Origin of the sequence: Rhodosalinus sediminis (assembly GCF_003385555.1) — a bacterium.
GTDB lineage: Bacteria > Pseudomonadota > Alphaproteobacteria > Rhodobacterales > Rhodobacteraceae > Rhodosalinus > Rhodosalinus sediminis.
This window is the reverse complement of the sequence record NZ_QOHR01000004.1, coordinates 112,136-166,826: the sequence shown is the minus strand read 5'-3', so window position 1 is coordinate 166,826 and position 54,691 is coordinate 112,136. Positions and strand designations below refer to the sequence as shown.

The 54,691-nt window shown below is 72.8% G+C and carries 55 protein-coding genes (1 of these 55 only partly in view); 22 read left to right on the top strand and 33 right to left on the bottom strand.

The features are described 5' to 3' along the window. Positions 1-11: 11 nt before the first annotated feature. The gene (locus DRV84_RS05440; RefSeq protein WP_115978863.1) at positions 12-776 is read left to right on the top strand and encodes a sulfite exporter TauE/SafE family protein; all 765 of its coding nucleotides are present in this window, start codon (positions 12-14) and stop codon (positions 774-776) included. Here DRV84_RS05440 and DRV84_RS05435 read toward each other — a convergent pair. Beyond that, the gene (locus DRV84_RS05435; protein WP_158547748.1) at positions 773-1,501 is read right to left on the bottom strand and encodes a DUF429 domain-containing protein; all 729 of its coding nucleotides are present in this window, start codon (positions 1,499-1,501) and stop codon (positions 773-775) included. The genes DRV84_RS05440 and DRV84_RS05435 overlap by 4 nt on opposite strands. After that, positions 1,498-3,096 (bottom strand): phosphoenolpyruvate carboxykinase, encoded by a 1,599-nt coding sequence (locus DRV84_RS05430; RefSeq protein WP_115978861.1) that lies wholly within the window; start codon positions 3,094-3,096, stop codon positions 1,498-1,500. The genes DRV84_RS05435 and DRV84_RS05430 overlap by 4 nt, the downstream gene beginning before the upstream one ends. 380 nt (positions 3,097-3,476) lie before the next feature. On the opposite strand from DRV84_RS05430, the gene DRV84_RS05425 reads away from it, so the two are divergent. From DRV84_RS05425 to DRV84_RS05395, 7 genes are read left to right on the top strand one after another with little or no spacing between them, the layout of a single operon-like run. Continuing rightward, positions 3,477-4,178 carry a response regulator transcription factor gene (locus tag DRV84_RS05425; RefSeq protein WP_115978860.1) on the top strand — a complete coding sequence of 234 codons (702 nt, stop codon included), beginning with the start codon at positions 3,477-3,479 and terminating at the stop codon, positions 4,176-4,178. Positions 4,179-4,180: 2 nt separating this feature from the next. Beyond that, positions 4,181-5,884: a sensor histidine kinase gene (locus DRV84_RS05420; RefSeq protein WP_115978859.1), complete on the top strand. Its 1,704-nt coding sequence runs from the start codon at positions 4,181-4,183 to the stop codon at positions 5,882-5,884. Positions 5,885-5,901: 17 nt separating this feature from the next. Further along, a complete protein-coding gene (locus tag DRV84_RS05415) occupies positions 5,902-6,336 on the top strand; it encodes an HPr kinase/phosphorylase (protein WP_115978858.1) in 435 nt (144 codons plus the stop codon). Between the two features lie 10 nt (positions 6,337-6,346). Continuing rightward, positions 6,347-7,264 (top strand): RNase adapter RapZ, encoded by a 918-nt coding sequence (rapZ, locus tag DRV84_RS05410; RefSeq protein ID WP_115978857.1) that lies wholly within the window; start codon positions 6,347-6,349, stop codon positions 7,262-7,264. Continuing rightward, positions 7,261-7,653 carry a PTS sugar transporter subunit IIA gene (locus DRV84_RS05405; RefSeq protein ID WP_115978856.1) on the top strand — a complete coding sequence of 131 codons (393 nt, stop codon included), beginning with the start codon at positions 7,261-7,263 and terminating at the stop codon, positions 7,651-7,653. The genes rapZ and DRV84_RS05405 overlap by 4 nt, the downstream gene beginning before the upstream one ends. A 9-nt stretch (positions 7,654-7,662) precedes the next feature. Further along, positions 7,663-7,944, top strand: a complete 282-nt coding sequence (locus DRV84_RS05400) for an HPr family phosphocarrier protein (RefSeq protein ID WP_115978855.1) — start codon at positions 7,663-7,665, stop codon at positions 7,942-7,944. 58 nt (positions 7,945-8,002) lie between these two features. Next, the gene (locus DRV84_RS05395; RefSeq protein ID WP_115978939.1) at positions 8,003-8,881 is read left to right on the top strand and encodes a lysophospholipid acyltransferase family protein; all 879 of its coding nucleotides are present in this window, start codon (positions 8,003-8,005) and stop codon (positions 8,879-8,881) included. Positions 8,882-8,956: 75 nt separating this feature from the next. On the opposite strand, the gene DRV84_RS05390 is transcribed toward DRV84_RS05395, so the two are convergent. After that, complete coding sequence (locus DRV84_RS05390) at positions 8,957-9,832, bottom strand: 3-hydroxybutyryl-CoA dehydrogenase (RefSeq protein ID WP_115978854.1); 876 nt, start codon at positions 9,830-9,832, stop codon at positions 8,957-8,959. A gap of 147 nt (positions 9,833-9,979) precedes the next feature. On the opposite strand from DRV84_RS05390, the gene DRV84_RS05385 reads away from it, so the two are divergent. Further along, positions 9,980-10,804, top strand: a complete 825-nt coding sequence (locus tag DRV84_RS05385) for a DUF6473 family protein (RefSeq protein WP_115978853.1) — start codon at positions 9,980-9,982, stop codon at positions 10,802-10,804. A 53-nt stretch (positions 10,805-10,857) separates the two neighbouring features. Here DRV84_RS05385 and DRV84_RS05380 read toward each other — a convergent pair whose 3' ends face one another. The 5 genes from DRV84_RS05380 to DRV84_RS05360 all read right to left on the bottom strand — a co-directional run bounded on the left by DRV84_RS05380 (position 10,858) and on the right by DRV84_RS05360 (position 14,631). Further along, entirely contained in the window at positions 10,858-11,784 is a 927-nt protein-coding gene (locus DRV84_RS05380) for an electron transfer flavoprotein subunit alpha/FixB family protein (RefSeq protein WP_115978852.1), read from the bottom strand. Then, positions 11,784-12,542: an electron transfer flavoprotein subunit beta/FixA family protein gene (locus DRV84_RS05375; protein ID WP_115978851.1), complete on the bottom strand. Its 759-nt coding sequence runs from the start codon at positions 12,540-12,542 to the stop codon at positions 11,784-11,786. Before DRV84_RS05375 ends, DRV84_RS05380 begins: the two co-directional genes overlap by 1 nt. Before the next feature lie 416 nt (positions 12,543-12,958). After that, a complete protein-coding gene (locus DRV84_RS05370; RefSeq protein WP_115978850.1) occupies positions 12,959-13,531 on the bottom strand; it encodes a cob(I)yrinic acid a,c-diamide adenosyltransferase in 573 nt (190 codons plus the stop codon). A 2-nt stretch (positions 13,532-13,533) separates the two neighbouring features. Further along, on the bottom strand, positions 13,534-13,737 hold the full coding sequence (locus DRV84_RS05365) for a twin transmembrane helix small protein (RefSeq protein ID WP_115978849.1): 204 nt from the start codon (positions 13,735-13,737) through the stop codon (positions 13,534-13,536). Between the two features lie 69 nt (positions 13,738-13,806). Continuing rightward, positions 13,807-14,631, bottom strand: coding sequence for an SDR family NAD(P)-dependent oxidoreductase (locus DRV84_RS05360; RefSeq protein WP_115978848.1), 825 nt, complete (start codon positions 14,629-14,631; stop codon positions 13,807-13,809). A gap of 108 nt (positions 14,632-14,739) precedes the next feature. Here DRV84_RS05360 and DRV84_RS05355 point away from each other — a divergent pair, with 108 nt between their 5' ends. Further along, positions 14,740-17,154 (top strand): DNA topoisomerase IV subunit A, encoded by a 2,415-nt coding sequence (locus DRV84_RS05355; protein WP_115978847.1) that lies wholly within the window; start codon positions 14,740-14,742, stop codon positions 17,152-17,154. A 251-nt stretch (positions 17,155-17,405) separates the two neighbouring features. On the opposite strand, the gene DRV84_RS05350 is transcribed toward DRV84_RS05355, so the two are convergent. From DRV84_RS05350 to DRV84_RS05325, 6 genes are all read right to left on the bottom strand, one after another. Then, positions 17,406-18,341, bottom strand: a complete 936-nt coding sequence (locus DRV84_RS05350; protein ID WP_239994990.1) for a 2-hydroxyacid dehydrogenase — start codon at positions 18,339-18,341, stop codon at positions 17,406-17,408. A 28-nt stretch (positions 18,342-18,369) separates the two neighbouring features. Further along, positions 18,370-19,509, bottom strand: a complete 1,140-nt coding sequence (rodA, locus tag DRV84_RS05345; RefSeq protein WP_115978845.1) for a rod shape-determining protein RodA — start codon at positions 19,507-19,509, stop codon at positions 18,370-18,372. Beyond that, the gene (gene mrdA, locus DRV84_RS05340; protein WP_115978844.1) at positions 19,506-21,449 is read right to left on the bottom strand and encodes a penicillin-binding protein 2; all 1,944 of its coding nucleotides are present in this window, start codon (positions 21,447-21,449) and stop codon (positions 19,506-19,508) included. The genes rodA and mrdA overlap by 4 nt, the downstream gene beginning before the upstream one ends. Beyond that, positions 21,446-21,985, bottom strand: a complete 540-nt coding sequence (locus tag DRV84_RS05335; protein WP_115978843.1) for a rod shape-determining protein MreD — start codon at positions 21,983-21,985, stop codon at positions 21,446-21,448. Before DRV84_RS05335 ends, mrdA begins: the two co-directional genes overlap by 4 nt. Beyond that, a complete protein-coding gene (gene mreC / locus DRV84_RS05330) occupies positions 21,978-22,877 on the bottom strand; it encodes a rod shape-determining protein MreC (RefSeq protein ID WP_115978842.1) in 900 nt (299 codons plus the stop codon). The genes DRV84_RS05335 and mreC overlap by 8 nt, the downstream gene beginning before the upstream one ends. Positions 22,878-22,963: 86 nt before the next feature. Then, positions 22,964-24,010, bottom strand: coding sequence for a rod shape-determining protein (locus tag DRV84_RS05325; RefSeq protein ID WP_115978841.1), 1,047 nt, complete (start codon positions 24,008-24,010; stop codon positions 22,964-22,966). Positions 24,011-24,240: 230 nt separating this feature from the next. Here DRV84_RS05325 and DRV84_RS05320 point away from each other — a divergent pair, with 230 nt between their 5' ends. Next, positions 24,241-26,739, top strand: coding sequence for a GcvT family protein (locus DRV84_RS05320; RefSeq protein WP_115978840.1), 2,499 nt, complete (start codon positions 24,241-24,243; stop codon positions 26,737-26,739). Between the two features lie 105 nt (positions 26,740-26,844). Here the strand turns inward: DRV84_RS05320 and DRV84_RS05315 are convergent, their stop codons facing one another. Both DRV84_RS05315 and DRV84_RS05310 read right to left on the bottom strand, forming a co-directional pair. Next, on the bottom strand, positions 26,845-27,606 hold the full coding sequence (locus tag DRV84_RS05315; protein ID WP_115978839.1) for an ABC transporter permease: 762 nt from the start codon (positions 27,604-27,606) through the stop codon (positions 26,845-26,847). Further along, positions 27,603-28,532, bottom strand: coding sequence for an ABC transporter ATP-binding protein (locus DRV84_RS05310; RefSeq protein ID WP_115978838.1), 930 nt, complete (start codon positions 28,530-28,532; stop codon positions 27,603-27,605). The genes DRV84_RS05315 and DRV84_RS05310 overlap by 4 nt, the downstream gene beginning before the upstream one ends. A gap of 144 nt (positions 28,533-28,676) precedes the next feature. On the opposite strand from DRV84_RS05310, the gene DRV84_RS05305 reads away from it, so the two are divergent. Further along, positions 28,677-29,639, top strand: coding sequence for a DMT family transporter (locus DRV84_RS05305; RefSeq protein WP_115978938.1), 963 nt, complete (start codon positions 28,677-28,679; stop codon positions 29,637-29,639). Here DRV84_RS05305 and DRV84_RS05300 read toward each other — a convergent pair. The 3 genes from DRV84_RS05300 to DRV84_RS05290 all read right to left on the bottom strand — a co-directional run bounded on the left by DRV84_RS05300 (position 29,633) and on the right by DRV84_RS05290 (position 33,893). Further along, positions 29,633-30,460 (bottom strand): 4-(cytidine 5'-diphospho)-2-C-methyl-D-erythritol kinase, encoded by an 828-nt coding sequence (locus DRV84_RS05300; protein ID WP_115978837.1) that lies wholly within the window; start codon positions 30,458-30,460, stop codon positions 29,633-29,635. The genes DRV84_RS05305 and DRV84_RS05300 overlap by 7 nt on opposite strands. Further along, complete coding sequence (locus DRV84_RS05295) at positions 30,447-32,150, bottom strand: tetratricopeptide repeat protein (RefSeq protein WP_115978836.1); 1,704 nt, start codon at positions 32,148-32,150, stop codon at positions 30,447-30,449. The genes DRV84_RS05300 and DRV84_RS05295 overlap by 14 nt, the downstream gene beginning before the upstream one ends. Positions 32,151-32,243: 93 nt before the next feature. Next, complete coding sequence (locus tag DRV84_RS05290) at positions 32,244-33,893, bottom strand: electron transfer flavoprotein-ubiquinone oxidoreductase (RefSeq protein ID WP_115978835.1); 1,650 nt, start codon at positions 33,891-33,893, stop codon at positions 32,244-32,246. Positions 33,894-34,181: 288 nt separating this feature from the next. Here DRV84_RS05290 and greA point away from each other — a divergent pair, with 288 nt between their 5' ends. Together greA and DRV84_RS05280 are read left to right on the top strand one after the other, a co-directional pair. Continuing rightward, entirely contained in the window at positions 34,182-34,652 is a 471-nt protein-coding gene (gene greA, locus DRV84_RS05285; RefSeq protein WP_115978834.1) for a transcription elongation factor GreA, read from the top strand. Between the two features lie 10 nt (positions 34,653-34,662). Continuing rightward, complete coding sequence (locus tag DRV84_RS05280; RefSeq protein ID WP_115978833.1) at positions 34,663-35,679, top strand: hypothetical protein; 1,017 nt, start codon at positions 34,663-34,665, stop codon at positions 35,677-35,679. Positions 35,680-35,760: 81 nt separating this feature from the next. Here the strand turns inward: DRV84_RS05280 and cueR are convergent, their stop codons facing one another. From cueR to mobA, 3 genes are read right to left on the bottom strand one after another with little or no spacing between them, the layout of a single operon-like run. Then, on the bottom strand, positions 35,761-36,144 hold the full coding sequence (cueR, locus tag DRV84_RS05275; protein WP_115978832.1) for a Cu(I)-responsive transcriptional regulator: 384 nt from the start codon (positions 36,142-36,144) through the stop codon (positions 35,761-35,763). Continuing rightward, positions 36,141-36,407 (bottom strand): hypothetical protein, encoded by a 267-nt coding sequence (locus DRV84_RS15410; RefSeq protein ID WP_147298834.1) that lies wholly within the window; start codon positions 36,405-36,407, stop codon positions 36,141-36,143. Before DRV84_RS15410 ends, cueR begins: the two co-directional genes overlap by 4 nt. Further along, positions 36,404-36,997, bottom strand: coding sequence for a molybdenum cofactor guanylyltransferase MobA (gene mobA / locus DRV84_RS05270; protein ID WP_115978831.1), 594 nt, complete (start codon positions 36,995-36,997; stop codon positions 36,404-36,406). The genes DRV84_RS15410 and mobA overlap by 4 nt, the downstream gene beginning before the upstream one ends. A 75-nt stretch (positions 36,998-37,072) precedes the next feature. On the opposite strand from mobA, the gene DRV84_RS05265 reads away from it, so the two are divergent. Beyond that, positions 37,073-37,789 (top strand): AzlC family ABC transporter permease, encoded by a 717-nt coding sequence (locus DRV84_RS05265; protein ID WP_115978830.1) that lies wholly within the window; start codon positions 37,073-37,075, stop codon positions 37,787-37,789. Continuing rightward, positions 37,786-38,124 carry an AzlD domain-containing protein gene (locus tag DRV84_RS05260; RefSeq protein ID WP_115978829.1) on the top strand — a complete coding sequence of 113 codons (339 nt, stop codon included), beginning with the start codon at positions 37,786-37,788 and terminating at the stop codon, positions 38,122-38,124. The genes DRV84_RS05265 and DRV84_RS05260 overlap by 4 nt, the downstream gene beginning before the upstream one ends. On the opposite strand, the gene DRV84_RS05255 is transcribed toward DRV84_RS05260, so the two are convergent. From DRV84_RS05255 to DRV84_RS05240, 4 genes are all read right to left on the bottom strand, one after another. Then, positions 38,125-38,751, bottom strand: a complete 627-nt coding sequence (locus DRV84_RS05255; RefSeq protein ID WP_239994989.1) for a hypothetical protein — start codon at positions 38,749-38,751, stop codon at positions 38,125-38,127. 16 nt (positions 38,752-38,767) lie between these two features. Then, entirely contained in the window at positions 38,768-38,905 is a 138-nt protein-coding gene (locus DRV84_RS05250; RefSeq protein ID WP_115978828.1) for an aa3-type cytochrome c oxidase subunit IV, read from the bottom strand. 86 nt (positions 38,906-38,991) lie between these two features. Then, positions 38,992-40,032 carry an MBL fold metallo-hydrolase gene (locus DRV84_RS05245; RefSeq protein ID WP_115978827.1) on the bottom strand — a complete coding sequence of 347 codons (1,041 nt, stop codon included), beginning with the start codon at positions 40,030-40,032 and terminating at the stop codon, positions 38,992-38,994. Between the two features lie 91 nt (positions 40,033-40,123). Further along, positions 40,124-41,842, bottom strand: a complete 1,719-nt coding sequence (locus DRV84_RS05240) for an acyl-CoA dehydrogenase (RefSeq protein ID WP_115978826.1) — start codon at positions 41,840-41,842, stop codon at positions 40,124-40,126. Between the two features lie 107 nt (positions 41,843-41,949). On the opposite strand from DRV84_RS05240, the gene DRV84_RS05235 reads away from it, so the two are divergent. Continuing rightward, on the top strand, positions 41,950-42,897 hold the full coding sequence (locus DRV84_RS05235) for an L-threonylcarbamoyladenylate synthase (protein WP_115978825.1): 948 nt from the start codon (positions 41,950-41,952) through the stop codon (positions 42,895-42,897). Positions 42,898-42,904: 7 nt separating this feature from the next. Here DRV84_RS05235 and DRV84_RS05230 read toward each other — a convergent pair whose 3' ends face one another. Continuing rightward, a complete protein-coding gene (locus DRV84_RS05230) occupies positions 42,905-43,471 on the bottom strand; it encodes a YqgE/AlgH family protein (RefSeq protein ID WP_115978824.1) in 567 nt (188 codons plus the stop codon). Between the two features lie 123 nt (positions 43,472-43,594). Here DRV84_RS05230 and DRV84_RS05225 point away from each other — a divergent pair, with 123 nt between their 5' ends. Next, entirely contained in the window at positions 43,595-44,410 is an 816-nt protein-coding gene (locus DRV84_RS05225; protein ID WP_115978823.1) for a protein-disulfide reductase DsbD domain-containing protein, read from the top strand. 61 nt (positions 44,411-44,471) lie between these two features. Here DRV84_RS05225 and DRV84_RS05220 read toward each other — a convergent pair whose 3' ends face one another. The 6 genes from DRV84_RS05220 to DRV84_RS05195 form a co-directional block, all read right to left on the bottom strand. Next, entirely contained in the window at positions 44,472-47,879 is a 3,408-nt protein-coding gene (locus DRV84_RS05220; protein WP_115978822.1) for an efflux RND transporter permease subunit, read from the bottom strand. A gap of 3 nt (positions 47,880-47,882) precedes the next feature. Beyond that, the gene (locus DRV84_RS05215; protein ID WP_115978821.1) at positions 47,883-49,340 is read right to left on the bottom strand and encodes an efflux RND transporter periplasmic adaptor subunit; all 1,458 of its coding nucleotides are present in this window, start codon (positions 49,338-49,340) and stop codon (positions 47,883-47,885) included. 308 nt (positions 49,341-49,648) lie between these two features. Next, entirely contained in the window at positions 49,649-50,086 is a 438-nt protein-coding gene (locus DRV84_RS05210; RefSeq protein ID WP_205026722.1) for an NUDIX domain-containing protein, read from the bottom strand. Then, positions 50,083-50,625 carry a molybdenum cofactor biosynthesis protein B gene (gene moaB, locus DRV84_RS05205; protein ID WP_115978819.1) on the bottom strand — a complete coding sequence of 181 codons (543 nt, stop codon included), beginning with the start codon at positions 50,623-50,625 and terminating at the stop codon, positions 50,083-50,085. Before moaB ends, DRV84_RS05210 begins: the two co-directional genes overlap by 4 nt. Continuing rightward, on the bottom strand, positions 50,622-51,248 hold the full coding sequence (locus DRV84_RS05200; RefSeq protein ID WP_115978818.1) for a LysE family translocator: 627 nt from the start codon (positions 51,246-51,248) through the stop codon (positions 50,622-50,624). Before DRV84_RS05200 ends, moaB begins: the two co-directional genes overlap by 4 nt. After that, positions 51,245-52,042 (bottom strand): uracil-DNA glycosylase, encoded by a 798-nt coding sequence (locus tag DRV84_RS05195; protein ID WP_115978817.1) that lies wholly within the window; start codon positions 52,040-52,042, stop codon positions 51,245-51,247. The genes DRV84_RS05200 and DRV84_RS05195 overlap by 4 nt, the downstream gene beginning before the upstream one ends. 114 nt (positions 52,043-52,156) lie before the next feature. Here DRV84_RS05195 and DRV84_RS05190 point away from each other — a divergent pair, with 114 nt between their 5' ends. The 4 genes in view from DRV84_RS05190 to pyrC are tightly spaced (each overlapping or abutting the next) and all read left to right on the top strand, a layout consistent with a single transcriptional unit that may run on beyond the window. Continuing rightward, the gene (locus DRV84_RS05190) at positions 52,157-53,101 is read left to right on the top strand and encodes an aspartate carbamoyltransferase catalytic subunit (RefSeq protein WP_115978816.1); all 945 of its coding nucleotides are present in this window, start codon (positions 52,157-52,159) and stop codon (positions 53,099-53,101) included. After that, positions 53,098-53,652 (top strand): hypothetical protein, encoded by a 555-nt coding sequence (locus tag DRV84_RS05185; RefSeq protein WP_115978815.1) that lies wholly within the window; start codon positions 53,098-53,100, stop codon positions 53,650-53,652. The genes DRV84_RS05190 and DRV84_RS05185 overlap by 4 nt, the downstream gene beginning before the upstream one ends. After that, on the top strand, positions 53,649-54,038 hold the full coding sequence (locus tag DRV84_RS05180) for a hypothetical protein (protein ID WP_115978814.1): 390 nt from the start codon (positions 53,649-53,651) through the stop codon (positions 54,036-54,038). The genes DRV84_RS05185 and DRV84_RS05180 overlap by 4 nt, the downstream gene beginning before the upstream one ends. Then, a protein-coding gene (gene pyrC, locus DRV84_RS05175) for a dihydroorotase (RefSeq protein WP_115978813.1) crosses the window boundary here: on the top strand, positions 54,035-54,691 show its 5' portion. 624 nt of this gene lie beyond the right edge of the window; the window shows 657 of its 1,281 coding nt (coding positions 1-657); the start codon lies at positions 54,035-54,037; the stop codon falls past the right edge of the window. Before DRV84_RS05180 ends, pyrC begins: the two co-directional genes overlap by 4 nt.

Genomic DNA, 54,691 nt, shown 5'->3' with positions numbered 1-54,691 from the left:
AGGGCGACGCCATGCTGACTTTCTCCATCCTCACCCCGGAAAACCTAGCCCTCGCGCTGCTCGTGGCGAGCCTCGCGGGGGTCGTGAAGGGCATGGTGGGTTTCGCCATGCCGATGATCCTGATCTCGGGGCTCGGCAGTTTTCTTTCGCCCGAACTCGCGCTCGCCGGGCTGATGCTGCCGACGCTGACGACGAACCTCTGGCAGGGGCTGCGCGACGGGCCCCGCGCCGCGATGGCGAGCCTCGGGCGCTTCCGGCTGTTCCTCGTGGTGGGCGCCGTCTGTCTCTTCGCCTCGGCGCAGCTCGTCGGCATCCTGCCCGCGGGCGTCCTCTTGACGGTGATCGGCGCGCCGCTCGTCGTCTTCGCGATCTGGCAGCTTCTGGGCCAGCCCGTCACCCTGCGCGAGGCGAGCCGGCGGATCGAGGTGGCGATGGCGGTGCTCGGCGGGTCGCTCGGCGGGCTCTCGGGGGTCTGGGGGCCGCCGGTGGTGGTCTATCTCACCGCGCTCGGCACGCCCAAGGCCGAACAGATGCGCATTCAGGGCGTGCTCTACCTGCTGGGCTCGATCGCGCTGGTGGCGGCGCACACCGGCTCCGGCGTGGTGACGCCGGCGAGCATGGCCTTCTCCGCGGCGCTGGTGCCCGCCGCGCTCGCCGGGATGTGGATCGGCTACCGCCTGCAGGACCGCATCGATCAGGCGGCCTTCCGCCGGGCGACGCTGGCGGTCTTGCTGCTGGCCGGGCTGAACCTGATCCGGCGCGGGGTCATGGGCTAGTAATGGATCGCCATGCGGTGCCCGCGGCTGTCCCGCTCCGGTGGATGGGGGAGGGTCTCGTGCCGGCTGCGCGCGACACGGTCCGCCGACCACGTCGCCGCGCAGGCGTCGAGCAGATCGTCGGGGTTCCAACGGCGGGGTCGGGGGCCGAGGGATGTCGTCAACGTCTCCAGATCGAAGCCGAGCCGGGCGAGTGCCCTCTGCCGGCTGCGCCGCCCCTCTGCTGATTTCTTCGGGGCGAGCGTGCGCCCTGCCAGCGCAGCGAAGGAGACCTCCGGGTGGACCTCCCGGATCCGGCCGTCGTGCGTTTCGGGGCCGAGGTCGTCGAGCGCGACGATGCGGTCGCATATGTTGAAGCACTGCTTCGACAGGCGCTGTCCCGGCGGGAAGCTCCCGAGGAGGTCGCGGTAGCCACCGCCCGCGCGGATCACCTCCAGATGCGCGCGCGCGGGCGAGGCGAACACGCGCGACCCAGGCGCCCGAACCCCGTCCGTGTTGCGGTCGGACAGAAAGGCGCGCGCCCCACGATCTGCGGGACGCGGGTCGCCCGGCATATCCATGAGCCCGATCGGCATGTCGATGGCCAGAACGTCCGCATCGAGCGCGAGGAGCGCGGGCAAGTCGGGCACGACCGTGGCCGCCGCCGTCGGCGGCCCGGCGGGGCCGACCACCACGACGAGCCACCCGCCGGGGCAGCCATCCACCCCGGCGACCGTCCCGCTCACCCGATCGCCGCCGCCTTCACGTCGTCGTCGATGTAGGGCACGTACTGCTCGAAGTTCTCGGCGAACATCGAGACAAGCTTGCGCGCCTGCGCGTCGTAGGCCTCCGGGTCGGCCCAGGTGCGGCGCGGGTCGAGCAGCACCTCCGGCACGCCCTGCACGGCGACCGGCACCTCGAAGCCGAAGTTCGGGTCCTTGCGGAACTCCGCCTCGGCGAGCGAGCCGTCGAGCGCCGCCGACAGCAGCGCGCGCGTCGCCTTGATCGGCATGCGCGAGCCGGTGCCGTGGGCGCCGCCCGTCCAGCCGGTGTTGACGAGCCAGCAGGTCGCGCCGTGGCGGGCGATCTTCTCACGCAGGAGGTTGCCGTAGACCTCCGGCCGGCGCGGCATGAAGGGCGCGCCGAAGCAGGTGGAGAAGGTCGGCTGCGGCTCGGTCACGCCGCGCTCGGTGCCCGCGACCTTGGCGGTGAAGCCCGAAAGGAAGTGATACATCGCCTGCGCCGGCGACAGCCGCGCGATCGGCGGCAGCACCCCGAAGGCGTCGCAGGTCAGCATGATGATGTTCTTCGGATGCCCGCCGAGCCCCGTCTCGGAGGCGTTCGAGATATACTCGAGCGGGTAGGCGCAGCGCATGTTCGCCGTCAGCGAGTCGTCGTCGAAGTCGAGCGCCCGCGTCTCCTCGTCGTAGACCATGTTCTCGATCACGGTGCCGAACTTGCCCGTCGTGGCGTAGATCTCCGGCTCCGCCTCGGGGTCGAGGTTGATCGTCTTGGCGTAGCAGCCGCCCTCGAAGTTGAAGCTGCCGCGGTCGGACCAGCCGTGCTCGTCGTCGCCGATGAGCACGCGCTCGGGGTCGGCCGAGAGCGTCGTCTTGCCGGTGCCCGAGAGCCCGAAGAACACCGCCGTGTCCACCGGGTTGCCCGGCGCGTGGTTGGCCGAGCAGTGCATCGGCATGATGCCCTTCTCCGGCAGGATGTAGTTGAGCAGCGTGAACACGGATTTCTTGTTCTCGCCCGCGTATTCGGTGCCGCCGATCAGGATCATCTTCCGCTCGAAGTTCATCGCGATCACGGTCTCGGAGCGGCAGTCGTGGCGCTCCGGATCGGCGCGGAAGGACGGCAGGTTGATCACCGTGTAATCGGCGGTGAAGCGGTCGAGCGCCGCGCGCTCGGGCCGGCGCAGGAGGTGGCGGATGAAGAGCCCGTGCCATGCGAGTTCGGTGACCACGCGCACGTCGATGGAATAGGCCGGGTCCGCCCCTGCCACGAGGTCCTGCACGAAGAGCTCGCGGTCCTTCATGTGCGCGCGCATGTCGTCGTAGAGCGCCTCGAAGCCCTCGGGCGACATGGCGGCGTTGTTGTCCCACCAGATGTGCTCGGCCACGTCCGGGGTGCGCACGACGTGTTTGTCCTTGGGCGAGCGCCCGGTAAACTTGCCCGTCGAGACGAGGAAGGTGCCGCCCTGTCCGATCCGGCCCTCGCCGCGCTTGACGCCCGCCTCGATCAGCGCAGGCTCGATCAGGTTGTAGTGAACCGCCCCGGTGCCCTCGATTCCCTGATGCTCGAGCCGGAACTCCGGGTTCACCCGTCCGATGGTCATGGTGCCTTGCTCCTCTGGCCGCAACGGCGCGGTCTCGCCTGTCCGTTTTCGGCCCGGGACGACGCGGCGGGCCGCCCGCGGGGCCGCGCGCTGTCCGGGGCGCCGTGCGGCCTTACCACGGGGCGCGCCGACCTGAACAGCCGCGCGGCCGGGTGTTAGCGCAACCAGATACCCGTTAGCGCAACCAGACACCCGTTAGCGCAACCAACGCGGGAAAACCTGACGCGGGGTGAGGCAAATTAGCCATTCTTTCAGGAATTGTGGCCGGAATCGGGCCGCATACACCGGCCGAGTCGCGGTTTGGGATTGATTGCAAGGGCCGAAATGGAGATGAAGTGTCAAAAGACGGCAGGCACGAGAGCAGCACAAGGACCACTCCCATGTCCCGTATCGCCCTGGTGGACGATGACAGGAACATTCTGACGTCCGTCTCCATGACGCTCGAGGCCGAGGGCTTCGAGGTCGACACCTACAACGACGGGCAGTCCGCGCTCGACGCGTTCAACCGGAAACTGCCCGACATGGCCGTGCTCGACATCAAGATGCCGCGGCTCGACGGCATGGATCTCCTGCAGCGCCTGCGTCAAAAGACGTCGATGCCCGTGATCTTCCTGACCTCCAAGGACGACGAGATCGACGAGGTGCTCGGCCTGCGGATGGGGGCCGACGACTACGTCAAGAAGCCGTTCTCGCAGCGCCTCCTCGTCGAACGCATCCGCGCGCTCCTGCGCCGGCAGGAGGCCGAGGCCGGCGACGCCGCCGGCACGCCCGAGGAGTCGAAGATCATGGTGCGCGGGCACCTGACGATGGACCCGCTGCGCCACGCCGTCACCTGGAAGGAGCAGGACGTCACCCTCACCGTGACCGAGTTCCTGCTGCTGCAGGCGCTCGCGCAGCGCCCGGGCTTCGTCAAGAGCCGCGATCAGCTGATGGACGTCGCCTACGACGATCAGGTCTACGTGGACGACCGGACCATCGACAGCCACATCAAGCGGCTCCGCAAGAAGATGCGCAGCGTCGACCCCGAGTTCTCGGCGATCGAGACGCTCTACGGCATCGGTTACCGCTACAACGAAGAATAGCCATGGCCATGGCGGAGGACAGCGCGACGCCCCGCCCGCCCCCGCGGCGCGAGCCGGATCTCGTGCTGGGCGACGACTGGGTGTCGCCGGAGCCCGACGCCGAGGCGGAGGGCGAAGCGGCGCGCGCGCGCCGCGGCCTGTTCGCCTGGCGGCGCTCGCCGCTGACCCGCAAGATCATCATCTTCAACCTGATCGCGCTCAACATCCTCGTCGCGGGGATCTTCTACCTCGACGGCTCCCGCGACAGCCTCGCCCTGCAGCGCGCCACCGGCCTCGCCGGCGAGGCGGAGCTCATCGCCGACGTCTTCGAGGCGCGCGCCGCGCCGGACATGACACCGGGGCCGTCGCAGCGCACGCTCGACGGCCTCGACCTGCGCCGCGGCATCGAGGTGCTCGTCTTCGACACGGAGCGCCGCGTCGTCGCGCGCCAGACCGGAGAGAAGGCGCCGGCGGAGCTCGCGCAGCTGCGCGAGACGCCGCCGCGCACCGTGATCACCGACGCGCTCGCCCGCGCGTGGGGCGCCGTCGAAAGCGGGGTCGAGGCGCTCGCCGGCACTACCCCCCGCCCGCTCGAGGATCGGATCGTGCCGCAGATCGGCCGCGCGCTGGCGGGCACGCCGACCGTCGAGACCGGCGTCGACGCCGCGGGCGGCACGGTCATCTCGGCCACCACGCCGATCACGCGCGACGGGCGCACCCTCGGCGTCGTCGCCGTCACCTCCGCCGCCGGAGAGATCGATCAGATGGTGCGCGCCGAGCGCGAGCGCGTGCTGCAGATGTTCGTGATCGCGATCCTCGTCTCGGTCGGGCTGAGCCTCGTGCTCGCCTCGACGATCTCCAACCCGATCGCGCAACTCGCCACCGCCGCCGAGATCGGGCGCGACCGCCACCGGGGCCGCTTCGGTCGGCCCGGCCGCATCCGCATCCCCGACCTGACCGCGCGCCCCGACGAGATCGGGCAGCTCTCCGGCGCGCTCCGGGGCATGGTTTCGGCGCTCTACGACCGGATCGAGGCGAACGAGCAGTTCGCCGCCGACGTCGCGCACGAGATCAAGAACCCGCTCGCCTCGCTCCGCTCCGCCGTCGGCACGCTGCGCGTGGCCGACCGCGCCGAGCACCGCGCGCGCCTGCTCGACGTGATCGACCACGACGTGCGCCGTCTCGACCGGCTGGTCAGCGACATCTCGAACGCCTCGCGCCTCGACAGCGAGCTCGTCAAGGAGGACGAGGAAAGCTTCGACCTGCGCAAGATGCTCGACGCGCTCGCCGAGCACCTCGCGCAGCAGGCCCGCGAGAAGGGCGTCGAGTTCATCACCGACCTGCCGCGCGAGCCGGTCGTGGTGCACGGCCTGGAGCCGCGCCTCGCGCAGGTGGTGGTCAACCTCGTCACCAACGCCATCAGCTTCTGCGAGGACGGCGACGCCATCCGCCTCTGGGCGCGCAAGCGCGAGAACCGCGTGCTCGTCGTGGTGGAGGACACGGGACCGGGCATCCCCGAGGGCGCCGAGAAGAAGATCTTCAAGCGGTTCTACTCCGAGCGTCCGGCCGACGAGTTCGGCAACAACTCCGGCCTCGGTCTCGCCATATCAGAGCAGATCGTGCACGCCCACGGCGGCGTCATCTGGGCCGAGAACATCCGCCCGACCGAGGCCGACCCGACCTCGGAGCCGCTCGGCGCGCGCTTCGTCGTGGGCCTGCCGCTCTGAGCGGATGCGCCGGCGCGATGCCCCCGACACCGGACACGACCGAGCTGCACGCGACCGCCATCGCGCACGCGGGGCGCGCGGCGCTGATCCTCGGGCCGTCGGGCACCGGCAAGTCGTCGCTCGCGCTCGAATGCCTCGCGCGCGGCGCGCGGCTGATCGCGGACGACCGGGTGCGCCTGCGCCGCGCCGGCGCGCGGTTGCTCGCCCTGCCGCCGACGCGCCACGCCGGAGTGATCGAGGCGCGCGGCGTCGGGCTCCTGCATGCGCCGGCGACCCACGGGGCCGTGCCGGTCGCGCTCGCCGTGACTCTCGAAAAGCAGGAAGAGGCGCGCCTGCCGCCGCGGCGCAGCGAAAGCTTTCTCGACGTCGCCGTCCCGCTCTGTCACGATCCGGCGACGCGGGCTTTCCCCGCCGCGATCCTGCTTTACTTGTCACGAGGGCGGTTTGCCTGAGGGCGGACGGATGACATCGGAGTGCGACACGCAGCAGCGCGCGGTGTTGGTCACCGGCCCTTCGGGCGCCGGACGGGCCACCGCGATCGCCGCGCTGGAGGATCGCGGCTTCGAGGCGATCGACAACATCCCCCTCGGCCTGGTGCCGCGGCTGCTGTCGGCCGGGCCACTGGAGCGGCCGCTGGCGCTGGGCCTCGACGTGCGCAACCGGGATTTCGCGCCGGACGTGTTGCTCGACCTGATGGACGCGCTGAACGCGCTGCCTGAAGTGACGGTCGAGCTCGTCTATCTCGACTGCCGAGCCGAGGTGCTGCAACGCCGCTTTTCCGAGACGCGGCGCCGCCATCCGCTCGCGCCGGCCGAATCGCCCGAGACCGGCATCGCCCGCGAGATCGACCTGATGCGCCCCGTCCGCGCCCGCGCCGGCATCCTGATCGACACCTCGGAGCTGACGCCGCACGACCTGCGCACCGAGATCGCGCGCCTCGTCGCGCCGGCGAACGGGGTGGGGCTCGTCTTGTCGATCCAGTCCTTCAGCTACAAACGCGGGCTGCCGCGCGGCCTCGACATGGTGCTCGACGTGCGTTTTCTCGACAATCCGTACTGGCGCGCCGAGCTGCGCGACCGCGACGGGCGCGACCCGGCCGTTCAGGCGCATGTCGCCGCCGACGCGCGCTTCGCGCCCTTCTTCGATCGGGTGCTCGACCTCGTCCGCTTCGTGCTCCCGGCCTACGCGGCGGAGGGCAAGAGCCACTTCGGCCTCGGCTTCGGCTGCACCGGCGGCAAGCACCGCTCCGTCGCGGTGGCCGAGCGCCTCGCGCCCGCGCTGGCCGCGGACGGCTGGCAGGTCGCGCTGCGCCACCGGGAACTCGACCGGGGCGGCGACCCGGCCGGCGGGGGCGACGCCCGCCCGGGGAGCCCGGCTTGATCGGGATCGTCATCGTCGCGCACGGCGGGCTCGCGCACGAGTACCTCGCCGCGATCGAGCACGTCATGGGCCCCCAGCGCGCGATCCGCGCCGTCGCCATCGAGCCCGAGCACGACCGCGCCGCCAAGCAGGCCGAGATCAGCGCCGCCGCCGACGCGGTGGATCAGGGCGACGGCGTCGTGGTGGTCACCGACATGTTCGGCGGCTCGCCGTCGAACCTCAGCCTGCGCGCCTGCGCGGCGGCGAACCGGCGCATTCTCTACGGCGCGAACCTGCCGCTCCTGATCAAGCTGGCGAAGAGCCGGGACAAGCCGGTGGCCGAGGCAGTGCGCAGCGCGCTCGAGGCCGGGCGCAAGTATATTGACAGCCAGAGCGTTTCCACGGATTGACGGATCTCGATGCCGGCCGACACCATTCAGCGACACCTGAAGATCACCAACGAGAAGGGGCTGCACGCGCGCGCCTCCGCCAAGCTCGTGGAGGTGGTCGAGGGCTTCGACGCCACCGCCGAGATCAGCCGCGACGGCCTCACCGCGTCGGGCGACTCGATCATGGGGCTTTTGATGTTGGCAGCTTCCAAGGGAAGCACTATTGAACTGCAAGCGTCCGGACCGGACGCGGCGGCGCTCGCCGACGCGGTGGAGGCGCTTGTGGAGAACCGCTTCGGCGAGGAGACGTGAGCCCGAACGGCACCGGAGGCCCCCCTTGGTCGAAAGCTCCCAGCACCGGACCGCGATGATGCAGGGCGCCGCGCCCGCGCTCGCGGGGCAGGGCGACGGCACCCCGCTCGAGGCGCGCCCCTACGACCGGCGGCGGCTGAGCTACGCCAACACCTTCACCAATCCGCTGAAGGTCAGGACCATCCAGGCGATGGAGCTCGCCACCGGCAAGCTGAAGCTCCTGCGGCTGATCCGCCGGTTCGAGGCGATGGGCGTGCCGGTGGGCCAGCCCTTCTGGCGTCAGGCGCTCGACGTCATGGGCATCGACCTCGTCACGCCCGCCGAACAGATCGCGCGCATCCCCGCCGAGGGGCCGCTCGTCGTGGTCGCCAACCATCCGCACGGGCTGGTGGACGGGATGGTGCTCGCCGAGCTCGTCGGCCGGCGGCGCACCGACTACAAGATCCTGACGCGCTCGCTCCTGACCGGCGTCGCCGAGATCGAGCAGTTCATGATCCCCGTGCCCTTCGCGCACGAGGCGGACGCGCTGGAGCGTAACCTCGACATGCGCCGGCGCGCGATGACGCATCTGAAGGGCGGCGGCGCGATCGTGCTCTTCCCCTCCGGCGTGGTCGCCGCCGCCCGCAGCATGTTCGGCCCGGCGATCGAGGCGGAGTGGAACCCCTTCACCGCCAAGATGATCCAGCGCTCCGGCGCGCGGGTGGTGCCGATCCATTTCCCCGGCGCGAACTCGCGCTGGTACCAGATCGCCAACCGCATCTCGCCGACGCTGCGGCAGGGGCTGCTGCTGCACGAGGTGGCGCATGCGCTGAACAAGCCGCAGGCGCCGGTGGTGGGCGCGCCGATCGAGCGCGCCGAGATCGAGAGCTGGGCGCCGAACCCCCGCGGCTTCGCCGCCTGGCTGCGGGAGCGGACGCTGGCGCTGGGCGCGGGCTGAGCGGCTCCTCCGCCCTGACGGGCGTCCTCGCCGGATCCGCGCGATGCGCCCCGTCAGGGGCGAAGAGCGCGCCGCTCAGCGCGTGGGCACCGGGGTCTCGCCGCGGTAGTCGTAGAAGCCGCGCCCGGTCTTGCGGCCGAGCCAGCCCGCCTCGACGTATTTCGTCAGCAGCGGACAGGGGCGATACTTCGTGTCCGCGAGCCCGTCGTGCAGCACGTTCATGATGGCGAGGCAGGTGTCGAGCCCGATGAAATCGGCGAGTTCCAGCGGCCCCATCGGGTGGTTCGCGCCGAGCTTCATCGAGCGGTCGATCGACTGCACGCTGCCGACGCCCTCGTAGAGGGTGTAGACCGCCTCGTTGATCATCGGCATCAGGATGCGGTTGACGATGAAGGCGGGGAAATCCTCGGCGCTCGCGGCCGTCTTGCCCAGCCGGTCCACCACCGCGCGGCAGGCCGCGACGGTCTCGTCGTCGGTGGCGATGCCGCGGATCAGCTCGACGAGCTGCATCACCGGCACGGGGTTCATGAAGTGGAAACCCATGAACTTCTCGGGCCGGTCCGTCCGGCTCGCCAGCCGGGTGATCGAGATCGAGGAGGTGTTCGAGGTCAGGATCGTCCCGGGCTTCAGGTGGGGCAGGAGGGCGTCGAAGATCTTCTGCTTGATCTCCTCGCGCTCGGTCGCCGCCTCGATCACCAGGTCGCAGGCGCCGAGATCGCTGATCTCGAGGGTCGGCGTGATCCGGGCGAGCGCGGCCTCCTTGTCGGCCTCCGCGACGGCGCCCTTGCGCACCTGTCGGTCCATGTTGCGGCCGATCTTCTCGAGCGCGGCGTCGAGCGTTTCGCGGTCGAGGTCGTTCAGCCGCACCTCGTAGCCGGCGAGCGCCATGACATGGGCGATTCCGTTGCCCATCTGCCCGGCGCCGACGATGCCCACGCGCTCGATATCCATGCCTCACCCTCCGGTCGCTGCGCGGGGACCATAGGGACCGCGGCGGGGCCCGGCAAGGCCGCGGCGAAACGAGACAATTGTCGGTTTAAGCCTTTCGAAAGGCGCGCGCGCGACGCTGCCCCCGGGTGAAAGAAAGTGGTGGGACCCATGAGCTACGACGCGCCGGGCCCGGGGGGGCTCGATTACGCGCCGTGCCGTTTCCGGGGGTCGCGGATGCTGTTCCGCGGGCCGGAGCGGGCGGTCGACGGCGCCTTCGTCGCCTGTCTGGGCGGCACGGAGACCTACGGAAAATACGTCCGCCGGCCGTGGCCCGCGCGGCTGGAGGCGGTGGCGGGCCTGCCCTGCCTCAACTTCGGCAGCGTGAACGCCGGGATCGACAGCTTCCTGAACGAGCCCGCGGTGCTGGAGGCCGCGCAGGCGGCGCAGGTCGTCGTGGTGCAGGCGATGGGGGCGCAGAACCTCTCGAATCGCTTCTACGCCGTGCACCCGCGCCGCAACGATCGCTTTCTCGGGCCGCGCCCGCTGATGGCGCGCCTCTTTCCGGAGGCGGATTTCACCGAGTTCCACTTCACGCGCCACATGACCGGGGCGCTCGCGCAGCGCGCGCCGGAGAGCTTCGCGCGCCTGCGCGCCGCGCTGCGCGCGACATGGGTGGCGCGGATGACGGAGCTGATCGACCGCCTCGGCGTGCCGGTGGTGCTGCTCTGGCTCGGGCAGGCGGCGCCGCCCGACACGGCGGAGGCGGCGGAGGCGCCCGAGCCGCTTTTCGTGGACCGCGCGATGATCGAGGCGCTGCGCCCGCGCCTCGCCGCGGTGGTGGAGGCGCCGCCGGCCGCGACCGGGGGGGCCGAGGGCATGGCCGTGCCACCGCTGGAGGCGCCCGCGGCGGCCGCGCTGCCCGGCCCGGCGGCGCATGCCGCGGCGGCCGAGGCGCTGCTGCCCGTGGTGGGGCAATACCTGCCGCAGTCATGAAAACGGCCCGCGCCGGGGCTGCCGGCGCGGGCCGCTGGGCCATGGGGCGGGCCTCAGAGCTTCTCGGTCAGCTCCGGCACCGCCTCGAAGAGGTCCGCGACGAGGCCGTAGTCCGCGACCTGGAAGATCGGCGCCTCCTCGTCCTTGTTGATGGCCACGATGATCTTCGAGTCCTTCATGCCCGCGAGGTGCTGGATCGCGCCGGAGATGCCGACGGCGATGTAGAGCTCGGGGGCGACGACCTTGCCCGTCTGGCCCACCTGCCAGTCGTTCGGCGCGAAGCCCGAATCGACCGCCGCGCGGCTGGCGCCGACCGCGGCGCCGAGCTTGTCGGCGAGGGTCTCGACGATCCGGAAGTCCTCCTCGGAGCCGATGCCCCGGCCGCCCGAGACGACGACGCCGGCCGAGGTCAGCTCGGGCCGGTCGCTCTCGGCCATCTTGTCCTCGACCCATTCCGAGAGGCCCGGATCGGCCGCCGCGCCGATGGTCTCGACCGGGGCGGCGCCGCCCTGCGCCACCGCGTCGAAGGTCGAGGTGCGGATGCTCACCACCTTCTTCGCGTCGGAGGATTTCACCGTCTGCATGGCGTTGCCGGCGTAGATCGGCCGCTCGAAGGTGTCGGCGTCGATCACCGCGCTCACGTCCGAGATCACCATGACGTCCAGCAGCGCGGCGACCCGCGGCAGGATGTTTTTGGCGTCGGTCGTCGCCGGGGCGACGATGTGGTCGTAGTCCCTGGCGAGTTCGGCGATCAGCGCCGCCGTCGGCTCGGCGAGGCGGTGCCCGTAGATCGCGTCCTCGGCGCAGAGCACCTTCGCCGCGCCGTCGAGCTTGGCGGCCTCGGCGGCCGCGTCGGCGGCCTGCTCGCCGCAGGCGAGCACCGTGACCTCGCCCAGCGCCTTGGCGGCGGTCATGGCCTTGGCGGTGGCGTCCATCGCCAGCGCGCCGTCGGAGATTTCGGCGATCAGCAGAACGGCCATCACACCACCCCCTTTTCCTTGAGTTTAGACACCAGCTCATCGACCGAGCCGACCATCTCGCCCGCCTGGCGCGCCGGCGGCTCCTTGGTGTCGACCACCTGAAGGCGCGGCGCGACGTCCACGCCGTAGTCCGCGGCGGTCTTTTCCTCGAGCGGCTTCTTCTTCGCCTTCATGATGTTGGGAAGCGAGGCGTAGCGCGGCTCGTTCAGGCGCAGGTCGGTGGAGATGATCGTGGGCAGCTTGACCTTCACGGTCTGAAGCCCGCCGTCCACCTCGCGGGTGACGACGGCCTGCCCGTCCTCGACGGCGACCTCGTTGGCGTACATCGCCTGGGACCAGCCGAGGAGCGCCGAGAGCATCTGCCCGGTGGCGTTCATGTCGTTGTCGATCGCCTGCTTGCCGCAGAGCACGATGTCGGGGCTTTCCTCCTCGACGACCTTCGCGAGCAGCTTGGCGACCGAGAGCGGCTCGATGTCCTGGTGCACGTCGTCGGCGGCGACGATCAGGATGGCCCGGTCGGCGCCCATGGCGAGCGCGGTGCGCAGCGTCTCCTGCGCCTGCTTGACGCCGATGGAGACGGCCACGACCTCCTCGACCTGGCCCTTTTCCTTCAGGCGGATCGCCTCCTCCACGGCGATCTCGTCGAAGGGGTTCATCGACATCTTGACGTTGGCGAGATCGACGCCCGATCCGTCCGCCTTGACGCGGACCTTCACGTTGTAGTCGATCACGCGCTTCACAGGCACGAGTACCTTCATCGGCGTGTCTCTCCCTCTCTGCGCGCGCCGGCCGCCCGGCGTGCCTCTCTGTCCTGCCGCAGGGTCTTAGCGGCTCGGACCGCTCCGCGACAGGGCAAAATCGTCACGCGAGCGCCCCGAAACGTCGCGTTCGCCGCCCGCGCGGCGGCACGTCCGCCCGCGCCCTGCGACCGGTCGCCGCACCCCGGCCCGGCGCGCGCCGCACCTCACCGGTGCCGTCGCTCAGGACCGGTTCGCTGCGCTCACCGGTTCGCTCCCGCCCTCCGGGCCGGCGCTCCGCGTTTACCTGGGCCGGGCCATCCACTGGACGCCCCGCCGGTTCGCTACGCTCACCGGTTCGCCCCCGCCCTCCGGGCCGGCGCTCCGCGCTTCCGGTAGCCGGGCCGTCCACTGGACGGCCCGCCGGTTCGCTTCGCTCACCGGTTCGCCCCCGGAACCCACAACACGTCGGCGCGGCCGTTGTCGTTGGCGATGCGGCCGGCGACGAAGAACCAGTCGGACAGGCGGTTGAGGTAGCGCACCGCCGCCGGGTTCACGTGTTCCATGGTGGCGAGTTCCACCGCGTAGCGCTCGGCGCGCCGCGCCACCGTGCGGCAGAGGTGCAGATGCGCGGCGAGCGCCGAGCCGCCGGGGAGGATGAAGCTCCGCAGCGGCTCGAGCGCGCCGTTCATCTCGTCGATCTCGGCCTCGAGCCGGGCGACCTGCGCCTCGGCGACGCGCAGGCGGGGATACTCGGCCTCGTGGTCGCGCTCCATGTCCGGGCAGCAGAGATCGGCGCCCAGATCGAAGAGGTCGTTCTGGATCCGCGCGAGGCGCGCGTCCATCTCGCCCTCGGCGTGCTGCCGCGCGAGCCCGAGCGTCGCGTTCAGCTCGTCGGCGGTGCCGTAGGCGATCACGCGGGGCGCGTGCTTGGCCACGCGCTGCCCGTCGCCGAGCGCGGTCTCCCCGGCGTCGCCGGTCTTGGTGTAGATCTTGTTGAGCACGACCATCGTCAGCCTCCGCTGCGTATCCAGACGAACAGAAGAATGAGCACCACCGCGACGAACTGCGCGATGATCCGCCACCGCATCAGGCGGTTGGCGTATTTGCGGTTGAACTCGCCGCCGCGGGCGAAGCCGCCGATGCCGGTCAGGAGGATGCCCACGACGATCAGCATGGCGATCGCCATGACGTAGAAAAGCGGGTCGGAAGCCATCGGCGGTCCTTTCGGTCTCGGTCAGGAGGCGCACATAGCGGAGCGCGCCGGAAAAGCGAACCCCGCGCCTCAGAGCCTGTGCAGCACCCGGTCGAGAAGCCGCCCGCCCAGCGCGCGGCGCAGGACCGCCGCGGCGCGGGTCGGGGTGGTCACGGCGTAGCGGGCGCGCGGGCGCGGGCTCTCGAGCGCGCGGATCAGCGCATCGGTCACCGCCGAGGGCGGCCAGGATCGCATGTCGGCGCCCTTGTAGAGCCGGTCGAGGAGCGTCGCGCGGTAGTCGTCCGCGCGCGGCGAGCTTTCCCAGTCGATCCATTTCTCGAACTGCCGGATCGCGTTTTCGCGGAAGGGCGTGTCGATCGGCCCCGGCTGGATCAGCACGACATGGATGCCGCTGCCCGCCATCTCGAGGCGCAGGACGTCCGTCAGTCCCTCGAGCGCGAACTTGCTCGCCACGTAGGGCCCGCGCCACTTGGCCGGCGTGAAGCCGAGGACGGAGGAGCAGTTGACGATCCGCCCGCCCCCCTGCGCGCGCATCGCGGGCAGCGCGCGGCGCGTCAGGTCGTGCCAGCCGATCAGGTTGGCCTCGAAGATGGCGCGCATCGCCTCGGCCGGCACGTCCTCGAGCGGGCCGGGAATGGCGTAGGCGCCGTTGTTGAAGAGCGCGTCGAGCCGCCCGCCCGTGGCCGCCAGCACCTCGGCCATGCCACTCTCGAGGCTCGCCGGATCCTCGTAGTCGATACGCGGGCTCTCCAGTCCCTCGGCGCGCAGGCGCGCGCAGTCCGCCTCGGCCCGGCAGGCGGCGAAGACGCGCCAGCCGCGCGCCGCGAGGGTGCGCGCGGCGTCGCGGCCGATGCCGCTCGAACAGCCGGTGATCAGGATGCTGCGCTGCGTCATGGGCGGCCCTCCCCCGGCCCCGCCTAGGACGGCGTCGCGCGGCGCGCAAGCGCGCGGGCGCGCGCTTGGCCGCTTTACCGCCCCGCGCCGCGGCGCTATGCCCGCGCCATGGATGATCCCACCGACGAGACGGGCGAGACCGGCGGCGCCGGCGCGCCCCCGCCGCCCTCGGCCGAGCCGCTGCGCCGCGCGCTCGGAGAGCGCTATCTCACCTATGCGCTCTCGACGATCATGCACCGCGCGCTGCCGGACGCCCGCGACGGGCTGAAGCCGGTGCAGCGGCGCATCCTCTACGCCATGCGCGAGCTGCGGCTCGGCTCCGGCGGGGCCTTTCGCAAGTCGGCCAAGATCGCGGGCGACGTGATGGGCAACTATCACCCACACGGCGACGCCGCGATCTACGACGCGATGGCGCGGCTCGCGCAGGACTTCGTCATGCGCTACCCGCTCGTCGACGGGCAGGGCAACTTCGGCAACATCGACGGCGACAGCCCCGCCGCCGCCCGCTACACCGAGGCGCGGATGACCGTTCTCGCCGAGGCGCTGATGGAGGGCCTCGCCGAGGACGCAGTGGACTTCCGCGACACCTACGACGGCTCGCTGCGCGAACCCGCGGTGCTGCCGGCGGCCTTTCCGAACCTGCTCGCCAACGGCGCCTCCGGCATCGCCGTCGGCATGGCCACCAACATCCCGCCGCACAACCTCGGCGAACTGCTCGCCGCCGCGCTGCACCTGATCGAGGACCCGGAGGCCGGCGACGACAGCCTGCTCGAGCACATCCCCGGCCCCGACTTCCCGACCGGCGGCGTGCTGGTCGAGCCGCGCGAGAGCGTGGCTGAGGCCTACCGCACCGGGCGCGGCGCCTTCCGGCTGCGCGCGCGCTGGGAGCGCGAGGATCTCGGCCGCGGGCAATGGCAGGTCGTCGTCACCGAGATCCCCTACCAAGTGCAGAAATCGCGCCTGATCGAGAAGATCGCGGAGCTCATCCAGACGCGCAAGGTGCCCCCGCTCGCCGACGTGCGCGACGAGAGCGCGGGCGACGTGCGCATCGTGCTCGAGCCGCGCTCGCGCAACGTGGACCCGGAAGTGCTGATGGCGGCGCTCTTCCGCAACTCCGATCTGGAGGTGCGGGTGCCGCTCAACATGAACGTGCTGATCGACGGGGTGACGCCCGGCGTGTGCTCGCTGCGCGAGCTCCTGCGCGCCTTCCTCGACCATCGCCGCGACGTGCTGCAGCGCCGCGCGCGCCACCGCCTCGGGCGGATCGCGCACCGGCTGGAGGTGCTCGAGGGGTTCCTCCTGGCCTTCCTCAACCTCGACCGGGTGATCGACATCATCCGCTACGACGACGCGCCGAAGGCCGCGCTCATGTACGAGGACTGGTCGCCGGCGCGTCAGGAGGCGATCCCACGCGCCACCTCCGAGGACGACTACGCCTCGCCGCTCGCGGGGGTGGACCGCGGCGCGCTCGAGGCCCTGCCCGACGCGGAGGCCGCGGCGCCGGACGGCGAGGAGGTGCCGAAGCGCTACGCGCCCGGCCGGCTCTCGGACGTGCAGGCCGAGGCGATCCTCAACATGCGCCTGCGGAGCCTGCGCCGGCTCGAGGAGATCGAGCTCAAGGCCGAGCGCGACCGCCTGCGCGAGGAGCGCGCCGGGCTCGAGGCGCTGCTCGGCGACGACGCCCGGCAATGGACGCGCATCGCCGAGGAGCTGCGCGAGGTGCAGGCGAATTTCGGCGCCGGCGCCCCGGGCGGTGCGCGGCGCACGAGCCTCGCCGAGGCGGGCCACGTCGAGGAGGTGCCGATCGAGGCCATGATCGAGCGCGAGCCGGTCACGGTCGTCTGTTCGCAGATGGGCTGGATCCGCGCGCTGTCTGGCCACGTCGCCCTCGACAAGGAACTCAAGTACAAGGACGGCGACGGGCCGCGCTTCCTCTTCCACGCGGAGACGACGGACCGGCTGATCCTCTTCGGCTCGAACGGGCGGGCCTACACCCTCTCGGTCTCGAGCCTGCCCGGCGGGCGCGGCATGGGCGAGCCCGTGCGCCTCTCGGTCGATCTGCCGAACGAGGCGGAGATCGTGACGCTGCTGATCCACCGCCCCGGCGCGAAGCTGCTGGTGGCCTCCTCGAAGGGCGACGGCTTCGTCGCGCCCGAGAGCGAGGTCGTGGCGCAGACCCGCGCGGGCAAGCAGGTGCTGAACCTGCGCGCGCCGGCGGTGGCGCGGGTGGTCAAGCGCGTGACCGGCGACATGGTCGCGGTGGTGGGCGAGAACCGGAAGATGTTGGTCTTTCCGGTCGCCGACCTCCCCGAGATGGCGCGCGGCAAGGGCGTGCGGCTGCAGAAATACAAGGACGGCGGCCTCGCCGACGCGACGACGTTCGAAAGCACCGAGGGCCTCGCCTGGAAGGACCCGGCGGGGCGGACGCGCACAGAGACGGACCTGACCGAGTGGCGCGCGGCACGCGCCACCGCCGGCCGCATGGCCCCCCGCGGCTTCCCGCGCGACAACCGCTTCACCTGAGCGTCCGGGCGGGTCGCCGGCGCCTTCGGCGGTACCTAAATGGCGCGCCTTCGGCCGGGCTCATAGGGCGCGCCTCCGGCGGGATTCATATGGCGCGCCTCCGGCGTATCCAGTAGGAGCGCCTTCGGCGCGACGCCCTCTGGCACTGCGTGCGATCAGGGGGGCGCTGCCCCCCTCGGCGGCTGCGCCGCCTCACCCCCCGGGATATTTGGACCAAGAAGAAGGCGCCGCCGGTTGCGGCGGCGTGCGGCTCAGTAGCCGCGGGCGCGGTCGACGAGGTGGTGGAGGGGCGCGCCCGCCTCGGCGCGGCGGATGTTCGCGGCGATGACGCGGGCGGCGGAGGCGGGGCGCGTCTCGGAGGCGATGTGCGGGGTCACGGTCACCTTCGGGTGCGCCCAGAAGGGATGCTCGGGCGGCAGCGGCTCGGTGCGGAAGACGTCCAGCGTGGCATGGGCGAGGTGGCCCGCGTCGAGCGCGGCGAGGAGCGCCGTGTCGTCGATCAGCGCGCCGCGGCCCGGGTTTATCAGGACCGCGCCCTCGGGGAGCTCGGCGAGCCGGGCGGCGTCGACGAGGTTCTCGGTCTCCGTCGTCAGCGGCAGGAGGAGCACGAGGATGTCGGCGCGCGCGAGCGCGGCCGCGAGGCCGTCGGCGCCGGAGCGGGCGTCGATCCCCTCGATCCGCTTCGGGCTGCGGCTCCAGCCGGTCACGGGGAAGCCGAGGCGGGCGAGCGCCTGCCCGCAGGCCGCCCCGAGCGCGCCGAGGCCGAGGATCGTGACCCGCCGCTCGGTGGCGAGCGGCGGCGCGCCGCGGCGCCAGACGCCGTCCTGTCCAAGGATGTGGCGGTCCATGCCGAGGTGGTGGCGCAGGACGTGGCCGGTGACCCATTCGACCATGCCCTGCGTCAGGCCCGCGTCGTCGACCATCCGCGCGAGCGGGACGGTGAGCGTCGGGTTGCCGACCACGTCCTCGACGCCGGCCCAGAGGTTGAGCACCGCTTTCAGCCGGGTGAAGGGGTGGAAGTCCTCGAGGCCGGAACTCGGGGCGTAGACGATGTAGTCGACGGTCTCGGGCGCGGCCTCGGTCACCAGCGCGGCGTCGAGGCCTTCCTCGGCGAAGGCGGCGCGCAGGGGCGCGGCGTAGTCCGCCCAGCTTTCGGGTTTCGCGGCGAAGAGCACGGTGACGGTCAAGGCGGCCTCCCTGGAGCGGCGGTGGCGTCTAGCGCGGGCGGTGGACATGCGCGCTCTGCACCAGCCCGAAGGCGATCATGAGCACGAGCATGGCCGAGCCGCCGTAGCTGATGAGCGGCAGCGGCACGCCGACGACCGGGGCGAGCCCCATGACCATCGACATGTTCACCGCGAAGAAGAGGAAGAAGGTGATCGCGACGCCGAAGACGAGGATCTGCGCGAAGCGGTCGCGGTGCTGCAGCGCGGTGATCACGCAGAAGGCGAGCACCAGCGCATAGAGCACCAGAAGCGTCACGCCGCCGACGAAGCCGAGCTCCTCGGCGAGGGTGGTGAAGATGAAGTCGGTGTGCTTTTCCGGCAGGAAGTTGAGCCGCGTCTGCGTGCCCTGCATGAGCCCGCGCCCCGTCCAGCCGCCGGAGCCGAGCGCGATCTTGGACTGGGTGATGTGATAGCCCGCGCCGAGCGGATCGGAGGCCGGGTCGAGAAAGGTGTCGATGCGCCGGTACTGGTAGTCCTTCAGGAGCTGCCAGTCGGTGCCGCGGCTCTGGAAGACGGCCGCGACGAGGCCCGCCCCCGCGGCGATCACGGCGGCGAAATAGGCCCAGTGCACGCCGGCGACGAACATCACGAGCCCGCCCGCCGTCATCAGGAGGAGCGCGGTGCCGAGGTCGGGCTGCACCAGCACGAGCGCCGTGGGCAACAGCACCATCGCCACCGGCACGAGCACCCAGAGCGGGCGCGAGACGCGCTCCACCGGCAGCCAGTCGTAATAGGCGGCGAGCAGCATGACGAGCGTGATCTTCATGAGCTCGGAGGGCTGCAGGCGCATCACGCCGAGGTCGATCCAGCGCTGCGCGCCCATGCCGGTGACGCCCACGAATTCCACCGCGAGCAGGAGCGCCAGCGAGACGCCGTAGGCGAGCACGGACATGTTGCGCCAGAACCAGAGCGGCACCAGCCCGACGATCAGCATCAGCACGAAGCCCGCCGCGAAGCGCAGGAGCTGCGGCTCGGCCCAGCGCGAGAACTGCCCGCCCGCGACCGAGTAGAGCATCACCGCGCCGACGCCGGCCACCGCGATCAGCACCACGGCGAGCGGCCAGTTGAAGTAGAGCAGCTTCCGCGGCCCCGCCGGCACCGTCTTGACGGTGTACTCGAGATAGCTCACGCGCGTCCCTCTGCCGGCTCGTCCTCGGCGCGGCGCTCGCGGCGCAGGCGCTCCTGCTGCGCGCGGATGCGCGAGCGCGCGGCCGAAGGATAGGCCTCGAGCGGCGGCGTCTCGCCGTAGAGCGCCTGAAGCGTCACGTCGCGCGCGATGGGCGCGGCCGCCGAGGCGCCGCCGCCGCCGTGCTCGACCACGACCGCGACCGCGACGCGCGGCGCGTCATAGGGCGCGAAATCGACGAAGAGCGCGTGGTCCCGGCGCTGCCACGGCAGGTCCTCGTTGCGGATCACGCCGGCGCGGCGCTCGGCGGCGGTGATGTTGCGCACCTGGCTGGTGCCGGTCTTGCCGGCCATCGTCATGGCCTCGGCCACGATGCGCGAGGCGTAGCCGGTGCCGCGCCGGTTGTTGGTGGCCGTGTACATCGCCTTGCGGATGCGGCGCAGGTGGTTCTCGTTGAAGCCGAGCGAGGCGGCCGGGCGCACCGGCGCCGCCACCCCGTCCACGGATTTGACGAGCCGGGGGGCGAGATCGCGGCCGGTGGCGAGGCGGGCGGTCATCACCGCGAGCTGCAGCGGCGAGGCGAGCACGTAGCCCTGCCCGATCGAGGCGTTGACCGTGTCGCCGATCCGCCACTCGGCGCCGCGCGTGCGCGCCTTCCAGTCGCGGTCGGGCACGAGGCCCTCGGCCACCGCCGACATCGCCACGTCGAAGGCCTGCCCGAAGCCGAGGCGGCGGGCGGTGGCGGCGACCGCGTCGATCCCCACCTTGAGCGCGAGGTCGTAGAAATAGACGTCGCAGCTTTCGCGCAGCGCCTCCTCGAGGTTCATGTGCCCGTGGCCGCCGCGCTTCCAGCAGTGAAAGCGCCGCCCGCCCACCTCCATGTGGCCGGGGCACCAGACCGTCTCTTCGGGTGAGACCACGTCGGCCTCGAGCGCGGCGAGCGCGGTGACCATCTTGAAGGTCGACCCGGGCGGATAGGCGTCCTGCACCGTCTTGGACGCGAGCGGGCGGCGCTCGTTGTCGCGCAGCGCCGCGTAATCCTCGACCGGGATGCCCTGCACGAACTTGTTGGGATCGTAGGAGGGCGCCGAGGCGATGGCCAGGAGATCGCCCTCCTCGAGGTCCATGACCACGACGCTCGCGCTCTCGCGGCCGAGGCGGGCGCGCACGTAATCCTGTAGCTGGTGGTCCACCGTGAGCTGAAGGTCGGCGCCGGGCGCCCCCTCCTGCCGGTCGAGCTCGCGCATGACGCGGCCCGTCGCGTTGACCTCCACCCGGCGGGTGCCCGCGCGGCCGCGCAGGCGCTCCTCGTAGCGGGCCTCGACGCCGACCTTGCCGATCTGGAAGCGCGGGATGCGCAGCACGGGCTCCGGGTCGGCGTAGCGGGCGAGGTCGCGCTCGCTCACCGGGCCGACGTACCCCACGACATGCGCGAAATCCTCGCGCCGCGGGTAGACGCGCGACTGTCCCACCTCGGGCGTGATCCCGGGCAGCGCCGGCGCGTTGACCGCGACGCGGCTCACGTCCTCCCAGCTGACGCGGTCGGCGACGGTGACCGGCAGGAAGGGCGCGGAGCGCGCGGCCTCTGCGCTGACGCGGTCGATGTCCTCCTCCGTCAGGGGCACGATCCGCGCGAGGCGGCGCAGCACCGCCTCGACGTCGCCGGCGTCCTCGCGCACGACTGTGATGCGGTAGGCGGGCTCGTTGCCGGCTATCAGCCGGCCCTCCCGGTCGAAGATCCGCCCGCGCCGCGGCGGGATCAGACGGACGTTGATGCGGTTTTCCTCGGCGAGCAGGCGGAACGCGTCGGCCTGTTCCACCTGCATGTGCCGCAGCCGGAGCGTCAGGAGCCCCATGAACCCCGCCTGAAGCCCCGCGACGATCAGGCCCCGGCGGCTGACGCGGCGCACGCTGGTTTCGGTGTCCCGCGCGCTGCGCCTCATGCCGCGGACCTCCCGCCGGCCCCGTCGGAGGCCGCCGGCCGGCGCAGCCCGAAGACGAGGCGCGAGACGACGACGACCGCCGGATAGACCGCGACCGTGGCGAGCGCCTGCACGAGGAAGAGCCCGAGCGGCGGCTGCGGCACGGCGACGAGCGCGAGCCCCGCGCGGTAGCCCACGGCGATCGCGAGGATCACCGCGCCCGCCGTCGCCCATTCCACGAAGAACCCGGCGTCGCGCAGCGCCGCGGCGCGCGCCTTCAGGTAGGCCGAGCCGAGGAGCGTCAGCGCCGCGAAGAGCCCCGGCGGACGCTGGTAGAGGAGATCGGCGAGCAGCGCCACGCCCGCCACCGAGAGCGCCGGCACCAGGTCGGGCCGCCGGGCCGACCACGCGAGGCAGAGCGCGAGCAGAAGGTCGGGCGGCGCCCAGCGCGGCACGCCGGTGTCGAGCGGCAGGAGCGCGAAGAAGATCACCGCGACGCAGAGCGCCACGAAGACCGCCCGCCCGAACCACAGTGCCCCGCCCTGCGCCTCAGCCATCGCCCGGCGCCTCCGCCCGCGCGTCGGCGAGGTCCGGCGGCAGGATCAGCGCGCCCGGCCCCTCGACGGCGGGCGTGCCGTCGTGGCGCAGGACGCGCAGGAACTCGAGCCGCGTGTAATCGGCCGCGAGGCGCACGCGCAGCCGGCCCTGCGGGTCCTCGGCCACCTGCCCGATCAGCAGCCCCGGCGGAAAGACGCCGCCGTCGCCCGACGACACGAGCCGGTCGCCCGGACGCACCGCGTCGGCGTTCTCGACGAAATCGAGAAGCGGCGCGGCGCTGTTGTCGCCCACGACCATCGCGCGCTGGCCCGAGGGCTGGATCACCGCCGGGATGCGCGACGAACTGTCGGTGAGCAGGAGCACCCGGCTCACCGTGGCGCCGACGCCGGAGATTCGCCCGACGAGGCCCAGCCCGTCCATCGCCGCCCAGCCGTCCACGATGCCGTCGCGCGTGCCGACGTTCAGCAGGACCGACTGCCGGAAGGGCGAGCCCGAATCGGCCATCACCACGCCGGTGACATGGGTGAGCTGCGGATCGAGCGCGAGGTTGTTCAGGTCGCGCAGCCGCGCGTTCTCCTGCTCCAGCTGGAGCGCCGCCTCCTTCCAGGCGCGCATCTGCTGAAGCTCGCGGCGCAGTTCGCGGTTCTGCTGGTGGATGCGTTGGTAGCTGCGGAAGTCGCGCGCGAGGTTCACCGTCGCGGTGACCGGCGCCATGGCCCAGTCGAAGCTCGGCACGACGGCGTCCACCACCTGCGCGCGGAAGCGTTCGACGCGCGGGCTGTCGATTCGCCAGACGAGGAAGACGGCGATCAGGCACAGCACGAGCACCGCCAGAAGCAGGCGCTTCAGCGGCCGCGCGTAATCCTCCGAGGTCGTCCTGTCGCGTGCCAAGCCCGGTCCGCTCCCGCCGCGGTGCGCTTTCGCGTCACAATAGCCGCTCCGGCCCCGCCGGCAAAATCAACTCCGCCGGGGACCGCTCAGCTTTCGTAGTCGATCGCGTGGCGCAGCTGCTTTTCGTATTCCAGCGCCTTGCCGGTGCCCAGCGCGACGCAGGAGAGGCTCTCGTCCGCGATGGAGACGGCGAGGCCCGTCTGCTCGCGCAGCGCGAGGTCCAGATCGCCGAGAAGCGCGCCGCCCCCCGTCAGCATCACGCCGCGGTCCACGATGTCGGCGGCGAGGTCCGGCGGCGTCGCCTCGAGCGCGGTCATCACCGCCTCGCAGATCGCCTGCACCGGCTCGGCCAGCGCCTCGGCCACCTGCGCCTGATTGATCTCGGTCTCCTTGGGCACCCCGTTCAGCAGGTCGCGCCCCCGGATCTGGAGCGAGGCGCCGCGCCCGTCGTCGGGCATGCGCGCCGTGCCGATGGAGGTCTTGATACGCTCGGCGGTCGATTCGCCGACGAGGATGTTCTGCTGCCGGCGCAGGTAGTTGACGATCGCCTCGTCCATGCGGTCGCCGCCCACCCGGATCGAGCGGGCATAGACGATGTCGCCGAGCGAGAGCACCGCGACCTCCGTGGTGCCGCCGCCGATGTCCACGACCATGCTGCCGGTGGGATCGGTGATCGGCATGCCCGCCCCGATGGCCGCCGCGATGGGCTCTGCGATGAGGCCCGCGCGCCGCGCCCCCGCCGAGAGCACCGACTGCCGGATCGCGCGCTTCTCCACCGGCGTCGCGCCGTGCGGCACGCAGACGATCACCTTCGGCTTGTAGAAGGTGGAGCGCTTGTGGACCTTGCGGATGAAGTGCTTGATCATCTCCTCGGCCACGTCGAAGTCGGCGATCACGCCCTCGCGCATGGGGCGGATCGCCTCGATCGAGCCGGGGGTGCGGCCTAGCATCAGCTTCGCGTCCTCGCCCACGGCGAGCACCTTCTTGACCCCGTCCTTGACGTGATAGGCCACGACCGAGGGCTCGGACATGATGATGCCGCGCCCCTTGACGTAGACGAGCGTGTTCGCGGTGCCGAGGTCGATGGCCATGTCCTGCGAGAACATGCCCGTGAGATCCGCCAGTCCAAACATGCGCGCTCGTCGACCCCGCTCGCCGCTCCTCGCCGCCGCGACTCTCGTGGCGCGGCTGGGCGTCCTTATAGGACCTGACCGGAAGGGGCGAAAGGGCGGCACGGCCGACGCCGGCACCTTTCCGCAGGCCGGCGGTGTCGCTTTCCCGCGATCAGGTGTCGGGGCGGTCACGCGCGCCCCCCGCCCGCAGCGGTAAGCACGGGCCGAGGGAAGAAGGGAGTCGCCCCGGGATGAAGACAGACGTGAAGGCCCTCGTCGTGGGCGGGGGCGCCATCGGCACCTCCATCGCCTACCACCTCGCGCGGGCGGGTTGGTCGGATGTGACGCTACTCGAGCGCGACGAGCTCACCTCGGGCTCGACGTGGCACGCCGCGGGGCTCCTGCCGCTCTACAACATGAGCTACGCGGTCAGCCATATCCACGACTACTCGGTGCGCTTCTACAAGAGCCTCGAGGCGGAGACGGGCCTCAACGCGGGCTTCTACGTGGTGGGCAACCTGCGCATGGCGCAGACCGACGAGCGCATGGACGAATACCGCCTCTACGCCTCGACGGCCGAGACGGTGGGCGTCCACTACGAGTGGCTCACCCCCGACGAGATCAAGGCGCGCTGGCCGCTGGTGCGCACCGACGACCTCAAGGGCGCGATCTTCCACCCCGAGGACGGCTACATCAATCCCGCCGACGTGACGCAGGCGATGGCCAAGGGCGCGCGCCAGCACGGCGCCACCATCGAGCGCCGCTGGCAGGTGGACGGCTACGCCTGGAAGGGCGACCACTGGGAAGTCACCTGCACGAAAATGGCCGAGAAGGGCGGCAACCTCGTGCCCACCGACGAGCAGGTCGTGGTCAGGGCCGAGCACGTCGTCACCGCCACCGGCAACCACGCCCCCCGCACCGCGCGGCTTCTGGGCATCAAGATCCCGGCGATCCCGGTCGAGCATCAGTACATCGTCACCGAGCCGGACCCGGCGCTGGTGGAGTGGCGCAAATCGAACCCCGAGCACCCGGTCCTGCGCGACGCCGACGCCAAGTGGTACGTCCGCGAAGAGCGCGGCGGCTGGATCCTCGGCCCCTATGAGCGCAATGCGCCCGCGCGCTTCGAATACGGCGTGCCCGAGAGCTTCCGCGCGGATCTCTTCCCCCTCGACCTGGAGCGGATCGAGGAGGAATACATGTCGATGATCCACCGCATCCCCTCGTCGGAGGAGGTGGGGCTCAAGGACGATTACAACGGCCCGATCTGCTACACGCCCGACGGCAACCCGCTCGTCGGGCCGGCGCCGGGCCTGCGCAACATGTGGCTCGCCGAGGGCTTCAGCTTCGGCATCACGGCGGCGGGCGGCACCGGCAAGTACCTCGCCGACATGATGGTGGAGGGCGAGGCCGAGATCGACATTGCCTCCCTCGACCCGCGCCGCTACGGCGACTGGATGACGACCGAATACGCCGCCCGCAAGAACGAGGAGGCCTACGAGCACGTCTACATCCTCCACCACCCCGACGAGGAGCGCCCGGCCTGCCGGCCGCTGCGCACGGCGCCCGCCTACGACCGGATGAAGGCGCGCGGCGCGCAGTTCGGGCAGGTCAACGGCTGGGAGCGGCCAAACTACTTCGGCCCCGTGGACGCGCCGGAGGACTTCGACCACGACGCCCGCAGCTTCCGCCGCGGCGGCTGGTGGCAATACGCCGTCGAAGAGGCGAAGGCGATCCGCGAGGGCGTCGGGCTGATCGACGCCACCGCCTTCACCAAGCACCGCGTCCGCGGCCCCGGCGCCACGGCCTTCCTCGACTGGCTGACCTGCAACCGCCTGCCCAAGGTGGGGCGCATCAACCTGACCTATGCGCTGACCGAGGCGGGCACCACGCGCACCGAATACACCATCGTGCGGCTGGGCGAGGACGACTACTACCTCGTGAGCGCGGGCGCCTGGACCGCCTACGACGGCGACTGGCTCCGCAAGGCGGCCGAGGACACGCGCGACCGCTTCGGCTGGATCGACATCCACGACGTGACCACGCAGTGGGGCGTCTTCGCCGTGGCGGGGCCGAAATCCCGCGACCTGCTGCGCGAGGTGGTCAAGGACGCCGACCCGGAGACCGTGCTCGGCAACACGCGCTTCCCGTGGCTCTCCTGCCGCGAGATCGAGCTCGGCATGTGCCCGGTGCGCGCGATCCGCGTGGCCTACACCGGCGAGCTCGGCTGGGAGCTGCATCACCCGATCGAGATGCAGAATTACCTTTTCGACCTGCTGGAAGGCGCGGGCGCGCGCTACGGGCTGAAGCTCGTGGGCGCGCGGGCGCAGAACTGGCTCCGGCAGGAGAAGAGCTACCGCGCCTTCGGCCACGAGCTCGGCCGCGACGCGACGCCGCTCGAGGCGGACCTGCCGCGCTTCGTGGACCTCTCCAAGGACTTCCACGGCAAGGCCGCGATGGAGGCCACGGGCATCCGCTCGAAGTGCGTCACCGTCCTGATCGACGGACCCGAGGACGCCGACCCCTGGGGCCGCGAGGCGCTCTACGCGGGCGACGCGCGGGTGGGCCGGCTGACGTCGGGCGGCTACTCGGTGGCCTTCGGCAAGTCGATCGGCATGGGCTACGTCACCCCCGAGCACGCCGCGCCGGGCACGAAACTGCAGGTGAAGATGCTCGACCGGCTCTGGGACGCCGAGGTGCAGCCCGACAGCCCCTACGACCCGGAGAACGCGCGCATCCGCGCCGACGGGTGAGAGGCGGCGCGCGCGTGCCGCGCGCCCACTCTCTGGCACTTCGTGCGTGTGGGGGCGCTGCCCCCACGCCCCCGGAGTATTTGGGCCAAGATGATGGGGCCGGGCTCAGGCGCGGATGCGCCAGCCGGTGCGGAAGATCCACCAGACCGCTGCGAGGCAGAGCGCGAGGAAGCCCGCGATGACCACGAGGCTGACCGCCACGGGCACGTCGGCCATGCCGTAGAAGGACCAGCGGAAGCCCGAGACGAGGTAGACCACCGGGTTGAAGAGCGCGATCGTCTGCCACGCCTGCGGCAGCATGGAGATCGAGTAGAAGGAGCCGCCGAGGAAGACGAGCGGCGTGACGATCAGCAGCGGCACCAGCTGGAGCTGTTCGAAGTTCTTCGCCCAGATGCCGATGATGAAGCCCATGAGCGCGAAGCTCACGCAGGTCAGCACGAGAAAGAGCGCCATGGGCAGCGGATGCGCGATGCGCAGGTCCACGAAGAAGCTCGCCGTGACCATGATGACCACGCCGATGAAGAGCGCCTTGGTCGCCGCGGCGCCGACGTAGCCCACCACCACCTCGAGGAAGCTCACCGGCGCCGAGAGCACCTCGTAGATGGTGCCGATGAACTTCGGGAAGTAGATGCCGAAACTCGCGTTGGTGATCGCCTGGGTCATCACGGTGAGCATGATGAGCCCCGGCACGATGAAGGCGCCGTAGCTCACGCCGCCGACCTCGTCGATGCGGCTCCCGATGGCGGCGCCGAAGACGACGAAGTAGAGCGAGGTGGAGATGACGGGCGAGATGAAGCTCTGCGCCAGCGTGCGGAAGAAGCGCCCCATCTCGTAGCGGTAGATCGCCCAGATCGCGCCCGCGTTCATGCCACGTCCTCCTGTACGAGGCCGACGAAGATCTCCTCGAGGCTGGACTGCCGCGTGGAGAGATCGCGCAGCGCGAGGCCCGCGGCCTGCAGGTCGGCGAGCAGGCGGGTGATGCCGGTGCGCTCGGAGCGCCGGTCATAGGTGTAGACGAGCGCCGCGCCGCCCTCGGCGAGCTCCAGCCCGTAGTCCGCGAGCGCGGCGGGCACCGCGTCGAGGGGCTCCTGCAGCTCGATCACGAGCTCCTTGCGGCCCATCCGGTCCATCAGCGCGCCGGTCTCCTCCACGAGCAGGAGCTCGCCGCGGTTGACGACGCCGACGCGGTCGGCGAGCGCCTCGGCCTCCTCAAGGTAATGGGTGGTCAGGATGATGGTGACGCCTTCCGCTTTCAGCCGCTCGACCACCTCCCACATGCCGCGGCGGAGTTCCACGTCGACGCCCGCCGTCGGCTCGTCGAGGAAGAGCACCCGCGGCTCGTGGGCGAGCGCCTTGGCGATCATCACGCGCCGTTTCATGCCGCCGGAAAGTTCCCGCGTCTGCGCGGCGCGCTTCTCCCAGAGGGAGAGCTGGCGCAGGACGCTTTCGAGATGCGCGTCGTCGCGCGGCAGGCCGAAGAGCCCGCGCGAGAAACGCACGCCGTCCCAGACCCGCTGAAAGGGTTCGAGCGCGATCTCCTGAGGGACGAGGCCGATCAGGGCGCGCGCCGCGCGGAAGTCGCGCTGGATGTCGTGGCCGGCGACGCGCACGGTGCCGCCGCTCGGCTCGGTGAGGCCGCAGACCGTCGAGATGAGCGTGGTCTTGCCGGCGCCGTTCGGGCCGAGGAGCGCGAGGATCTCGCCCTCCCGGACTTCGAGCGAGACGCCGGAGAGCGCCTCGACGCCGCCCGGGAAGGTCTTGCGCAGATCCGCGATCTCGAGAATGGGGGACATGGGGCCTCTTTCGCTGACCGGGCCGAGTGTAGTCTGCGCCCCCGGGGGAACAAGGGCGCCGCGGACTGGCGCGGGAGAGCCCCCGGTGCTAGCGAGGGGGCGAAAGGAGTGCGCGCCGTGACCCCCTCCGACGGCCCCGCCGCGATGAACGACGCCGCCCGCGGGATCGGGTTCATCCTGCTGGGGATGCTGGCGATCTCGATCAACGACATGCTGATCAAGCTGCTGTCGCGGGGCTATCCGCTGCACCAGATGGTCTTCGTGCGTTCCTGCATCGGGCTCTGCTTCAGCTTCCTGTTCCTGCGGCTGGAGGGCGGGCTCGCGCTCCTGCGGGTGGATCGCCCGGCGCTGCACCTGTTGCGCGGCGGGCTCGTCGTGGTGGCGAACATGAGCCTCTTCGCCGCGCTCGCCGTGCTGCCGCTGGCGGAGGCGACGGCGCTCTTCTTCGCCGCGCCGCTCTTCATCACCGTTCTGTCGATCCCGCTTCTGGGCGAGCGCGTGGGGCGCTGGCGGCTGGGCGCGGTGGTGGCGGGCTTCGCCGGCGTCCTCGTGATGCTGCGCCCGTGGCAGGGGGCGCTCGACGTGCCGCGCGTGGTGCTGGCGCTGCCGGTGCTGGCGGCGCTGACCTACGCGATGATGCAGCTTCTGACGCGCAAGCTCGGCGTGACGGCCAAGGCCTCGGCCATGGCGATCTACATCCAGGGCACCTTTCTCGTGGTGGCCGGGGGCTTCTTCCTCGTCGCCGGCGATGGGCGCTTCGCCGAAGGCGTGGAGAACGAAAGCCTCGTCTTTCTCCTGCGCGCCTGGGTCTGGCCGGAGGGGAGCGACCTCTGGCTCTTCCTCGCGCTCGGGGGGTGTTCGGCGGTGATCGGCTATTCGCTCTCGGCGGCCTATCGGGCGGCGGACGTGGCGACGGTGGCGCCCTTCGAATACGTCGCGCTGCCGCTCGCGGTGCTCTGGGGCTGGCTCGTCTTCGGCGAATGGCCGAGCGGCCCGGTCTGGACCGGGATCGCGCTGATCGGGGGCGCGGGGCTCTTCGTCTTTCTGCGCGAGCGTCAGAAGAAACGGCCCGTCGCCGCCCGCGCGCGGGTGCGGCGGCGCTACTGAGCGCCGAGGCGCACGGCGCGCACCCACCAGCCCGGCCGCGCGAGCGCCTGCGCGGCGCGCGCCGCCGCGGCCGCGTCGGGGAAGAGGCCGAAGCACGTCGCGCCCGAGCCCGACATCCGCGCGAGGCGGCAGCCGGGCGCCCCGGCCAGCGCGCCGAGCGCCGCGTCGATCCCGGGCGCGAGGGCGCGCGCCGGCGGCTCGAGGTCGTTGCGCTGCGCGGCGAGCCAGTCGGTGAGCGCGAGCGCATCGGCCAAGGCGGGCAGCGGATCGGGCAGCGGCGGGTTCTCGCGCCGGGCGAGGCGGGCGAAGACCTGCGGCGTGGGCACGGCGACGCCCGGGTTCACGAGCACGGCGTCGAGCGCCGGGAGAGTGGCGAGCGGCTCCACCACCTCCCCGATGCCGCGCATCCGCGCCGGCCCCGGCGCCATGCAGACCGGCACGTCCGCGCCGAGCGCGGCGAGATCAGCGGGCGGCGCGCGCCCGGTCATCGCGGCGAGCGCGCGCAGCGTCGCCGCGGCGTCGGAGGAGCCGCCGCCGATGCCGCCGGCGGCGGGCAGGTGCTTCTCGAGCTCGATCGCGGCGGCGACGCCCATCGCCGCGGCGGCGCGCATCACGAGGTTGGAGGCGTCGGTCGGCACGCCCTCGGCCCGTGGGCCGGTCACGCGCAGCGAGGGCGTCTCGGCCGGGCGCACGAGCACCACGTCGGCCGCGTCGGCGAAGACGACGAGCGAGTCGAGCGTGTGGTAGCCGTCGGCCCGGCGGCCCGTGACGTGCAGCGCGAGGTTGACCTTGGCCGGCGCGCGGGCCTCAGCGGGCGTCATCGCCGGCCACTGCGAGCGGCTCCGCGCCTTCCTCGGCGAGCACGGCGTCGAGCCCGACCTCCAGCTTGCGGCGGATGCGCTCGGCCTCCTCTTGCTCCGGATCGAAGGAAAGCGCGCGGTTCCACTGAAAGCGCGCCTCGGTCCGGCGTCCGACGGCCCAGTACACGTCGCCGAGGTGGTCGTTGACGATGGGATCGACCGGCAGAAGCTCGGCGGCGCGCTCCATGTGGCCCACCGCCTCCTCGTAGCGGCCGAGGCGGTAGAGCGCCCAGCCGAGGCTGTCCACGATGTAGCCCGAATCGGGCCGCGCCTCGACGGCGCGCTCGATCATCTCGAGCGCCTCCTCCAGCTTCTCCTGCTTCTCGACGAGGGAATAGCCGAGATAGTTCAGCACCTGCGGCTGGTCGGGGTTGAGCTCCAGCGCCTGCCGGAAATCGGCCTCGGCGGCCGGCCATTCGTCCAGCCGCTCGTGCGCGATGCCGCGCGCGTAGTAGAGGAACCACGCCGCGTCGCTCGGCGCGCCGTCGTAGAGCGCGATCGCGCGGTCGTAGGCCTCAGCCGCCGCATCGTAGCGTTCGAGCGCGCGCAGCATGTCGCCGAGCGCCGAGTGCACCGCCGGGTAGTCGCCGTAGCGCCCCGAGAGCTGCTCCAGCACCTCGATCGCCGCGTCGGGCTTGCCCGCCTGGCGCAGCGCCTGCGCGCGCCCGATCTCGGCCGCCTGATGGGAGGGATGGTCGCGCGGCACGCTCTTGTAGGCCTCGGTGGCGAGCTCGTACTGGCCGAGATCCTCGAGGAGTTCCGCCGCCATCAGCACGGCGTCGACGTGTCCGGGCCGCAGGTGCCCGGCGACGCGGGTGTAGAGCAGGGTGAAGTCGTCGTTCGCCTCTCCGCGCAGCGCGCCGGCGATGGTGTAGAAGACCTCCGCCAGACCGTCGCGCGCGCCGCGCAGGTGGAAGGGCAGCGTCTCCCCTGCCGCGAGCCGGGCGCGGAGGCCGCGCAGCTCCGGGTCGAGATCGGCGCCGAAGCTCTCCTCGAGCAGGGCGATGGCGTCGTCGTTGCGGCCGAGCTGGCTCAGCACCTCGATGCGGGCGATGACGCCGCGCCGGGTCATCTGCATCGCGCCCGCGACCTCGGAGGAATAGATCGCCTCGGCGCCCGCGAAATCGCCCGCCGACGCCAGCGCCAGCGCCTTGTGGTAGAGCGCGAAGCCCATGAGGCCGCGCTCCTCGCCCATGGCGTCGAAGGCGGCCACCGCCGCGTCGATGTCGCCCCGGCCGACCTCGGCCCAGCCCTGCACAAGGCCGTCCACGAGGATGCCGACGCCGCGCCCCTCGCCCACGAGGTCGAGCACGCGCTCATAATTCTCTGCGGCGCCGTAGTGCGCGATGAGCGCCATGTTGGCGACCTTCGTCGCCCCGTCGCCGCCGGTGAGGCGGCGCGCGACCGGCGCGGCGCGGTCCACCTGCCCGAGGGCGAGATAGGCCACCGTCGCCGCCTCCATCAGCTGGCGGTTGCCGGGGTCATGCGCCAGCGCGCGGGTGTAGAAGCGCGCCGCCGACAGGAAATCCGACTGATACTGCGCCTGCCGCGCGGCGAGATAGGCGCCCGCCGGCACCGGCTCCGCGATTGCGGGCAGGGGCGCGGCGAGCGCGGCCGCCGCAGCGAGGGCTTTCAGGAAAGATGCGCGCAAGGGGGCTGCCTCCCGTCCGGGTCCGGCGAAAAGCCTAAGGCGACGCCCCCCGCTTGTCCATGCAGGCCGCCCCCGGGCGGCGATCGGCCGCCCTCACATGCCCGGGTAGTTCGGCCCGTCGCCGCCCTGCGGCGTGGTCCAGACGATGTTCTGCTTCGGGTCCTTGATGTCGCAGGTCTTGCAGTGGACGCAGTTCTGGAAGTTGATGACGAACTTGTCCTCGCCCGCGTCGTCCTTGACGAATTCGTAGACGCCCGCCGGGCAGTAGCGCGCCGAGGGGCCCGCGTACTCCGGCAGGTTCACCTGCACCGGCAACTCCGGGTCCTTGAGCTTCAGGTGCGCCGGCTGGCTCTCCTCGTGGTTCGTCATGGCGTAGCTGACGTTGGTCAGCCGGTCGAAGCTGATCTTGCCGTCGGGCTTGGGGTAGTCGATCGGCGTGTGCTTCGCGGCCGGCTCGGTCGCCTCCGCGTCGGTCTTGCCGTGGCCGACCGTGCCGAACATCGAGAAGCCGAGCGTGTTGGTCCACATGTCCAGCCCGCCGAGGCCGAGCCCGCCCACGAGCCCGTATTTCGACCAGAGCGGCTTGACGTTGCGCACGCGGTTCAGGTCGCGCCCGATCTCGCCGGTGCGCACGCGGTCCTCGTAGTCGGAGAGCTCGTCCTGCGCCCGGCCGGCGGCCAGCGCCTCGGCCGCGGCCTCCGCCGCGGCGATGCCCGAGAGCATGGCGTTGTGGTTGCCCTTGATGCGCGGCACATTGACCATGCCGACCGAACAGCCGAGCAGCGCCGCGCCGGGCGCGACCATCTTCGGCATCGACTGATAGCCGCCCTCGCTGATCGCGCGGCCGCCGTAGGCGATGCGCTTGCCGCCCTCGAGAAGGCGCTTCACCATCGGATGGTGCTTGAAGCGCTGGAACTCCATGTAGGGATAGACGTAAGGGTTCGCGTAGTTCAGGTGCACCACGAAGCCGAGGTAGAGCTGGTTGCCGCCGGCGTGGTAGATGAAGCCGCCGCCGCCCGCGTTCCTGCCCAGCGGCCAGCCCATGGTGTGCGTGACCTCGCCCTCGTTGTGACGCTCCGGGTCGATCTCCCAGACCTCCTTCATGCCGAGGCCGAACTTCTGCGGCTCGCGCCCCTTCGAGAGATCGTGGCGTGCGATCACCTCCTTCGAGAGCGAGCCCCGCACGCCCTCGGCGAGGAAGACGTATTTGCCGTGCAGCTCCATGCCCGGCTCGTAGGCGGGGCCGGGCGTGCCGTCGGCCTGCAGGCCGAACTCGCCCGCGACGACGCCGCGGATCTCGCCCTGCTCGCCCCAGACGATCTCGGAGCAGGCCATGCCGGGGAAGATCTCGACGCCGAGTTCCTCCGCCTGTTCGGCGAGCCAGCGGCAGACGTTGCCCATCGAGACGATGTAGTTTCGGTGATTGTCCATCAGCGGCGGCATCGGCCAGTTGGGGATGCGCAGCCGCCCGCCCTCACCGAGCAGGTAGAAGTTGTCCTGCGAGACCTCGGTCGTCACCGGCGCGCCGCGGTCCTTCCAGTCGGGAAAGAGCGTGTTCAGGCCGACCGGATCGAGCACGGCCCCCGAGAGGATGTGCGCGCCCACCTCCGAGCCCTTCTCGAGCACGACGACCTCGAGCGCCGGGTCGACCTCCTTCAGACGGATCGCGGCCGAGAGCCCGGCGGGCCCCGCTCCCACGATCACGACGTCGTATTCCATCGACTCGCGCGTCACCTCGGCCATGCGGCGCACTCCCCGTTTGCCCTGTTCGCGTATGGTGTCGCGTGGTGCTAGCCCGTGCCGTCACGGAAGGTCAATCGCAACCGGGCGTCACGGGTGCGAAACGGTGCCGCGCCCCTTCGCCGCCCCGTCGCCCGCGGGCCGCGACCGGGCGCGCGGGACGCCGGCATTCCTCCGCCGCGCCCCCTTGCATGTCCCGCGCCGCTCGGGGCAGTCTCGGGCCGAGGCACGGGCGAGAGCGCCCGCGCCGCCACCCGCCGCGCCCGGCCCTTTTGCCCGAAGTAGAGGCCCATGGACAAGATTCCGATGACCCGCGCGGGCCACGCCGCGCTGGAAGCCGAATTGAAGCACCTCAAGTCCGAGGAGCGCCCGGCGATCATCCGCGCGATCGCCGAGGCGCGCGAGCACGGCGACCTGAGCGAAAACGCCGAGTATCACTCGGCCCGCGAGAAGCAGAGCTTCATCGAGGGCCGCATCAAGGAGCTCGAGGGCGTGCTCGGCCTCGCCGAGGTGATCGACCCGGCGACGCTCTCCGGCGCGGTGAAGTTCGGCGCCACGGTCACGCTCGTCGACGAGGACACCGACGAGGAGAAGACCTGGCAGATCGTCGGCGAGTACGAGGCCGACGTCGAGAAGGGCCTCCTGAACATCAAGTCGCCCATCGCCCGCGCGCTCATCGGCAAGGAGGCGGGCGACAGCGTCGAGGTGCGCACGCCCGGCGGCGAGAAGAGCTACGAGATCCTCTCGATCCAGTACGTGTGAGGGCGGGCGCATGGCCGACCCACGCGGACCGGGCCGCACCCCGCTCGACCGTCACGACCCGCCCGAGGCCACCGGCCCGGAAACGCGCGCCGCGGCCGGGCTGAGCCTCGCCTGGCTCCTGCTCGCCGGCGCGGCGCTGTTTCTGGCCGGCGACGGGACGGCGGCCCACGGCGGCGCCCTCACGGCGCTCGCCCTGGCGGTGCCGGTCGGCCTGATCTGGGTGGCGGCGATGGCCGCGCGCGCCGCCCGGGCGACGGGCGACGAAAGCCGCCGCCTGCGCGCCGCGATCGAGACGATCCGCGAGAGCCAGACGCCCCCGCGGGACACGCAGGGCGCCGCGGACCCCGCGCTCGCCCGGACGCTCGAAGAGATCGCGGCGGCGCAGCGCGCGACGCAGGCCGCCATCGCGGCCCTTGCCGAGGCGCGGCAGGCGGCGCCGGAGCCCGCGCGACAGGCGCCCCCTGAGACGCCCCACGCCGAGACGCCCCGGGCCGAGGCGCCGCCGGCCGAGGCGCAGCCGAGCCTCGCCCTCGGCGCCGAGGACACGCCGGCGCGCACCCTCGGGGCGGAGGATTTCATCCGCGCGCTCAACTTCCCCGAGACGGCCGAGGACCGGGCCGGCTTCGCGGCGCTGCGCCGGGCGCTGCGCGACCGGCGTACGGCACAGTTCGTGACCGCCGCGCAGGACGTGCTCACCCTGCTCAGCCAGGAGGGGCTCTACATGGACGACCTCGCCCCTGACCGCGCGCACCCCGACCTCTGGCGCCGCTTCGCCGCCGGGGAACGCGGCCGCGCCGTCGCCGCGCTCGGCGGCGTGCACGACCGCGACGCCCTCGCGCTCGCCGCGGACCGGATGCGGCAGGACCCGATCTTCCGCGACGCCACGCATCATTTCCTGCGCCTGTTCGACCAGCGCTTCGCCGAATTCGCGGAAACGGCGAGCGACGCGGAAATCGCCGCCTTCGCGGACACGCGCACCGCCCGCGCCTTCATGGTGCTCGGCCGCGCCACCGGCACCTTCGACTGAGCGCCGGAGAATTTTCGTACGAAAATTCTCCCCGCCCCGCGCGCGTCGGCTCGCGATTTTTCGTACGAAAAATCGCGGTCCTCAGCCGAGGTGATCGAGGATCGGACAATCGGGACGATCGTCGCCGTGACAGGCGCAGACGAGTTCCGAGAGCTCGTCGTGCAGCGCCTGCAACGCGCGCTGCTTGGCCTCGATCTCCTCAAGGCGCTTGGCGGCGATGCGCTTGACGTCCGCGCTCGACCGGCCGCGGTCCTCGTAGAGACCCAGAAGGTCGCGGCATTCCTCGATGGTGAAGCCGAACTCCCGCGCGCGGCGCACGAAGGCGAGCTTGCGCACCGCCGCGTCGTCGTAGTCGCGGTAGCCCGAGGCGGTGCGCCCGGCGGGCGCGACGAGCCCGATGTCGGCGTAGTAGCGCACGGTTTTGACCGGCAGCCCCGCCGCCCCGGCGGCCTTGGAGATGTTCATCGGCGATCCTTCCAGTGACAGGAGGGATCTAGGCGGCGCGGTCCCGCGTCGCAACCCGCGCCACCGCCGCGGCGCGGATCTCGCCCGGCTGCGTGCAAGCGGCGGCCGGCGGCGATCTCTTCCTCCAGCCGGGCGGCGATCCAGGCCTCGGCGGCGCGACGCCCTGAGCCGTGGCGCGAGGCCCGGATCGCGTCCGTCTCGGGGCGCGGCCCGCGGTCGGGGCCGCCGGACCCGTCCACCCTGAGCGCGGTGTCGATCGTCATCGCGCCGCCAGCTCCGCCCGCGCGGCGGCGAGATCCTCGGGCGTGTTCACGTTGAAGAAGGCCGCCTCCGACGCGAAGGCGACCGTCGCCGCCCCCTGACCGGCGGCGAAATCGCGCACCTTCGCCGCGCCGCGGTCGAGCGCGACGCGCAGCGCCGGGGCGAGGCGCACGGGCCAGAGCGCGCAGAGCGGGTGCAGCCCGCCCGCGGGGCCCGCGGCGAGCGCCGGGCGCGCGCCCTCGCCTGATGCGTCGCGGAGACGGGGCACCAGATCGGGCGGCAGGAAGGGGGTGTCCGCCGGCGCCGTCACCGCGGCCGCCGCCCCCTGCCCCGCCGCCCAGTCGAGCGCGGCGAGCACCCCGGCGAGCGGCCCGGGCCGCCCCGGCAGGGGATCGGGCAGCACCGGCAGGCCCAGCGCGGCGAAGCGCGCCGGATCGCCGTTCGCGTTGAGCGCGAGCGCCGCGACATGGCCCGAGAGCCGCGCGGCCACATGCACGGCGAGCGGCCGGCCCGCGAGCTCGGCGAGCGCCTTGTCGCCGCCTCCCATGCGCCGCGCGCGGCCGCCGGCGAGGATCACGCCCACGACCTTCACGCGGGCGCCGGCCCGGTTTGCATCCGCGCTGCGGCGGGTCTATGGCCGGGGGCCGGGTCTGTCAGGAGCCATCGCATGGCGACATCTTCCCCGCGCGGCGCCTTCATGCAAGGGGTGCGCGACGCGCTGCCCTTCACGCTCGTGGTCTCGCCCTTCGCGCTGCTCTTCGGCGTGGTGGCGACCGAGGCGGGGCTGAACGTGCTCGAGGCGCTGAGCTTCTCGGTCGTGGTGATCGCGGGCGCGTCGCAGTTCGCGGCGCTCCAGCTTCTCACCGAGAATGCGCCGACGGCGATCGTGCTCGCCTCGGCGCTGGCGGTGAACCTGCGCATGGCGATGTACTCGGCCTCGCTCACGCCGCACTTGGGCCAGGCGCCGCTCTGGCAGCGCGCGCTCGTGGCCTATTTCCTCGTCGATCAGACTTATGCCCTCGGCGCCGTGAAATACGAGCGCGACCGCATGTCGCTCTCCGATAAGCTCGCCTATTTCTGGGGCACCGTCGCGCCGATCTGCCCGCTCTGGTACATCATGACGGTCGTCGGCGCGCTGGTGGGCACGGCGATCCCGGCGGGCGTGCCGCTCGATTTCGCGGTGCCGATCACCTTCCTCGCGCTGATCGCGCCGATGCTGCGCACGCTCGCGCATGTGGTGGCCGCGGGCGTCTCGGTCGCGCTGGCGCTCGGCCTCGCCTTCCTGCCCTACAATCTCGGGCTGATCCTGGCCGCGCTCGCCGCGATGACCGCCGGCGCGCAGACCGAGGTCTGGGTGGAGCGACGCAAGGCGCGCGCCCAATGACCGGCGACGCGGCGATCGAAACGGGCGAGCTCTGGCTCGTGATCCTCGGCCTCGGGCTCGGCAGTTTCGGGCTGCGCTTCGTGTTTCTCGGGCTCGTGGGCGACCGCGCCCTGCCTGCCTGGCTCCTGCGGCACCTGCGCTACACGGCGGTCGCGGTGCTGCCCGGGCTGGTGGCGCCGATGGTGCTCTGGCCCTCGGCCACGGGCGGCACGCCCGAGCCCGCGCGCCTCGCCGCGGCGGGGGTGACGCTCGGCCTCGGCGTGGCGACGAAGAACGTGCTCCTGTCGATCGGCGCCGGTGCGGCGACGCTCGGCCTCGGGCTCTGGCTCGTCTGATCAGGGGCGGCTGCCGGTCTCCGGGCCGTCGTAGGACATGATCGCCTCGAACTTGTCCGGGTCGTCGTATTCGACGAGCTTCTCCGTCTCGACGCCCGGCAGGCGCTCGAAGTCCTCCATCAGCCGCTTCGGGAACCAGACGGGGCGGAGGCTTTCGAAGCCCGGAAGCTCGGAGAGGAGGCGCGCCGTCACCAGAGTGCAGCGCGCGGGCTGCACCGGGCCGGCCGCCTGCACCTTGCGCAGCGCCATCTCCGCCACCTCGGGCGAGACGATCTTCGTCTGCACGACGACATGATAGGTCTCGCGCGCGTGAGCGCTGCGGTAGACGCGCTCGAATTCCGGCGTGACGCCGAAGAGGACATCGTTGCGCTCGGGCACGTCCGGATGCTCGACGTTGCCGGCGGGGTCGAAGATCACCTGCTGCGAGGCGTTGATCAGCAGGCTCGTGTGCGCGCCGGCGCCGGTCCGGTTGCTGACCATGGTGTAGAGCCGGACCATCGGCGGCGCGTCGCTGGCGTATGCCGCGCGCGCCACGACCTCGTCCGGCGCCCAGGCGCCCATGTTCGGCGGCCCGCAGCCCGCGACCACGGCGGTGAAGGGCAGTAGCAGAAACCGCCGCCGCTGCACGGGCGCGCGGACGCGATCAGGAGTTGAAGATCGCGAGGAAGACGAGAATGCCGATCGCCACGCCCGCGACCCAGATCGAGGCCTTCACGAAGCCCTCGAAGGTCTTTTCCTGCTCGGTGATGTCCATCTTGCCGTGTTCGTGGTTCTCGGCCATGGGTCCCTGTCCTTCGGCTGCCGCTTGCGTTTCCCTGCGCAGGGATACCGCGTCGCCCCCCTTCGGGCAAGCGCGGCGGCGCCGGCTCAGCCGGCGCGGCGGTATTCCCAGGCGCCGTGCTCGGTCAGGCGGCGGACGGCGCGGCCGGCCTGATGCAGGTGGTTGAGATGCGCGACCGCCTCGACGAGGGCGAGGCCGTACTCGCCGCGCCCGATCTCGCGCTTGAAGAGCGCCGGGAAACACCCGGCGGCGGTGCGCGGCGTCTCGAGGTGACGCTCCAGCCGGTCGAGCGCGCCGTGGTGGTTCTCGATCAACTGGTGCAGGCGGAGCGGCAGCCCGGTGAAGGGCAGCTTGTGCCCCGCGAGGGCGAGCTGATCGGGCCGCGCGTGGGTGGCGAGGCGCGCGCAGGCCTCCAGCCAGTCCGAGAGCGGGTCGGCCTCGGGCTCGGTGGCGTAGACGCCGATGTTGGAGCTGATCGAGAGAATCGCCTGATCGCCCGTCAGCACGAGCCCGTCGTCGCGGCTCCAGAAGGTGGCGTGCTCCGGCGCGTGCCCGGCGCCGCAGCGGATGTCCCATGTGCGCCCGCCCATGCGGATCGTCCCGCCCTCGGCGAGCCGCGTGAAGCCGAGCGGCAGGGGCCAGACCACGTCGGCGAAGTTGAAGGGCCGCTCCGAGGCGCGCTCGGCGAGGATGTCCTCGGCCATCCCGGCCCGGCGCCAGAAGGCGAGCGTCTCCGGCGCGGGGCGCTCCTGTTCGTCGAGCGTCAGCATCCGCGCGAAGAGCCAGGCGGTGCGCGTGGTCAGCAGCTCCGCGCCGTGCTCCGACCGGAACCAGCCGGCGAGGCCCACGTGGTCGGGGTGATGGTGCGTGACGATCACCCGGCGCACGGGGTTGCCCGCCAGCGGGCCGTCGAGCAGCGCCTGCCAGATCGCGCGGCTGCGCCGGCTGTTCACGCCGGTGTCCACGATGGTCCAGCCGTCCCCGTCGTCGAGCGCGTAGACGTTCACGTGGTCGAGCGCCATCGGCAGCGGCAGCCGCATCCAGAGCACGCCCTCGGCCACCTCGATCGCCGCGCCCTCCTCGGGCGGGCTGTCCCACGGGGTGCGGATGCCGTCGGCCCCGTCCATCACGCGCGCCCCTCCCCGGGGGGCAAGGCAGCGGACCCCGCTCGGCCATCGGAGGGCGCGCGGCGCTCGCGCGGACTGATCCGCCCGCCGGTCACGCCGCGAGGTCCTCGTCGCTGAGCGCGTAGAGGTCCGCGCCGCCCGCGCGCGCCTCGGCCAGAAGGCCCGCGTGCTCGGGCAGGAGGCGGCGGACGTAGACCCGCGCGAGCGCGGTGCGCGGGCCGGCCCCGCCCTCGGCGCGGGCGGCGCGCAGGTGGTAGTGCCCGCCGAGCACCCGCGCCACGGCGCGCAGGTAGGGCACGGAGCCCGCGAAACGGTCGGTGAGATCGCCCGTGGCGACCAGCGCCTCGGTCGCCTCGCGCAGCTCCTCGGCGGCCTGCCAGACGGGGCCGGCGAGATCGGGCAGATCGCCGCGCGCCGCCTCGGCCTCCGCCTCGATCTCATCGATGAGCGTTTGCGCCGCCTCGCCCCCGTCGGCGAGCTTGCGGCCCACGAGGTCCATCGCCTGAATGCCGTTCGTGCCCTCGTAGATCGCGCTCACCCGCACGTCGCGCCAGTACTGAGCGGCACCGCTTTCCTCGATCACGCCCATGCCGCCGTAGATCTGGATCCCCGTGTCGGAGAGCGCGCGCCCCGTGTCGGTGCCGAAGGCCTTCGCCACCGGCGTCAGCAGCGCCGCCCGGGCGGCCCAGCCGGTCTCGCCCGTCGCGGTCTCCATGTCGATCGCGACCGCACAGGCGAAGGCCACGGCCCGCGCCGCGAAGAGCTCGGCCTTCATCGTGGCGAGCATCCGGCGCACGTCGGCGTGCTCGACGATGGCGCCGGTGCCGCCCTCCACCGGCGTCGCACCCTGCCTGCGCTCCAGCGCATAGGCGAGCGCGTGCTGATAGGCGGCCTCCGCGACGCCGATCCCCTGCATGCCGACACCGAGGCGCGCGTTGTTCATCATGGTGAACATGCAGCGCATGCCCTTGTTGGGCGCGCCGATCAGCCAGCCGGTCGCGCCCTCGTAGGCGAGCGTGCAGGTCGCGCTCGCGTGGAGGCCGAGTTTCTCCTCGATGCCAACGACGCGGATCGCGTTCCGCGCGCCCGGCGTGCCGTCCTCGCGGGGGATGTACTTCGGCACGAGAAAGAGGCTGATCCCCTTGGTCCCCGCCGGCGCGTCCGGCAGACGCGCGAGGACGAGGTGCGCGACGTTGTCGGCGAAGTCGTTGTCGCCCCCGGTGATGTAGATCTTCTGCCCCGTGAGCCGGTAGGTGCCGTCGTCGGCGGGCTCGGCCCGCGTCGCGGCCGCGCCCACGTCCGAGCCCGCCTGCGGCTCGGTCAGGTTCATGGTCGCCGTCCACTCCCCGCGCGCGAGCTTCGGGATGTAGAGCGCCTTGATCCACTCGGGCGCGTGGTGATCGAGCGCCTCGATCTGGCCCTGCGCCATCAGCGGCGAGAGCTGCGACGCGAGACAGGCGCCCGACATCATCTCGTTGAGCGCGGTCGCCACCGTGATCGGCAAGCCGAGCCCGCCGTGCGCCTCCGGCCCCGAAACGCGGAGGAAGCCGCCGTCGCTGAGCGCGCGATAGGCCTCCGCGAAGCCGGGCGAGAGGCGCACGACGCCGTTCTCGAAGCGCACCGGCTGCGTGTCGCCCGAGCGCTGGAGCGGCGCGAGCACCTCCTCGCAGACCCGGCCCGCCTCGGTCAGCATGGCGGCGACCACGTCCGGCGCGGCCTCGGCGAAGCGGTCGGTCGCCGCGACCTTCGGGAAATCCACGACATGATCCAGAAGGAATCGGTACTCGGGCACCGGGGCGTGGTAGGGCATGAAAGACCTCGCGGGCTTGGCATGTCTCCGGGGCGGGTGTATGCCCGCTTTCCCGACGGAAGGCTAGGTCAGCCTGTCGCACCCGCAACCGCAACGCCGCGTCACGAATGCCCCGCACGCCCGACCGCCTCGCCCCCGACGCCGCCGGCGTCGCCCGCGCCGCCGCGCTCCTGCGCGCGGGCCGCCTCGTCGCGATCCCGACCGAGACGGTCTACGGCCTCGCCGCCGACGCGCGAAACCCCGGGGCGGTCGCCGCGATCTACGCGGCCAAGGAACGCCCCGCCTTCAACCCGCTGATCGCCCATGTCGCCGACGCCGGGGCCGCGGCGGCGCTCGTCCACTGGCCCGAGACCGCCGCGCGGCTGGCGCGCGCCTTCTGGCCGGGGCCGTTGACGCTCGTGCTGCCGCTGCAGGCCGGGCACGGGCTCGCCCCCGGCGTGACCGCGGGGCTCGAGACGCTCGCCGTGCGCGTGCCGGACCAGGCCGCGACGCGCGCGCTCCTCACCACGATGGGCGGGCCGCTCGCCGCGCCCTCGGCCAATCCCTCGGGCCGGCTGAGCCCCACGCGGCCCGAGCACGTGATCGCGGGGCTCGGCGACCGGATCGCCGCGGTGCTCGACGCGGGCCCCTGCCCGGTGGGTGTCGAATCGACGATCCTCGCCCTCGATCCCGCGCCGCGCCTGCTGCGCCCCGGCGGCGTGCCGGCCGAGGCGATCGAGTCGGTGCTGGGCGCGCCCCTCGCCGCGCCCGCGCCCGACCCGGCCGCGCCGCAGGCGCCGGGGCAGCTCGCCTCGCATTACGCGCCGCGCGCGGCGCTGCGGCTCGATGCGGCCGCGCCCCGTCCGGGCGAGCGGATGCTCGGCTTCGGCGACGTGCCGGGCGAGCTCACGCTGTCGGCGACGGGCGATCTGGCCGAGGCGGCGGCGGCGCTCTTTCACCACCTGCACGCGCTCGACGACGGCGCGCATCCGATCGCCGTCGCCCCGATCCCGGAGACGGGCCTCGGCCGCGCGATCAACGACCGGCTGCGCCGCGCCGCGGCGCCGCGCGACTGACGCGCGCTCAGGCGCGCCCGCCGCTCCCCGAAAGCATCAGCGTGTCGATGCCCAGCGTCTCGAGCGCGGCCTGCCATTTGCCCGCGTCGTCGCGCGCGAAGACGAGCTCCGGCGTGGCGTCGGCGGTCAGCCACGCGTTCTGCGCGAGCTCCGCCTCGAGCTGACCGGCGCCCCAGCCGGCGTAGCCGAGCGCCATCAGCGCCTGCCCCGGCCCCTCGCCCCGCGCGAAGGCCTCGAGGATGTCGAGGGTCGCCGTCATCGCGAAGCGCGCGTCCACGGTGAGCGTGGACTCCGAGGCGTCGTAATCCGGCCCGTGCAGGACGAAGCCCCGCCCGGTCTCCACCGGGCCGCCGAAGTGCACCTTCATGCGCCGCGCCTCGGGGCCCGCCTCGATCTCGAGCTGCTCGAAGAGATCGGAGAGGGTGACGTCGTCGGTGGGCTTGTTGAGGATGAGGCCCATCGCCCCCTCCTCGGAATGCGCGCAGACGAGGACGACGCTGCGCTCGAAGCGCGGGTCGCCCATCGCCGGCATCGCGATCAGGAGCTTGCCCGTCAGGGGGGTGACGTCGGACATTCCGCCTCTCCGTTGCTCGCAGGACAACATGACCCCGGGCGCAGGGGGCTTCAAGGGCGCCGGATCGCCGGAACGTGAGCGCACCCGCCTTGGCAAACGGGCGCGACTGCGCAATCTGGGGGCATGACCCTCGCCGCGCGTCTGCTCACCCTCGGAACGCTGGCCGCCGCGACGCTGGCCGCCGCGCCCCCCGCCCGCGCCCTCGACGTCGTCGCGGGCGAGATCCTGCCGGGCTGGCGCCGCGCCGACGGCGCGCATCTCGCCGGGCTGCGCCTGACGCTCGATCCCGGGTGGAAGACCTACTGGCGCGCGCCGGGCGACGCCGGCATCCCGCCCGAGTTCGACTGGAGCGGGTCGCGCAACCTCGGCGGGGTGGAGATCGCCTGGCCGGCGCCGGAGGTCTTCGACCAGAACGGCATGCGCTCGATCGTCTACTCCGACGAGGTGGTGCTGCCGCTGCGCGTGACCCCGGCGCGCGCCGGCGAGGCGGTGACGCTCTCCGCCGAGATCTCCCTCGGCGTCTGCGAGGACATCTGCGTCCCGGCCGAAATCGCGGTCGACGGCAGGCTGCCCGCCGCGGGCGGCGCGCCCGACCCGGCGATCGCCGCGGCGCTCGCCGCGCGGCCCCTCGACGCCGGGGAGGCCGGCGTGACGGGCGTGGACTGCACGGTGACGGGCGGCGCGCAGGGCGTGCGCCTGCGCGCCGAGGTCGCGCTGCCCCGCGCGGAGGCGACCACCGCGGCGGTGATCGAGCCCGGCGCGCCGGAGATCTGGGCCTCTGAAGCGGAGCTTGCCCACCCCGCGCCGGGACGGGTCGTGGCGACGAGCGACCTTGCGCACCGCGACGGCGGCGCCTTCGCGCTCGACCGGAGCGCGGTGCGCATCACCCTGCTCGCCCCGGGCCGCGCGGTGGACATCCGGGGCTGCGCCGGCGGCTAGCGCCCAAGCGGTTTGCAAACCGCTTGGCCAAGCGCGTTGCAACGCGCTTGGCCCCGGCCGCTCACGTCGCGCGCCGCCCCGGCCGCGTGGCGAGCCGCGCCGCGAGCGCCGCCGCCAGCGCCACCGCCGCCGCGCCGGGCAGATAGGCGGCGAGCGCGGCCATCATCGGCGGCGCCGCGGCGAGCCCGGGCATCAGGTCGGCGATCGGCCCGGGCAGCGCCCCGGTCACCGCCGTCCAGCCGAGCGTCGCGGCGAGCCACGCGAGGCTCGCGGCCGCGCCGATCCGCAGCCCGGCGCGCGTGCCACGCGCCCGGAAGCGCAACCCGCGGCGGAAGGCGCGCACCAGCCGGCCGAGATCGACCTGCACGGCGAGGAGCGCGGGCACCACCAGCAGCACGAGCACCATCCCGAAGCCCAGCCCGTAGACCAGCGTGATCACCGTGGGCTTCAGGAACTCCGCCTGGCTGGACCCCTCGTAGAGAAGCGGCGTGAGCCCCAGCACCGTCGTCGCCGTCGTCAGGAGCACCGGCCGCAGCCGGTCCGCCGCGCCGTCGACGATGGCCGGCGCCAGCCCGCGGGCGCGCGCCTTCTCGGCGATGGTCGTCGTCAGCACGATCGAATCGTTCACGATGATGCCGGTCATGCCGAGAAGCCCCACCACCGAGAACATCGAGAGCGGCACGCCCCAGACCTTGTGCCCCCAGATCGCGCCGACGAGGCCGAAGGGAATCACCGCCATCACCACCAGGGGCCGCGTCCAGCTGCCGAAGATCCAGGCGAGCGCCAGGTAGATCCCCGTCAGGCAGAGCAGGAGCCCCGTCACCGCGTCGGCGAGGAATTCGCTCTCCTGCTCCGAGAGCCCGGAGAGGCGCCAATTCACCTGCCGCTCGGCGGCGATGGCGGGCAGGATCTCCTCCTCGAGCGCGGTGCGGATCTCGGCGGCGCGGGCGGCGTCCTCCATGTCGATGTCGCCGGTGACCGAGACGACGCGCAGCCCGTTCTCGCGGCGCACCGTCGAGAAGCCCGTGCGCCGCTCGACCGAGACCACGTCGGCGAGCGGGACATAGGCCCCCTCGGGCGTGCGGAGCTGCATCCGCTCGAGGAAATCGGCGCGCAGCGCGTCCTCGGGCAGTTCCACGCGGATCGCCGCGCTGCGCGGACCGGCCGGGTAAGTCGCCGCCTCGATCCCGCCCAGCCGGTCGCGCAGCACCCGGCCGAGCCCCTCGGCCGAGAGGCCGAGCGCGTGCCCCTGCGCCGTGAGCTCGAGGAGGAGCTCCTCCTTGTCGTAGGGCAGATCGTCCTCGACGCCCGAGACCTCCGGAAAGCGCGCGACGGCGGTCTTGAGGTCCTCGGCGGCGGCCTTCAGCGTCTCGGCCGAGGCGCCGTGGAACTGCACGTCGAGCGCGTCGCCCCCCGGCCCCGAGCGGAAGCCGCGGAAGGTGACCGTCTCGGCCATCGGGTGACGCGCGACGCGCTCTTGCAGGGCGCCGACGAAGGCGAAGGCGGAATAGGGGCGGAGATCGGCGTCGATGAGCTCGATCGAGATGCCGCCCAACTGGTCGGGCTCCTTGGTCTCGGCGCCCGCCATGCCCCAGCCCGCGTTGCCGCCCACCTCGGCGAGGACGTAATCGACCGGGTTGCGCCCGTGCTCGGCCGCGTATTCCGCCGCGACCTCCTCGACCGCGCGCTGCATCGCCGCCATCTGCTCGAGGCTGTCGGCCCGCGTCGCGCCGGCGGCCATGGCGAAGTTGCCGGTGACCGAGGAGCGCTCCGGCGCGTTGAAGAAGCGCCAGCTCACGTCGCCGCTCACCACGAGGGCGACCTGGCTCGCCAGCACCGCGACGGCCCCGGCGAGGACGACGTAGCGCGCGCGGATCACGCCCCGCATCGCGGGGCGGAATAGACGGTCGCGCACGAGCCCGAAGCCCCGGTTCACCTGCCGCGAGGGCCAGTCGTACCAGTGCGCGCGGTCGGTGGCCTTCAGCGCGTGCGCCATGTGGTTGGGCAGGATCAGGAAGCACTCCACGAGGCTCGCCAGCAGGACGGCGATCACCGTGAAGGGAATGTCTGCGATCAGGTCGCCGAAGCGCCCGCCGATCGCCACCAGCGCGAAGAAGGCGAAAACGGTGGTCAGCGTCGCCGCGAAGACCGGCATCGCCATGCGCCGCGCGGCGTTCTCGGCGGCGACCACAGGCGGCTCGCCGAGGGTCCGGTGGCGGTGGTCGGCGTGCTCGCCCACCACGATGGCGTCGTCCACCACGATGCCGAGCGTGATGATGAGCGCGAAGAGCGAGATCATGTTGATCGTCAGCCCGCCCGCGTACATCAGCGCGACGGTGGCGAACATCGCCGTCGGAATGCCCGCGGCGACCCAGAAGGCGGTGCGCGCGTTCAGGAAGAGGAAGAGCAGCAGCACCACGAGGCCGAGGCCCATCAGCCCGTTGTCGATCAGGATGTCGAGCCGGCCCGAGATGTAATCCGCCCGCGTGCGGATCAGGTCGACCGAGACGCCCTCGGGCAGCGTCGCGCGCAGCTCGGCGGCGACCTCCTCGACGGTGCGCTGCATGGCGATGGCGTCGCCCTGCGCCGAGCGGTCCACCCGCACCGACATCGCCGGATCGTCGCCCACGAAGTAGCTGCGCTCGCGCGCCGCGCCCTCGACGCGCACCTCGGCGACCTCGCCGATGGTCAGATCGCCGCCCGAGGGATCGGAGCGCAGGACGATGCCCGCGATCTCGTCGGCGGCGCGCGTCTCGCGGCCCGTGCGCACGCGGGTCGTGGCCCCGGCCACATCGCCGGCGGGGGCAGCGTCCACCTCCGCCGCGATCGCCTCGGCGATCTCGCGCATGGTCAGGTCGTGGGCGAGGAGCGCGCCCTGCTCCACCTCCACGACCGTCTCCGGCGCGGCGAGGCCGCGGATCGTCGTGCGCGTGACGCCCGCCTCGAAGAGCCGCGCGACCAGTTCGTCGGCGTAGCGCCCGATCTGGTCGACGCCGACGGGGCCGGTGATGACCACGTCGGTCACCCGGTCGCGCCACGCGCCGCGGCGCACCTCGGGTTCCTCGGCCTCCTCGGGGAGGGTCGTGATCTGATCGACGGCCGTCTGCACGTCGTCGGCGGCGCGCGCCATCTCCCAGCCGGGTTCGAAATCGACGCGCAGGCTCGCGCGCCCCTCGCGCGAGGTGCTCTCGGTGCCCTCCACGCCCGCGACGGCGAGAAGCGCGGGCTCCAGCACCTGCACGATGCCCGAATCGACGTCCTCCGCCCCCGCGCCGGGCCAGGCGACGGAGACGGTGACGTCGTCCACCACCACGTCCGGGAAGAACTGCGCCCGCATGTTGGGCGCCGCGACGAGCCCTGCCACCAGCATCAGCACCAGAAGCAGGTTGGCGAGCGTCGGATGCCGCGTGAAATGCGAGAGGATGCCGCTCGGCCCCCCGCCCGGCCCCTGATGGGCAGCGCCGGCCACGGCTCAGCCCTCCATCCGCTGTTCGAGGCGCGCGACCACGCGGGCCGGCACCCGCGGCGCGGCGAGCCGGGCGCGCAGGCGCGCCCGGGCGGCCTCGGGGATGTCCGCGTCCTCCTCGACGAAGGCGACGAGCCGCGCGCGGCGCTCCGGCGAAAGCTCCAGCATCGCCTCGGGCTCCAGCCCGGCGGCGGCGGCGCTTTCGAGCGGGCGCACCTTCACGCCGGGGCCGAGAAGCGGCGTGCGCGCGGCGACCACGCGCCGCCCGTCGAGCGCCGGCGCGCGCACGAGCACCTCGTCGCCCTGACGGCGCAGCAGCGTCACCGCCATCGCCTCCAGCCGGTTCTCCGGGCCGAGGACCAGCACCTCGTCGGCCGAATCGAGCGCCGTCGCGGGCAGGCGCACGACCTCGCGGAGCGCGGGCTCCTCGACCTCGACGGTGACGAAATCGCCGGGCTTGAAGCCGGGCGCCGCGTCGAGACGGGCGAAGACCCGCCGCCCGGTGCGCCCCTCGCCCACCGCGGCGTCGTCGCGCTCGAGCCGGCCGGTCGCGGTCAGCGCGGCGTCGGAGACCTCGAGCCGCACCTCGACCGGCGCCGCGCGCAGATCGCCGCTCTCGTCCAGAAGCCGGGTGTACTGCGCCGTCGAGACGCGGAAGGCGACCTCGAGCGCGTCCGCGTCGATCAGCCGGCCCAGCCGTTCGTTCATCGAGACGAGGCCGCCCTCGATCGCCGCCACCTCGGCGAGGCGGCCGTCGAAATCGGCGCGCAGGACCGTGTCGGCGAGGCGCCGCTCGGCCTCGGCGAGGGCGATCTCGCTCCGCTCGATCCGGGTCGCGGCCTGATCGACGCGCGCCTCGGCCTGCGCCACCGCCTGCCGCCGCGCGACGACCGCCTGCCGCGCCGAGGCGCTGGCGAGCTCCGCGGTTTCCACGGTGGCCTCGGTGCCGACGCCGCGGTCGGTCAGGTCGCGGCTCCGCGCGAGCGCGCGGGCGCGCAGCTCGGCCTGCTCCTCCGCGACGGCGAGCTCGTCGCGCGCGAGCGCGAGGGCGCGCTCGGCCTCCCGCGCCTCGGCGCGCGCGTCCATCAGGTCGGCGCGGGCGCGGTCGCGGGCGGCTTCGGCGTCGGCCGGGTCGATGCGCAGCAGCACCTCGCCCTCGGTCACCGCGCCGCCGTCCACGAAGCTCTCCGACAGGTCGACCACGCGCCCGGCGGCGGCGGCGCGCAGCTCCAGCGTGCGGCGGCTGAGAACCTCACCGTAGGCGGTGAGCACCGGCGTCGCCGGACCCGCCTCGGCGGTGAGCACGTCGACGGCGAAGACCCGCTCGCTCGCCTCAGGCGCGCGGGGCGCGTCCGCCATGCGCTCCTGCACGGCGCCCTGGATCGCCGCGCCCGCGTAAACCAGAAGGCCCAGCGCCGCCGACACCAGGAACAGCCCCGCCGCGCTCTTGCCGAGAAATCGCATTCGTCACCTCGATCGGCCCGGAGGGGCCATGTCATGACATAGGTACAGGGAAAGAATTCCCAAGTCTGCATGTGAGGCGCCGCGCGGTGCTGCGCCCTTCCGTCGCGGCGCGCCCGCGGCGATCGGCGGGCCGGAAGGTGCCGCGTCCGCCCTCCGGATCGCGCGGCGCCCCGGGCCGTCCACCCGCGCAATACGTCGAGGGCGCAGCGAGCACACCCGGATCTCAGCGCATGACGAGACCGCAGCCACGGCCCCGACAGCGACGCGAGGCAGGCGGCGGCGGACCGCCCCCGCGGCCCGGGGCGGGCTCAGTCGAACATCTCCGCGAAGAGCGGGCGCAGGGGCGCGATCACCTCGAAGGACAGAAGCTGCGCCGGCGTCAGGACGGCGAAGCCCGCCCCCTCGCCGAGGCGCACCTCCCCCGGCGCGATCGCGCGGTCGGTGTGAAAGACGTAGAGCACCCCGTCCGCCCGCGCCTGCGAGGGCACGCGCACCAGCGGCGCGAGCTCGGCCTCGGCGAGCCGGACGCCCGTCTCCTCGTGGAACTCGCGCACCGCCGCCTCGGCCAGCGTCTCCCGCGCCTCCACCGCGCCGCCGAAGAGCCCCCACTGCCCCGGCGCGGCGATGTCGGGGCGGTCGTCGCGCAGCTGCATCAGCACGCGGCCCGCGCCGTCCTGCGCCATGACGAGCGCGCCGCGCCAGCCCTCGCGCGGCGGAAGCTCGCCGAGGGCGCGGAAGCCGGTCACTTGCGCCGGCGGTGCTCGTCGAGGCGCGGCAGGATCTCGACGAAGTTGCAGGGCCGGTGGCGGTAGTCGAGCTGCGGGCCGAGGATCTCGTCCCATGCGTCGCGGCAGGCCGAGGGGCTGCCCGGCAGCGCGAAGAGATAGGTGCCCCCGGCGACGCCGCCGGTGGCGCGGCTCTGCACCGCGGAGGTGCCGATCTTCTGCCACGAGACGAGGGCGAAGATCGTGCCGAAGGCCTCGATCTCCTTCTCGTAGACGTCGCGGTGGGCCTCCACGGTCACGTCGCGCCCGGTGAGCCCGGTGCCGCCGGTGGTGATCACCACGTCCACCTCCGGCGCCGCGATCCAGCGGCGGAGCTGCTCGGCGATGCCGGCGCGCGCGTCGGGCAGGATGCGCCGCTCGGCCAGCGTGTGCCCGGCCGCCTCGAGCCGCTCGACGAGCGCCGCGCCGGAGCGGTCGTCCTCGGGCGTGCGGGTGTCGCTCACCGTCAGGACGGCGATGCGGGCGGGGATGAAGTCGCGCTCTGGGTCGATCCGGCTCATGTCGCCGACCTTGCGCCGAGGAGGAGGCGCAGCGCAAGCGCCCCGAAGATCGTCGCGGAGACGAGCCCGGCGATCCGCGCCGCGCGCGGGCTCTGCACGAGCCGTCCCGCCGCGCCCCCGGCGAGCGCGCCGACCGCCGCGTTGACGACGAAGCCGCCCGCCGCCAGCAGCCCGCCGAGGAGCGCGAACTGCGCCACGAGGCCGCCCGCCCCCGCGTCCACGAACTGCGGCAGGAAGGCGAGCGTGAAGAGGATCACCTTCGGATTGAGCAGGTTGACGGCGAGCCCCGCGCGGAAGGCCCGCCCCGGCGCGCGCGCCGCCGCCTGCGGGGCCGCGACCCCGTGGCGGAGCGCCTGCACCGCCAGCCAGAGGAGATAGGCCGCCCCGAGCCAGCGGATCGCGCCCATCGCCCCGGGCATCGCGGCGACCAACGCGGCGAGCCCCAGCCCCGCCGCGAGCGCGTGGATCAGCACGCCGAGGGAAATCCCCGCGCTCGCCGCGAGGGCGGCGCGCCGCCCGCCCGAGAGCCCCTGCGCGAGGGCGAGCATCATGTCCGCCCCCGGCGTGAGGTTGAGCGCGAGCGCCGCGGGGAGGAAGGCGAGGAGGACGACCGGCTCGATCACGCCCCCTCCAGCCGCGCGGCGAGGGTCAGCATGTCCTCCCACGCCATGCGCTTGGCCGCCGGGTTGCGCAGCAGGTAGGCGGGGTGGAGCATCGGCAGCGCGGGCAGGCCCGCCGCCTCGTCCCAGCGCCCGCGCAGCCGGGTGATTCCCTTCCGCCCGAGGAGCGCCTGCGCGCTGGCGTTGCCCATGATCACGAGCACCTCGGGCGCGGCGAGCGCGATGTGGCGGCGCAGGAAGGGCAGCATCATCGCCGTTTCCTCCGCCGTGGGCTCGCGGTTGCGCGGCGGCCGCCACGGCAGGACGTTGGTGATGTAGACCGCGTGCGCCGGCCCGTCCGCGTCGCGGGCGAGGCCGATGGGCGCGAGCATCCGGTCGAGGAGCTGCCCGGCCCGGCCCACGAAGGGGCGCCCCTCGAGGTCCTCGTCGCGCCCCGGCGCCTCGCCCACGATCATCACCCGCGCCCCCGGCACCCCGTCGGCGAAGACGAGGCTGCGCGCGCCCTGCTTCAGCGGACAATGCGGATAGGCCGCGAGCGCCGCGCGCAGCGCCGGCAGATCGGCGGCCGCCTGCGCCGCCGCCTCGGCCTCGGCCACCGGATCGGCTGCGGGCGCCTGCGCCGGCGCGGGGGGCTCTGCGGGTGTCGCGGGGGGCGCCGGGGCGGCGGCGGCCTGCCGCGCCGCCTCGGCCGCGGCGAAGCGGTCGACGGGCGCGTCGCCGATCGCCTCGGTCGCGCCGAGCTCGACCTGCCATTCGAGAAGCGCCTTCGCGGCGTGCCAGTCGATCGAGGGGTCCATGGCGTGAGACTAGGCGCTCGCGCGGGGGGCCGCCAGCCCCGACGCCGCGCGCGCCGCCTTGCCCGGCCCAGCCGCGGCGCCTATACGGAGCCCCAGCCGGCGAAGAGGGCGCGCATGGGCTTCACCGACCGACATCTCCTTGGGATCGAGCCCCTCGGCCCCGCGGCGATCACCGAGATTCTCGACCGCGCCGACCGTTACGTGGCGCTCAACCGCGACCCGGGGCGCCACGCCGACGCGCTCGCCGGCGCCACGCTCATCAACATGTTCTTCGAATCCTCGACCCGCACGCAGGCGAGCTTCGAGCTCGCCGGCAAGCGGCTCGGCGCGGACGTGATGAACATGGCGATGCAGGCGAGCTCGCTCTCCAAGGGCGAGACGCTGATCGACACGGCGACGACGCTGAACGCGATGGGCCCGGACCTTCTGGTGGTGCGGCATCCGCACTCGGGCGCGGTGAACCTGCTCGCCGAGAAGGTGACCTGCGCGGTGCTCAACGCCGGCGACGGGCGGCACGAGCACCCGACGCAGGCGCTGCTCGACGCGCTGACGATCCGGCGCGCGAAGGGGCGGCTGCACCGGCTTTCGGTCGCGATCTGCGGCGACATCGCGCATTCCCGCGTCGCCCGGTCGAACATCCTGCTCCTCAACCGGATGGAAAGCCGCGTGCGCCTGATCGCGCCGCCGACCCTCCTGCCCAAGGGGATCGAGGGCTTCGGTGTCGAGGTCTTCGAGGACATGGAGGAAGGCCTGCGCGACGTGGACGTGGTGATGATGCTCCGCCTCCAGCGCGAGCGCATGGACGGCGGCTTCGTCCCCTCCGAGCGCGAGTACTACCACCGCTACGGCCTCGACCACGACAAGCTCGCCTTCGCGAAGCCCGACGCCATCGTGATGCATCCGGGCCCGATGAACCGCGGGGTCGAGATCGACGGCACGCTCGCCGACGACATCAACCGCTCGGTGATCCGCGAACAGGTCGAGATGGGCGTCGCGGTGCGCATGGCGGCGATGGACCTTCTGGCGCGCAACTGGCGCGCGGCGGAGGTGCCGGCGTGAGCGAGCGTATCGAGGTGCCCGCGCACGAGGCCGGGGTGGTGCGCGTCTTCGCGCTCGATCTCGCGCCGGAGGAGGCGGCGCGCTGGCGCGCGCCCGAGGGCGCCGACCCGCTCGCCGCGGCGCTCGGCGCCGATCCCTTCGACCGGACCTACGCCGAGGTCGTGCGGCTCGCCGATCTGGGGTCCATGCCGCTCTCGACCTATCTCGCCGAGGGCTACGGCATCGGCGAGGCGGAGCTCGCGCCGTTGCGCGGCCGGCTCGACGCGCTCTCGGGCCATGTCGCCGTGGTCATGTCGGCGGCCTTCGGCGGCGCGGCACAGCCGCTCGAGGTGCGCGCGCCGCTGCGCCTCGTCGCGCGGCTGACCGAGGAGGGCGCCACGACGCCGCGCCGCCCGCTGCCCGCCGACACGGCGCGCGGTACGCTCTCGCCCGCGCCGGTTCCGCCCGCGCCCGGCGGCACCGGCACCGCGCGGCGCTACCTGCTGGGCACGCTGGCAATCGTGATCGCGGCCCTGCTGCTCGCCGCCCTGCTGACCGGGGGCGGCGGATGAGCACGGTCTTCCGTCCCGACCGGGGCACCTATGTCCGCGACCACGCCTGGATGGCCGCGCTCGCCATGGCCGGGGCGATGGGAGTGCTCTGGGCCATCGGCAATCCGCACGTCTGGACCGGCGCGGTGGCTGGGCTCGCCGCGGTGGGGGTGCGCGCCTGGTATCTCGCCTCCGAGGAGCTCGGCCACGAATGGCGGATCGAGGACGGCGCGCTCCACGGCCCCGGCGGGCGGCACGTGCCCCTCGACCGGATCGCGCGGCTCAACACCCTCGGCAGCGCCGTGCAGATCGTCACCGAGGGGGGCGACAAGCACCTCATCAAGTATCTCGCCGACCGCGACGCCGTGCGCGCCGCGATCCGGCAGGCCGCGGGGAGGGACCTGTGACCGCCACGCTCATCGAGAACGCCCGCCTGATCGACCCGGAGGCCGGGACCGACGCGCCCGGCTGGCTCCTGATCCGCGCGGGCCGGATCGCCGCGGTGGGCCGCGAGGAGGCCCCGCCAGGGGCCGAGGAGCGGATCGATGCGCGCGGGCATTGCCTCGCCCCCGGCATCGTGGACTGGGGCGTGAAGATCGGCGAGCCGGGCGAGCGCCACAAGGAAAGCTTCCGCTCCGCCGGCCGCGCCGCGGCGGCGGGGGGCGTCACCACGCTCGTCACCCGGCCCGACACCGCGCCGCCCCTCGACAACCCCGAGGCGCTGGAGTTCGTGCGCCGCCGCGCGGCGGAGGCCGCCGAGGTGCGCATCCATCCCATGGCCGCGCTCACCAAGGGCTGCGCGGGCGCCGAGATGACCGAGATCGGCTTTCTCATGGACGCCGGCGCCGTCGCCTTCACAGACGCGTTTCGCGTCACGGGCGATGCGCGGGTGCTCTCGCGCGCGCTCGCCTACGCGCGCGGGCTCGGCGCGCTCGTCGTCGCGCATCCGCAGGAGCCGGGCCTCTCGCGCGGGGCGGCGGCGACCAGCGGTAAGTTCGCCACGCTCAAGGGGCTGCCCGCGGTCTCGCCCATGGCCGAGCGCATGGGGATCGACCGCGAC

Coding starts and splice junctions, on each gene's coding strand:
- DRV84_RS05355 (WP_115978847.1), top strand. CDS start 14,740: ATGGATGATCCCACCGACGAGACGGGCGAGACCGGCGGCGCCGGCGCG.
- moaB (WP_115978819.1), bottom strand. CDS start 50,625: ATGAGCCGGATCGACCCAGAGCGCGACTTCATCCCCGCCCGCATCGCC.
- DRV84_RS05250 (WP_115978828.1), bottom strand. CDS start 38,905: ATGGCCGAGAACCACGAACACGGCAAGATGGACATCACCGAGCAGGAA.
- mrdA (WP_115978844.1), bottom strand. CDS start 21,449: ATGAGGCGCAGCGCGCGGGACACCGAAACCAGCGTGCGCCGCGTCAGC.
- DRV84_RS05385 (WP_115978853.1), top strand. CDS start 9,980: ATGAGCTACGACGCGCCGGGCCCGGGGGGGCTCGATTACGCGCCGTGC.
- DRV84_RS05395 (WP_115978939.1), top strand. CDS start 8,003: ATGCAGGGCGCCGCGCCCGCGCTCGCGGGGCAGGGCGACGGCACCCCG.
- DRV84_RS05265 (WP_115978830.1), top strand. CDS start 37,073: ATGGCGACATCTTCCCCGCGCGGCGCCTTCATGCAAGGGGTGCGCGAC.
- DRV84_RS15410 (WP_147298834.1), bottom strand. CDS start 36,407: ATGACGATCGACACCGCGCTCAGGGTGGACGGGTCCGGCGGCCCCGAC.
- DRV84_RS05225 (WP_115978823.1), top strand. CDS start 43,595: ATGACCCTCGCCGCGCGTCTGCTCACCCTCGGAACGCTGGCCGCCGCG.
- DRV84_RS05320 (WP_115978840.1), top strand. CDS start 24,241: ATGAAGACAGACGTGAAGGCCCTCGTCGTGGGCGGGGGCGCCATCGGC.
- DRV84_RS05370 (WP_115978850.1), bottom strand. CDS start 13,531: ATGGTCGTGCTCAACAAGATCTACACCAAGACCGGCGACGCCGGGGAG.
- DRV84_RS05245 (WP_115978827.1), bottom strand. CDS start 40,032: ATGGACGGGGCCGACGGCATCCGCACCCCGTGGGACAGCCCGCCCGAG.
- DRV84_RS05240 (WP_115978826.1), bottom strand. CDS start 41,842: ATGCCCTACCACGCCCCGGTGCCCGAGTACCGATTCCTTCTGGATCAT.
- DRV84_RS05180 (WP_115978814.1), top strand. CDS start 53,649: ATGAGCACGGTCTTCCGTCCCGACCGGGGCACCTATGTCCGCGACCAC.
- DRV84_RS05235 (WP_115978825.1), top strand. CDS start 41,950: ATGCCCCGCACGCCCGACCGCCTCGCCCCCGACGCCGCCGGCGTCGCC.
- cueR (WP_115978832.1), bottom strand. CDS start 36,144: ATGAACATCTCCAAGGCCGCCGGGGCGGCGGGGCTGCCGGTCAAAACC.
- DRV84_RS05280 (WP_115978833.1), top strand. CDS start 34,663: ATGGCCGACCCACGCGGACCGGGCCGCACCCCGCTCGACCGTCACGAC.
- DRV84_RS05390 (WP_115978854.1), bottom strand. CDS start 9,832: ATGGATATCGAGCGCGTGGGCATCGTCGGCGCCGGGCAGATGGGCAAC.
- DRV84_RS05230 (WP_115978824.1), bottom strand. CDS start 43,471: ATGTCCGACGTCACCCCCCTGACGGGCAAGCTCCTGATCGCGATGCCG.
- DRV84_RS05335 (WP_115978843.1), bottom strand. CDS start 21,985: ATGGCTGAGGCGCAGGGCGGGGCACTGTGGTTCGGGCGGGCGGTCTTC.
- DRV84_RS05425 (WP_115978860.1), top strand. CDS start 3,477: ATGTCCCGTATCGCCCTGGTGGACGATGACAGGAACATTCTGACGTCC.
- DRV84_RS05415 (WP_115978858.1), top strand. CDS start 5,902: ATGCCCCCGACACCGGACACGACCGAGCTGCACGCGACCGCCATCGCG.
- DRV84_RS05300 (WP_115978837.1), bottom strand. CDS start 30,460: ATGACGCCCGCTGAGGCCCGCGCGCCGGCCAAGGTCAACCTCGCGCTG.
- DRV84_RS05365 (WP_115978849.1), bottom strand. CDS start 13,737: ATGGCTTCCGACCCGCTTTTCTACGTCATGGCGATCGCCATGCTGATC.
- DRV84_RS05325 (WP_115978841.1), bottom strand. CDS start 24,010: ATGTTTGGACTGGCGGATCTCACGGGCATGTTCTCGCAGGACATGGCC.
- DRV84_RS05315 (WP_115978839.1), bottom strand. CDS start 27,606: ATGAACGCGGGCGCGATCTGGGCGATCTACCGCTACGAGATGGGGCGC.
- DRV84_RS05290 (WP_115978835.1), bottom strand. CDS start 33,893: ATGGCCGAGGTGACGCGCGAGTCGATGGAATACGACGTCGTGATCGTG.
- DRV84_RS05310 (WP_115978838.1), bottom strand. CDS start 28,532: ATGTCCCCCATTCTCGAGATCGCGGATCTGCGCAAGACCTTCCCGGGC.
- rapZ (WP_115978857.1), top strand. CDS start 6,347: ATGACATCGGAGTGCGACACGCAGCAGCGCGCGGTGTTGGTCACCGGC.
- DRV84_RS05260 (WP_115978829.1), top strand. CDS start 37,786: ATGACCGGCGACGCGGCGATCGAAACGGGCGAGCTCTGGCTCGTGATC.
- DRV84_RS05360 (WP_115978848.1), bottom strand. CDS start 14,631: ATGACGCAGCGCAGCATCCTGATCACCGGCTGTTCGAGCGGCATCGGC.
- DRV84_RS05190 (WP_115978816.1), top strand. CDS start 52,157: ATGGGCTTCACCGACCGACATCTCCTTGGGATCGAGCCCCTCGGCCCC.
- DRV84_RS05400 (WP_115978855.1), top strand. CDS start 7,663: ATGCCGGCCGACACCATTCAGCGACACCTGAAGATCACCAACGAGAAG.
- DRV84_RS05380 (WP_115978852.1), bottom strand. CDS start 11,784: ATGGCCGTTCTGCTGATCGCCGAAATCTCCGACGGCGCGCTGGCGATG.
- DRV84_RS05305 (WP_115978938.1), top strand. CDS start 28,677: ATGAACGACGCCGCCCGCGGGATCGGGTTCATCCTGCTGGGGATGCTG.
- DRV84_RS05375 (WP_115978851.1), bottom strand. CDS start 12,542: ATGAAGGTACTCGTGCCTGTGAAGCGCGTGATCGACTACAACGTGAAG.
- DRV84_RS05420 (WP_115978859.1), top strand. CDS start 4,181: ATGGCCATGGCGGAGGACAGCGCGACGCCCCGCCCGCCCCCGCGGCGC.
- DRV84_RS05440 (WP_115978863.1), top strand. CDS start 12: ATGCTGACTTTCTCCATCCTCACCCCGGAAAACCTAGCCCTCGCGCTG.
- greA (WP_115978834.1), top strand. CDS start 34,182: ATGGACAAGATTCCGATGACCCGCGCGGGCCACGCCGCGCTGGAAGCC.
- DRV84_RS05430 (WP_115978861.1), bottom strand. CDS start 3,096: ATGACCATCGGACGGGTGAACCCGGAGTTCCGGCTCGAGCATCAGGGA.
- DRV84_RS05215 (WP_115978821.1), bottom strand. CDS start 49,340: ATGCGATTTCTCGGCAAGAGCGCGGCGGGGCTGTTCCTGGTGTCGGCG.
- DRV84_RS05195 (WP_115978817.1), bottom strand. CDS start 52,042: ATGGACCCCTCGATCGACTGGCACGCCGCGAAGGCGCTTCTCGAATGG.